Here is a 57,671-nt window from a genome sequence, read left to right on the forward strand (position 1 = left end):
ACTTCTTCTACTGCTGCTAAATCACTATGCACATTTGCGCTGATTAGGCGGCGTACCATGTAGTCATAGAGTGAGTGAAGATTGTCAGCAAGCTCATCATCCTCATGCCCAACTAGCCCTTGTTTCAAACCGTTTTCGATAATATTGATGGCTTTTGACAGGGACATGCCGCGGCCTTCGACATTTCCTTCCTGCATAAATAAACGCGCGCGGATTAAGGCGCTTAACGCGCCATCAAATAGCATCACTACCAGTTGGTTCTGGCTGGCGCTCATTACCGCACTCTCAACGCCAAGACGCGCGTAAGCAGTGGCACCTGACTGGTTGTACATAATGTAACTCCTTAACTGCTGCTACTACTGCTGCTTGATGAGCTGAACTGTTGTGTCAGGTAAGACGAGGTCGCGTTCAGCGATGACATCAGCGTATCCAGCTGTGTGAACTGTGTCTTATAGCGTGCCATGGTGGCATCAATCTGTTCCTGCATTTTGTCGTAGCGATCGCTCAGCTCCGAGATTTGCGTATTAAAACCATCAGTAGCGGTTTTAATGATGCCTTCTTTGCCCGTAGTGGTGCTCAGCATGGTACTGAGGGTGCTGCTCATCTGAGTAGCAAGGCCAGTTTTTTCACCGTCGCCGATAAAAAATTGCGTGACCGCTGCTGAATTATTGGTTAATGCCGCCGTCAGTTTGGTGTCATCCACTACCAGGCTACCTGTGACACCGGAGCTGGAGACGGAAGGGTCAATGGTAATACCCATTTGTGCCAGAATCGCGATACTACCGTCGCTTTGCGCCGAGGTGAGCAGGCTGCTGAGACGGTTTGAAACCGTGCGCACGGTGTTATCACCCAGCAGCGCACCGTTCGATGTAGACTGGTCTGCACCGGCATCGACGGCAGTATATTTCGTGACGCTGGCGACAACCGAACGCACTTTGTTATAGGCCGTCACGAAACTGTTGATGGCGGTCTTAACAGAATCAACGGATTTATCCACCACCAGATTTTCAGCGCTGGATGAAGTCGATTTCAGCGTGAGGGTGACGCCACCAAGTGCGTCATCAATGGTATTGCTGCTGCTTTCAACGTCAATGCCATTGATTGATAGTTTGGCATTCGCCGAAGCCGTCTGGACGGATAATGCGCCAGTACCCGTACTGCTATCGTAACCAATGGCACTTTGCAGCGTGTCATCACCATCCACGCTGAGAGTAATGTCATTATCCGTGCCAGTCTCTTTCGAGCTGAGCAGCAAACGATAGCTGCCATCACTGCCTTTAATCGTGGTAGCAGAAACGTTCGCACCACTGTTATTGATGGCCTTAACGACGTTAGTCAGCGAAGTCTCACTGTCGGACAGCGTAATTTTAACCGGATCGCCACTGCCTTGAGAGATGGTAATGGTACGTGTTGAGCCGGTGGTGCTGCCTAGTTTCGTGGCATCGGTAATCGCCCCAGAAATCAGAGTTTGCGCTGCCGCAACCTGATCAACTTTTACGCTATAGGTTCCCGCCACAGCGCCGCTTGCCGTGGTGGCACTGAAAGCGGTGTTAGTACTGGATACCGCTGTAGCATTTAACGTATCGGTTTTCTTTAACGCATCCGTAGCCGTTTGCAGTGCCGCCAAAGCGCTCTGTAATTGACCAATCGCCGTGATCTTGCTCTGCACAGTGGTTTGCTGTGTAGTGATGGTGGTGAGTTTTGAGTTCTCAGCCGTTTCTAAATTGTCATATAAGGTACTAAGGTCCAGTCCCGAACCCACACCCAGATTACTGATCGATGCCATGACACGTTCCTCGAACGATTAAATGTTCTGGTTTTATCGGCAAGATGGAGCAGAAGTTTACGCCTGTTTTTTTCGCTTAATTGGTCGAGTTGCCCCTATAACTCTTCTTGTTTCTATCGATTGAAAAAAAAGATGCCTGCAGAAAAAATCTCTATATATAAGGAAGAACATGAAGGATGCCAGCGCGGTTGCTGAATAAGGGTTATAGGTGACTAAAAGGAGTAAACTTCGGGTATGCAGGAATAACAGTCAGCTCAATGTTTTTTCATCTTATTGTTTTGTAAGGTTTATATATTATTTATTCTTTTTTTCTAAAGCCTTTGAAAACCCTGCCGATACCCTTTTTGACTGCGAGATACGCCTCAGCGTGTTTCAAGAAACCCAAACTTGATTAAGGACTGTTATCATGGCCGTTATTAATACTAACATCTCTTCACTGATTACCCAGAACAACCTGAACAAATCTCAGTCCCAGCTGAGCACCGCTATCGAGCGCCTGTCTTCAGGTCTGCGTATCAACAGCGCGAAAGACGACGCTGCTGGCCAGGCAATTGCAAACCGTATGACCGCACAGGTTAAAGGTCTGACTCAGGCTTCACGTAACGCCAACGACGGTATCTCACTGGCGCAGACCACTGAAGGCGCACTGAACGAGATAAACACCAACTTGCAGCGTATTCGTGAGCTGACTGTTCAGGCTAACAACGGCACCAACTCCGGTGATGACCTGGTATCAATCAACAACGAAATCGTTGACCGCGTTAAAGAAATCAACCGCGTATCTGCACAGACCAGCTTCAACGGCATCAAAGTACTGACTTCTGGCCAGACTCTGAACATCCAGGTTGGCGCGAAAGACAACGAAACTATCGGCATTTCACTGAAGAAAATTGATTCTACTACTCTGTTCTCTGGCGTTTCTGGACTGTCTGGTATCACTGAAGGTTCTACTGGTGCAGCAACTGGCGGTATCTTGGCTTCTTATACCGCTGCGACCGGTACTACAGCTGCTACCGCTACTGTCACCACTAAACTGTTATCTTCAATCGACAAAGCCATCTCTGATGTTGACTCACTGCGCTCTTCACTGGGTGCGAGCCAGAACCGCTTCGAATCAACGGTTAACAACCTGAACAGCACTGTCACTAACATCACTGCTGCTAAGAGCCGTATCGAAGATGCTGATTACGCGACCGAAGTTTCTAACATGAGCCGCGCGCAGATTCTCCAGCAGGCGGGTACTTCAGTACTGTCAAAATCTAACCAGACTCCACAGAACGTACTGTCTCTGCTTCAGTAAATCTAAACTTTCAATCCGCTTAAATAGCGCTAAAAATAACGGGTATTACACCCGTTATTTTTTTTTGTGTTTTTTAAACTGTTAATAAGTGATGGTAGGTTGGAGAAGCGTCTCTAACTTGCTACGGAACTCATCAACGTTTAAGTGCGCATATGAAAAAGACCTTTTCCAGTCAAGCTGTTCCGACCAAAACAACGACTACTGAAGCGAAGATTAAAATTCATCGCGCGGTGGATTTGCTTTCTGAGAAACCTGCAGAAGCGCTCATTTTAGCTAAGGAATTATTATGTCATGATAAGAATAATCCTCTGCTGTGGGTAATATCAGCGCGCGCTCAGGAGAGAATCGGAGATTTTTTCCAGGCGGAAGAAAGTCTTAACAAAGCGTTGCATTTTATGCCTGATTATGATGAGGCGCTATATGCTAAAGCGAACCTTCTTTATCGACGTGAACGCTTTGCAGAAGCAGAATTGTTTCTTCAGGGTGCCATTGTTAAATTAAATAAAGAAGCATCACGCCCATTACGTTCATTGCTAGCGACTGTTTTGCAAAAATTAAAAAAATATGAGCCGGCGATCATCGCTTTCCAGACATTGGCAGAAGAGGATCCAGATAACTGGCTCTACTGGAATAACTTGGGGATGATTTACCAGGATCTTGCAGATTTCGACAAGATGGACTTGGCCTATCAGCGTAGTTGTGAATTAACTAAAACCAACGCGATCACTTTTTTTAATCATATTGTGGGTTCACACTATAATCCTCAGAAAACTGCAGAGGAAATACTGGAGCTTTGCCAAAATTGGCAGCGATATTTTTCACCACCAGTAAATCATCGACGTCGTCAGGCTAAAAATAAGTCACAGAATAAGACATTACGTATCGGTATGATTTCCGACGGTTTTCGTTCTCATCCAGTAGGGAACATGATTACAATTGGTTTATCCCATCTGCCTGAGGCACATATTGATATCTATGCTTACAGCACTAATTTTAACGAAGATCATGTCACAAATAGTATTCAACGTATTTGTAAGAAATGGCAAGTTATCGATGGTTTAACTGATGCTACAGTAGAGAAAATTATCGAAGAAGATGAAATCGATATTTTATTTGATCTTTGTGGTTACAACGCTAACAGCCGCATGCAGTTGTTTCAAAAAGGTGTAGCACCAATTCAGATTAAATGGGTTGGTGGATTAATAAGCAGTACTGGCATCGAAAATATGGATTATTTGCTCAGTGATCATGTTGAAACGCCTGAAGGCTCGGATGGTCTTTATACGGAAAAACTGATTCGATTGCCGGGTGACTATATTTGTTATGATCCCCCTTATTACTTGCCTGCATTGAGTGAGCCTCCTGTCATCAAAAACGGATTCATTACATTTGGTTGCTTTAATAATGCGTCAAAAATCAATGAGCCTCTACTCGAATTATGGGCGAATTTATTAAATCAAGTACCCAATTCTCGTTTGTTTTTGAAAAGCTTCAACTTTAAAAATGTCACACTCCGAGAGCGCACATTTTCAATATTAGAATCGTATGGTGTTGAGCGTGAACGCGTTATTTTGGAAGGTTCTTCTCCCCATCGCGAACTGCTGAGCAGCTATAACGATGTGGATATTGCGCTGGACCCATGGCCTTACTCGGGTGGCTTGACTACATGTGAAGCGATGGCGATGGGGGTACCGGTAGTGACATTACCTGGCCCTACCTTTGCTGGTCGTCATTCAGCCTCGCACTTGGTTCACGCCGGTATGGCTGAACTCGTAGCAGATAGCGCACAACAATATGTTAATATCGCTGTGGGGCTCACTCAGGACATTAACAGTCTCAGTGTTATTCGTCAGCACTTACGCGATATTTTGCTAGTTTCGCCAGTATGTGATGGTAAGCGCTTTGCCCAGGGATTCTCAGATGCCATGCGCGCTGTCTGGCAACATTACTGTGATGGTTGCACACCAGCAGCATTGTCGCTATTTGAAGGGACGTTGCCGCAGTTTGCTGGCAGCAGTCAACCTATTTATCTGACACACCCAGAGGTCAATACTAATCCTGTAGTTTCAGTTCAAAGCGGAGAATTTGAGTTCCAGCTTGACGGCAAAGTTATGCTAATGGATTACGGCGCAGTTATGACTCGGAGTGAGAAATTTCTCAAACTTACTGCAACGGAAGCACTGCACTGCGTAATAATGGATGCGATTGGCGAAGTGAAGGAAAACCATTTGCCACTTAATCGCAAATCATTACAGCATATCAAAACGCACTTACTGGGGGATGGTGAAGAAACGCCAGTGTACATATGTCTGAATGAGCGCTATAGCAGCGATCTGAAAACTCTCGCATACGATAATGACAGCAGCGAATGGGTGCCTCAAAAAGTTATCGCTGAACTGAAAATGCCATCATCAAAACTCGACAACATCCATGGGCTCAATCGTCTTGAATGGTTTATTGCCGATAGCCGCTTCAATCTGCGCAGTGTGTTCAATAATGGGCAGAAGATTCTGCAAAGCACACTTTTGCTTGCTGTGCGCTTTAGTTTTGAATCTTCGCACCAAGGACAGATTGGATTTAATGAATTGTTGTCAACTCTGGCAGAGCAAGGTTTTACCTTCCACAGTCTTCACAACATTGAGTATGGTGAGCCAGCAGTGGTTGAGGGAATTCAGGCCCTTGCGTCATCACGGATGTTAGCTGCACAGCTTCTGTTCATGCCTAATGATGCGCGACTAACCGCCATCACTAATGCACAAAGGGAAAAGTTAGCTTTTATTCTTCATGCGGGGTATGAGTTGCGCGATGAGGCTAGTCGTGTGTTGACTATGACTTCAACAGAACGCGCGCGTGCTTATCTTAGCAATCACCATGATGCGGCCAGCGTGCAGGATGTCGAGTCTCCGAATAAGCAACCGGTTAGCATTATCCCGGAGATGCCTCGGATGTCTGTTGCGGAAACGGAACTCTTTGAGCGGTACGTAAAGCAGTCCAGGCGTTACTTTGAATTTGGTAGTGGCGGGTCCACCAAGCTGGCGACGCGACAGGGTGTTCAGGTATATGGCGTCGAAAGTGATAAGTTTTGGGTAGAAACTTTGCATAAAGAAGCCGGTTCGTTATGTCGAGTGGACTATGTGGATATTGGCCCGACCAAAGAGTGGGGTTATCCAGTTAATGATTCTCATCAGGATAAATTCCCTCTTTACAGTGAAGCAATTCATCAGCATGTCGAGGCTTTCGATTTCATTCTTGTTGATGGGCGTTTTCGTGTCGCTTGTACGTTAAATGCTATTAAACATGCACTAGATAGCCAGGAAGATGAATCAGCGACGCTGATATTCATTCATGATTTTTGGAGCCGCCGCGATTACCATTCTGTGCTTGAATTCCTGGATACCGTTGAGAAAGCAGAAGATGCGGGTGTGTTTAGGATCAAATCTGGTATAGATCGTGTTTATATGGATCTTATGCTTGAGCGCTTCAAACTTATCCCATCGTAATTGTTAGTCTCAAAGACTCCTCTCCATTAGGTGAGGAGTCGCGTTATTAACCAGATCTCCTGTTGTTATAAGGCAAATTAAACTCTACTGATTTGATTAATTTCCCCCATCCCCCTATAACCCCAAAAAAGTAACCACCCTGTTACAGTCCCGCACAGAATTGCCGATAACTTCCCCAGAATCATTCCAATTTTTTCGCACGACTTTTTTCTGTTTCTGGGGTGTCTATGCGCTTCAATTATGACTTGTTACCGGGTGAGCTACTGACCTTCGAAGAGATCGCGTTGCGCTATGCGCAGCAGCATCCTGATGAGAAAGAACTCACCGCACGCGGGTTGCTGAGCCCGTCGACCAGCTTTCGCAATTTGGTGATCCGTGCAGTGTTCGCGCAGGAGGAGATCAACAGTCCCTTGGAGGATCTGCTGTTCGTCTCTGACGATAACGAGCGCAAAAACTATCTGCGTCGTTTTGAGCACTATCTCAAAAGCCAACAAGCTTTCCTTTATTTCCGCCGTAACGATGAAATAAAAAAGGAAGGGCGCTGGAAGGTGGTGGGTGAAACCCAGGTGTACGCCATGCTGGATCCGAATTCGGCAGAAGCGCAGAACCTGCTCACCAGTCGGGGCTTCAAGCTGGTGTTGATGCGACAGACGGAAGAGGAGGAGTACTGGCAGCTGTTCGATCCCCATGCGCACCCTTGCTTCCCACTGTCGCGCAAAATTCAGTTTCTGGTGGTGCTGAGTACGCCGCAGCATAAAGTGCCGACAGCAGTGATGCCAGGCACAGAAGTCGGGCGGCGCGTAAAGGCGAAAGTGTTCCAGCGAGCCAGCCAGGCAGAGTTTAATTCAGCCGTTAAAGCGCGCTATGGCGCCTGTATTATTACCGGCACGCAGCTCACGGAACGTCACAGCTGGCCGTGGGTGGAGGCCTGCTATATCGATACCCAGGAAAATGAAGAAGGTTTTCTTGCCGATAACAGCGTCGATAACGGATTGTTCCTGCGCAGTGACTTACAGCGTCTGTTTATCAACAAAATGATAAGCATTAACGCCGAAACCGGGCAGGTGATGTTTAATCCGGCACTGGAAACAGAAGCGCCGATTAGCGATTTTTATCAGATACTTGATGGCAAAACCTGTGCTCTGTGGGACGCGGTGCCGCCTGGCACGCGGCTACGGCTAAAAAACCTGCGCTAAAGAAACCCTGAATGGCGGTGTATTCCACCGCCATCCATAACAAATTTGAAATAACCTCGCTTTTGCCCGCCTATTCTGCCAATCGAAACCCCTACAGAATTGGATAATCATGCCGATAACTTTATTAACGCAGGGTAGTCATCGTGAACGATCTCTATACGCCCGAAGGCGTGATGGATAAACATTCGCTCTGGCAGCGCTACGTTCCTCTGGTGCGACACGAAGCGTTGCGCTTGCAGGTACGTTTGCCAGCCAGCGTTGAGCTTGACGATCTGCTGCAGGCCGGTGGCATTGGTTTATTGAATGCCGTGGAGCGCTACGACGCGCTGCAAGGCACCGCCTTTACCACCTATGCCGTGCAGCGAATCCGAGGGGCGATGCTGGATGAACTGCGCAGCCGCGACTGGGCACCTCGTAGCGTGCGTCGTAATGCGCGCGAGGTGGCCGGTGCTATGCATCAGGTAGAACAAGCGTTGGGGCGCTCGGCTACTGAGCAGGAAGTGGCTGAACAGTTGAATGTTTCGCTGGAAGAGTATCGGCAGATTCTGCTCGATACCAATAACAGCCAACTCTTCTCCTACGACGAGTATCGGGAAGAACACGGTGACAGTGCGGAGCTGGTGACGGAGGGGCATGAAGAAGCCAACCCGCTTCATCAGTTAATGGAAGGAAACCTGCGTGATCGCGTGATTGAAGCCATCGAGGCATTGCCCGATCGTGAAAAATTAGTGCTCACACTGTACTACCAGGAAGAACTGAACCTGAAAGAGATTGGCGCAGTGCTGGAAGTGGGGGAATCCCGCGTCAGTCAACTGCACAGTCAGGCGATTAAACGCCTGCGTGCCCGGTTAGCGGGGGCGCGCTGACAGACTCAGTACCTGGCATCGAAAAAATAAAAATACCGGGGACTCAGCAATGGGAGCCAAAGCCAAAGCCAGACCTTTAAGTCGTTATCTTAAAGACTATAAACACAGCCAAAGCAACTGTTCACATTGTGGCAAAGTTTTAGATCGTATGGCGTTAGTGTTTCGTGGACAGATCATCAATAAAGAGGCCATCGCGCGGATGGACCAGATGATTGATGACCAGGTATGGATGAAACTCCAGCCGGAACTGACCGCGTTATGTCGTTTCTGCAGCGATATTTTTTGTAATACCCATCCTAATTACTTCGACATTATGGCGTTCAAACAGTATCTGTTTGAGCAGACCGAGATGAGTCACAGCACCATTCGCGAGTATGTGGTGCGGCTGCGTCGTCTTGATGACATGCTGAAAGCGAAAAATTTCCCGGCCGACAGATTACGGGGCAACAGCTGGCATGAATGCCTGGAAAACGATTTGCCGGATGCGGGTAACAACAATTACCGCATCGCACTGCGTAAATATGACCAGTTTTTAGGCTGGCAGCAGGGCTGATTGTGATCCTGCCCTTGTTGTTGCTGAGCATAGCAGCAACAGGGGACGCACTCGCAGAATTCCGGGTGCGACTTTTCTCATCTTCTGCAACACTGTATGGATAATTGCACATTGCCCGAATGGAGGCTGCATTGTCTTTACATCTCTTGCACCAGTTCCCACGTCTTGAATTACTCGGTGCACCTACGCCGCTTGAGCATCTGCCACGGCTTTCTGATTATCTCGGTCGCGATATCTTTATTAAGCGTGATGACTTCACGCCTGTGGCCATGGGCGGCAACAAACTGCGCAAACTTGAATTCCTCGCGGCCGATGCGCTGCGCGAGGGCGCGGATGTCCTGCTGACGGCGGGCGCGATTCAATCCAACCATGTGCGCCAGACGGCGGCGGTGGCGGCGCGCCTTGGCCTCAAGTGTGTGGCGCTGCTGGAAAATCCAATTGGCACGACCTCAGAAAACTACCTCACCAACGGTAATCGCCTGATGCTCGACCTGATGGATGTCGAGGTGGTGATGGTCGATGCGTTGCACAACCCCACTGAACAGCTGGCCGAACAGGCTGAACGTCTCGAAGCCCAGGGTTTCCGTCCTTATATTGTGCCGGTTGGCGGTTCCAACGCACTGGGCGCGCTCGGTTACGTGGAGTGTGCGCAGGAGATCGCGCACCAAAGCGAAGGCGTGGTGGATTTCGCCGCTGTGGTGGTTGCATCGGGCAGCGCCGGCACCCATGCAGGTTTAGCGGTAGGTCTTGAGCAGTTGCTGCCTGATACCGAGCTGGTCGGTGTGACGGTTTCACGCAAAGTCGACGCGCAGTTGCCGGTGGTAGAGCGCATCCGCAGCGCGCTGGCTGAACAGTTGGAAGTGCAGACGCACGCGCCGATCACGCTTTGGGATGACTATTTCGCGCCGCGTTACGGTGAACCTAATGATGAAGGCATGGAAGCGGTGAAACTGCTGGCGCGTCTTGAAGGCATCATGCTGGACCCGGTCTACACCGGTAAAGCGATGGCCGGATTGATAGATGGCATTGCGCAGAATCGTTTCCGTCGTGAAGGGCCGCTGCTGTTTATTCATACTGGCGGCGCGCCTGCGTTATTTGCTTATCATCCTTCGGTCTAAGGCTAAGATAAAAAAGGTTTATAATCCGGCAGCTGTTGTTCTGGCCTGAAATGGGCCTGAATGCAGCGCCAATAACGAAAAGGCGGCAAATCCCGGTTTCGCCGCCTCATAGCACACAACACATCACAATAATGGGGTAAACATGGCTTTCTCTCCAATTCGTCGCCAACTGGTGATGGGCATGATGGCGGTCGCGCTGGTCGCGGGCGTTAACGTTAAAACGTTCGCCGCAGAAGATCTGCTGGCACAGGTGAAGAGCAAAGGTGAGCTGCGCGTGGGTCTGGAAGGCACCTATCCGCCGTTCAGTTTCCAGGATGAGAGCGGCAAGCTGACTGGTTTCGAAGTGGAGTTTGCGCAAGAGCTGGCGCAACACCTTGGCGTCAAAGCGGATCTGAAACCGACCAAGTGGGATGGCATGCTGGCGGCATTGGATTCTAAACGTATCGACGTGGTGATCAATCAGGTAACGATTTCACCCGAGCGTAAGAAGAAGTATGACTTCTCCACGCCATACACCATCTCTGGCGTTCAGGCGCTGACGATGAAGAAAAATGCTGGCAGCATCACCAAGCCAGAGGATCTCTCTGGTAAGAAAGTCGGTGTCGGCCTGGGGTCTAACTACGAACAGTGGCTGCGTGACAACGTCAAAGGCGTCGATATCCGTACCTATGATGATGACCCAACCAAATACCAGGATCTGCGTTCAGGTCGTGTTGATGCCATTCTGGTGGACCGTTTAGCGGCGCTGGATCTGGTGAAGAAAACCGGCGACACCATGGCGGTAGCGGGCCCGGCCTTCTCTCGACTCGAATCCGGCGTGGCGCTGCGTAAAGGCAATGACGACCTGCTGAAAGCCATTGATGCAGCGATTGCAGACATGCAGAAAGATGGCTCGCTGAGCAAACTCTCTGAGAAATGGTTCGGCGCGGACGTCACTAAATAATGCAGGAAAGCTTACAACTGGTGCTGGATTCAGCACCATTCTTACTCAAAGGCGCGCTGTTCACGCTGCAGCTGAGTATCGGCGGGATGTTCTTCGGTCTGGTACTTGGCTTTGTGCTGGCGCTGATGCGCCTGTCACATTTCTGGCCAGTAAACTGGCTGGCGCGTATCTATGTGTCGATTTTTCGTGGCACGCCGCTGATCGCCCAGCTGTTTATGATCTACTACGGCCTGCCGCAGTTCGGTATTGAGCTGGATCCTATCCCATCAGCGATGATCGGTTTGTCACTCAATACTGCCGCTTACGCCTCTGAATCCCTGCGTGGCGCGATTGCGGCGATTGAACGTGGGCAGTGGGAAGCGGCGGCGAGTATTGGCATGACGCCATGGCAAACCTTGCGTCGTGTCATCCTGCCGCAAGCGGCACGTACCGCCTTGCCACCGCTTGGTAATAGCTTTATCAGCCTGGTGAAAGACACCTCGCTGGCGGCCACCATTCAGGTGCCGGAGCTGTTCCGTCAGGCGCAATTGATCACCTCACGTACGCTGGAAGTGTTCACCATGTATCTGGCTGCCTCGCTGATTTACTGGGTGATGGCGACGGTGCTGTCGGCGTTGCAAAACCGCCTGGAAGCGCATGTGAATCGACAGGATCGGGAGGCGAAATGAGTGCGATTGAAGTACGTCAGCTGGTCAAGCAGTTTCACGGCCAGACCGTGTTGCACGGCATCGATCTGGATGTGGCACCGGGTGAAGTGGTGGCGATTATCGGGCCAAGCGGTTCGGGGAAAACCACCTTGCTGCGCAGTATCAATCTGCTGGAAGTGCCCGATAGCGGCCGCGTCACGGTGGGTAATATCACCATTGATGCCAGTATCGGGCTCAACAAGCAGAAAGAGCAGGTTCGCCGTTTGCGTCAGCAGGTGGGTTTCGTGTTCCAGAACTTCAATCTGTTCCCGCATCGTTCAGTGCTGGAGAACATCATTGAAGGGCCGGTGATCGTGAAGGGTGAACCGAAAGCAGAAGCCGTGGCGCGAGCCCGCAGCTTGCTGGAGAAGGTCGGTCTGCACGGCAAAGAGGAGAGCTTCCCGCGTCGCCTTTCTGGCGGGCAGCAGCAGCGTGTCGCCATTGCGCGTGCGCTGGCGATGCGACCGGAAGTGATTCTGTTCGATGAGCCGACTTCGGCGCTGGATCCTGAGCTGGTGGGTGAAGTGCTGAATACCATCCGCGCGCTGGCGCAGGAGAAACGCACCATGGTGATCGTTACGCATGAGATGAGTTTTGCGCGTGACGTGGCCGATCGGGCGATCTTTATGGATCAGGGCCGTATCGTGGAGCAGGGCGCAGCGAAAGAGCTGTTCAGCCATCCGCAGCAGGCACGCACCCGCCAATTTCTTGACAAGTTTCTTAACCAATAGTCTCAAGCGTCGTCTGGTTCTGACGGCGCTTTCTCTTTTCTCATCTGAATCCCTTCTCTCAGTTTCCTCTGAAAATTGTCAAAGAACTTTCAATTAACCATCTGAAAAATAATGTTTTATTGCCTATTAAATTTTGCTGGCAAGGAGCAGAAGGATTTTTAAGACGCCCCCGATTGAGACATCTTAGTAAATATAAATAATTCTTTACAAATTCATGGCGCAATCAGGATCATAAAATGACACATGCCAGAAATGAAGTCCTCTGGATCAACACGTTAAAAGGTGCCTGCATCTTGCTGGTGGTGTTGCACCACTCGATTATCACCACTTTCGCTCCCTCACTGCATCACCTCACGGCCGGCATGGTCCCCGCGCACTGGTGGGTGACCTTCAATACCTATCTTTCACCGCTGCGTATGCCCGCTTTTTTCTTTGTCTCAGGCCTGCTGGCGGCCAGTTCGATCGTCAAAAAGAGCTGGAAAGAGGTGTTCACCAAGAAGTTCAGCAATATCGTGTATCTCTATTTGCTGTGGGGGGTGATTCAGTGGCTGAGCATTCACTATATCTCCACGCACCTCGGTGAGCGGCTGTCCAGCACTAAAAACGCTGCCTATGCCGACACGCCGTTTGAGTTCCTTAAACTGCTGCTGACTTCCATGACCAGCCTCTGGTATCTGTACGCGCTGGCGGGCTTCTTCCTGTTCACCAAGCTGTTCCACCGCCAGAAAATGGCGCTGATGGCACTGGCGATTGTCGCGACCTACGCTGCGCAGTTTAGCCTGATCCCTGGTTGGGGGCCGGCCAGCGTGGCGCAAAACTATCTCTACTTCCTGCTCGGCGTATTCTTCAGCCAGTCTTTGATTGAGATGAGCCAGCTTAAGCGCCAACACTGGCTACTGCTGGCAGGCATCGCGGTGATTGGCGTGGTACATCATGTGGGGGGCATCTATAAAAACCCGTTCTACAGCCTGCTGACCATCGTGTTTGGTATCGTCGTGTGCCGTTTCCTCAATGAGCGCCTGAACATGGCGTGGCTGAACTGGATTGGCCGTAACACGCTGCAGATTTACGTACTGCACCGCATCTTCATAGAGTTGCTGGGACTGAGCGCGATTGCCCTGGCGCTGCATTACGGCTGGTTTGGTCATGCGGCCTTCAGTTGGGCATGGGCGCTGCTGATGCCGATGACGGGCGTGGCGCTCTGCGTGACGATCTCACTGGCGGTGTGGTCACTGCTGAATCGCGGTCCAGGCAGAATGTTATTCATCTATCCGCGACTGTTGAGAAAACCCGTGCCAGAGACAAAAGCGGCACCGCTGCAATAATCAAAAAGGGCCAGTTCGCTGGCCCTAATTATTTTCTCATAGCACAATATTAATATCCGCGTTTATCCATCTGCCACATATCATAATTGTCCGAATAAAATTTGATTTTAATTTGGTTTGTTTGTGATGGATTGTTCTTAATTTCCCTGTATTAATTGCTAACCTTATTGCCCTCGTCATACCCTTAGTGACTCTAATTTGGGAAGATATTGTTAGCCTGCTTAGCATTTGATTAGTGTCTGGAACTGTAAAGTATTGTTATATCAGGACCAGTAAAAAACTTTTAGGACTTTCGCTAGAGTCATCCCCCGCCAGCTTGTTTAATAATCGTTGAATAACCAGAAATGCATCATTGTTTATTTCCTCATACTTCTCCTTAAAGACCTACACAGCAGCGGGAGTTAATCATATGAATAACGCCAGGAAAGAAGATATTGCATGGGTCAATACCCTAAAAGGGGCCTGCATATTGCTGGTGGTGTTGTACCACACCGTATTACCCGGATTTGAAGGAACGGTGAAATTATTGACGGCGGGTTGGATACCGGCAGAAATATGGGTGCAGTTTAATACTGTTTTATCTCCGCTGCGTATGCCAGCCTTTTTCTTTGTTTCGGGCTTGCTGGCAACCAACGGGATTCTTAATCGTCCGTGGAAGCAGGTATTTACCAGTCGTATTACCAACCTGTTCTATCTCTATATTTTGTGGGGCTTTATTCAGTGGTGGTCGATTGTGGGTATCTCGACAGAGATTACCGGCCAGCGTATCTCACACAATCTGAATGCCGCCTATGCGGGTTCACTGTTTGAGTTCCTGAAACTGACGTTTATGGCGATGAGCACCTCGTGGTATCTGTACGGACTGGCACTGTATTTCCTGTGTGCGAAGATCTTCCACAAACAGAAAGTGGCGTTGCTGGTGGTCGCGGTTGCGCTTAACTATCTGGCGGTGGAGAAGATCATTCCATACTGGGGACCGCAAAGCGTGGCGCAGTACTTCCTGTTCTTCCTGCTGGGCGCGTTCTGGAGCCCGCTGATGCTGCGTATGAGCGAATGGCGTCGTGAAAATCTCGTGCCATGGGCGCTGCTGGCGACGGTATCAGGGATTCACATTATCTTCGGTCTGGATAAGAGCCTGTTCCTGTGCATCATCGCGGTGCTGGCGAGCGTGGCGGCCTGCCGCTGGCTTAACGCGCACTTTAAGATGACGTACTTTAACTGGATTGGCCGTAACACCCTGCAAATCTACGTGATCCATCGTATTTTCATTGAGTATTTTGGCATGTCAGCGATTCTGTTCGCTCAGCGCCATCATCTGTTTGACTATGCCTGGTTCTCCGTGTTGTGGGCATGTTTCTATCCGGTGGCGATTGTGGGGATTTGCTCGCTGCTGTCGGTGGCGGTGTGGTCTGTCACCAATCGCGGGTTGGGGCAGTCGCTGTTTGTCTTCCCGACCTTGATTGGCCTGAAGCGCAACAAGTCTGTGGCTTAAGCTCAAAGTACAAAACAGTAGCGCCGCAACAAGTGGATATACTCGTCGCGGCGCGCCATGAAAAAGGGCCCTTGCGGGCCCTTATCTTTTTAACCAATGGTCATCAGACTGGCGTTACCACCCGCTGCGGCGGTATTCACGCTCAGTGAGCGCTCTATCAACAGACGTTCCAGCAGCAGATTGGTTTCGCCACGCGCGAAGCCCTGTACCGAAACAATCGCGCCGTCACGCGCAGCAACCTGCTCGCACAGCACACGTAACTGATCGGCGTCACCGTGATAGATCACCGCATCAAACCCGGCGGCCAGCAAATCTTTCACCAACACCACGTGTTTTTGCACGGCGGCAGGTAGTGATTTGCGCAGTGCGCGATGCAACTCATCATCCTGCCAGATTGCCTGACTGCCCACGCTGGTCACTGCTGCCAGTTGCGTCAGTGCGTCCTGCTCGTTATCCGCAATACAGAGGACATGATCGCGCGGCAGAAGCGTGAAGGTGTTACGTTCACCGGTTGGGCCAGGCAGCAGTCGCACCGTACCCGCCTGCGCCAGCTCGTCATAACGCTGACAGAGTGCCAGCAGTTCAGGTTTATCCTGCGCCCAGCTCTGCAATGCCTGGTGCGCGCTCATCAGCTCAGCACGTACGGAACTGTCGACTGGACGCTCGGCATCCTGACGATCAAAGGTCTTACGCAGTGCACTGTCTGGGCGGTTTGCCAGCAGGCGATAGAGATACAAAGGACCTCCGGCTTTTGGACCGGTGCCGGATAAACCTTCTCCACCAAAGGGCTGCACGCCGACGACCGCGCCGACCATATTGCGGTTCACATACAGGTTACCGACCTTCGCGCCTGCCGTGACTTGCGCGATGGTTTCATCAATACGCGTATGCACACCCAGTGTCAGACCGTAACCAGAGGCGTTAATCTGATCGATCAGCTGTGGCAGGCTGTTACGCGCATAACGCACCACGTGCAGCACTGGGCCAAACACTTCTTTATCCAGATCGCTTACCTGACCCAGCTCGATCAGGGTTGGCTTGATAAAGGTGCCGCTGGTCCACTCTTTGCTGTCTTGCGGATTGTCCTGCGCCGCCTGATACACGGTGAAACCCTTATTGCGCATCGCCTGAATGTGGCGCTCGATGTTACCTTTGGCTTCGGCGTCGATTACCGGGCCGATATCCGTAGAGAGACGTTCCGGATTGCCCATGCGGCATTCGGCCATCGCGCCACGCAGCATTTTCAGGGTGTGATCGGCGACATCATCTTGTACGCACAGCAGACGCAGCGCCGAGCAACGCTGTCCGGCGCTGTCAAAGGCGGAGGCAACGATATCGACCACCACCTGCTCAGTCAGCGCCGAAGAATCCACGATCATGGCGTTCATGCCGCCGGTTTCAGCAATCAGCGGCGTTGGGCGGCCTTGCGGATCGAGACGACCCGCCAGATTGCGTTGCAGCAGCGTCGCGACAGCGGTGGATCCGGTGAACATCACACCGCGTACTCGCTCGTCACCCGTTAACTGTGCACCGACAGTCTCGCCCTGGCCCGGCAGCAGTTGCAGCACACCTGATGGCACGCCCGCATCCAGCATGATTTGTACCGCCTGCGCGGCTATCAGCGGCGTCTGCTCAGCGGGTTTCGCCAGCACGCTGTTACCGGCTGCCAGTGCTGCAGCAATCTGACCGGTGAAGATCGCCAGCGGGAAGTTCCACGGGCTGATGCACACCACTGGGCCGAGCGGACGATGGGTTTCGTTATCGAAATCATCACGCACCATACCGGCGTAGTAATAGAGGAAATCAACCGCTTCACGCACCTCGGCAATGGCGTTGTTGTAGGTCTTACCTGCTTCACGCACCAGCAGGCCAATCAGCTGCTGCATCTGGCCTTCCATCGCTTCGGCGGCGCGCTCCAAAATGGCTGCACGTTCTTGTGGCGGGGTGGCAAACCAGATTGGACCGGCATTTACTGCGGCATCCAGCGCTTCCGAGACTTCTGCTTCGCTGGCATCGCGCACGCTGCCCACCACATCGGCTGGCGCAGAAGGGTTGAGTACCGGACGGCTCACGCCGTCACCCAGCTCACCTTCGACCAACGGCTGGGCAATCCATGGCTGGCTGGCGCTATTGAGCAGGGCGCTGGAGAGTGATGCCAGACGATGTTCGTTAGCCAAATCCAGACCGGCTGAGTTGGCGCGCTTATCACCATACAGATCGCGCGGCAGCGGGATTTTCGGATGCGGTAAACCGACTGCGCCTTCGGTCAGCGCCATCTTCTCCACCGCAGAAACCGGATCGGCAACCAGCTCATCCAGCGGCAGGGTGTTATCTGCGATGCGGTTAACAAACGAGGTGTTGGCCCCGTTTTCCAGTAAGCGACGTACCAGATAGGCGAGCAGGGTTTCATGGGTGCCGACCGGTGCGTAGATACGGCACGGACGGTTCAGTTTGCCGTCTGCCACTTTGCCGACCACCTGCTCATACAGCGGTTCGCCCATGCCGTGCAGGCACTGGAACTCGTACTGACCCGGATAGTAGTTATTGCCTGCCAGCTGATAGATCGCTGCCAGCGTGTGAGCGTTATGAGTAGCAAATTGCGGATAGATCAGATTCGGTACCGCCAACAGTTTGCGGGCGCAAGCCAGGTAAGAGATGTCGGTGTACACCTTGCGGGTATAAACCGGATAACCTTCCAGCCCATCAATCTGCGCACGTTTGATTTCGCTATCCCAATACGCGCCTTTCACCAGACGGATCATCAGGCGACGGCGGCTGCGTTGGGCGAGATCGATCAGGGAGTCGATCACAAACGGGCAGCGCTTCTGGTATGCCTGAATCACAAAGCCAATCCCGTTCCAGCCGTCCAGTTCCGGCTCGAAGCACAGTTTTTCCAGCAGATCGAGCGACAGTTCCAGACGGTCTGCTTCTTCCGCATCGATATTGATACCAATGTCGTAAGAGCGCGCCAGTAAGGTCAGTGATTTAAGGATCGGATATAGCTCTTCCATCACGCGTTCATACTGCGCGCGGCTATAGCGAGGATGCAGGGCCGACAGTTTGATCGAGATGCCTGGACCTTCATAGATGCCACGGCCATTGGAAGCTTTACCAATGGCATGGATCGCCTGCTGATAGGACACCAGATAAGCTTTGGCATCACTGGCGGTCAGCGCTGCTTCACCCAGCATATCGTAGGAGTAGCGGAAGCCTTTCTCTTCCAGTTTGCGCGCATTGGCCAGTGCTTCCGCAATGGTTTCGCCGGTGACGAACTGCTCGCCCATCAGGCGCATCGCCATATCCACGCCTTTGCGGATCAGCGGTTCTCCACTCTTACCAATAATGCGATTAAGTGAACGCGACAAGTTGGCTTCATTGTGAGTCGATACCAGACGTCCGGTAAACAGCAGACCCCAGGTTGCGGCGTTAACGAACATCGACGGGCTGCGGCCCAGATGCGACTGCCAGTTGCCATTGCTGATTTTGTCGCGAATCAGCGCGTCACGAGTTGGTTTGTCGGGAATACGCAGCAGCGCTTCCGCCAGACACATCAGCGCCACGCCTTCCTGCGAAGAGAGGGAGAACTCTTGTAACAGACTTTGCACCATTCCGGCGCGTCCGGTTGCACCTTTTTGGTGACGCAACTTATCCGCCAGGCTATAAGCCAGCTGATGGGTTTTCTCGGCCAGCGGGGCAGGGAGACGCGCCTGCTCCAGCAGCATCGGTACCGCATCCGTTTCCGGACGACGCCACGCAGCGGTGATGGCAGAGCGCGTGACCGACTGCGGCAAAATATGTTCAGCGAAGTCGAGGAAGGGCTGGAATGACTCGTCTGCCGTGCCTTCTTCACTGGCGGCGTCGGCGAGCTGTAGGGGAATTTCCGGCAAAGATTCACCGGCTTCCAGCTGCGAAAGGTAGTTAAAAATCGCCTGTTTGATCAGCCAGTGTGGGGTGCGGTCAATTTTGCCTGCCGCCAATTTAATGCGATCGCGGGTGGCTTCATCCAACTTCACCCCCATGGTGGTCGTTCCCATGATTTCCTCGTCCTCAAAATATGATTCAACATCAGCGTGGGCTGCACTATCACTCATGTTGCAACTTTGTGCAACCATGTTAAATGTGACCTGAGTTGCACGTTTATCAACACTTAAAATCGGTCATGTGAAGAAACGGCACAAAACTTGCTGCAAGAAGCTCGCCAAAGTTGCAACTCCCGTCAACGAGAGCACTCTCATGTTGAACAAGGTGCAACTCAAAGTGTGAGCGTGTGCAACCTATTGGCATTAAATCAGCGAAGTCAGGTGAAACCATTGTGACAGCTGTGTTAAATGCATTGTGCGCGCCGCCCCTTTGCGGCAGGATACCGCGCCTTAAGAGAAATCGCTTTCTCTGGATGCGGTAAAGCCCTGATGCCGTCCCGTTCCGATGGCTCAGGAAAAAAGATTTCTCTTAACGGATTAAATAATAAGTGGAGAGAGTATGAGTATGAGTACACCGATGTTGGTGACCTTTGTAATTTATATCCTGGGAATGGTGCTGATTGGCTTTATTGCCTACCGTTCGACCAAAAACTTTGACGACTACATACTGGGCGGACGCAGTTTAGGCAGTGTGGTCACCGCACTGTCAGCGGGTGCATCAGATATGAGCGGTTGGTTGCTGATGGGTTTACCCGGCGCCATCTTCCTTTCCGGCATTTCAGAAAGCTGGATCGCCATTGGCCTGACCATCGGTGCCTGGCTTAACTGGAAAATTGTGGCAGGTCGCCTGCGCGTGCAGACCGAACATCACGATAATGCCTTAACGCTGCCGGACTTCTTCTCCAGCCGTTTCGAAGACAAAAGCAAGTTGCTGCGTGTTATCTCCGCTGTAGTTATTCTCATCTTCTTCACCATTTATTGCGCATCAGGCGTGGTTGCGGGTGCACGTCTCTTTGAAAGCACCTTCGGTATGGATTACCAAACTGCGCTGTGGGCCGGTGCTGCTGCCACCATTCTTTATACGCTGGTGGGCGGATTCCTGGCGGTGAGCTGGACCGATACCGTGCAGGCCAGCCTGATGATCTTCGCGCTGATCCTCACTCCGGTGTTTGTGATTATCGCGGTAGGTGGCCTGGATGATTCACTGGCGGTGATCGAAGCAAAAAGTCTTGAAAACCTCGACATGCTGAAAGGGCTCAACTTTGTTGCCGTTATCTCCTTACTCGGATGGGGCCTGGGTTACTTTGGACAACCGCATATCCTGGCGCGCTTTATGGCGGCGGATTCACATCACTCGATTCGCACTGCACGTCGCATTGGCATGACCTGGATGATCCTGTGCCTGGCCGGTGCCGTGGCGGTGGGCTTCTTCGGTATCGCCTACTTCCAGAACCACCCTGAGCAAGCGGCAGGCGTAAGCCAGAACGGCGAACGCGTGTTCATTGAACTGGCGCGTATCCTGTTTAACCCGTGGATTGCTGGCATCCTGCTGTCTGCGATTCTGGCAGCGGTGATGTCCACCCTAAGCTGCCAGCTGCTGGTGTGCTCAAGCGCCCTGACAGAAGATCTCTACAAAGGCTTCCTGCGTAAAAATGCCAGTCAGAAAGAGCTGGTGTGGGTAGGGCGTTTAATGGTGCTGCTGATTGCGTTGATCGCCATCGCGCTGGCGGCCAATCCGGAAAACCGTGTGCTCGGCTTAGTCAGCTATGCATGGGCGGGCTTTGGTGCTGCCTTCGGTCCGGTTGTTCTGTTCGGCGTATGCTGGAAACGTATGACCCGCAATGGCGCGCTGGCCGGGATGGTGATTGGTGCACTGACGGTGCTGCTGTGGAAACAGTATGGTTACACCGAACTGTATGAAATCATTCCTGGCTTCATCTTCGCCAGCATCGCGATTGTGGTGTTCAGCCTGATCGGCAAAGGCCCATCAAAAGAAGCACAAGCGCGCTTCGCCGCCGCTGAAGCTGAATACAACACCAAGTAATTCTGTCTCTGACACACTAAGCCCGCCCGTATACGGCGGGCTTTTTTTATGGAATCGACCAGGCTTCAGCATTCCCTTCAAAGCAATGACATAGTTAGTCGTCCGATAAAGGCCATTCCGGGGAGCGAAGCGTCCGCGCCATGGACGGCGCGGCCGATCTGCAGGGATGCGTGGTTTCTTCGCGATCGGGATGGCCTTTAGTGGACAATGCGCTGAACTCAAAGCGACACCTCTACACTGAACCTGAAGCGATAACTCTGCACCGAACGTGCAGCGAAAACCCGGCACTGAACCTGCAGCGATATCCCGGCACTGAGCTTGCAGCCACACCCCAGCACTGAATATTTATCTGAACGCTGAAATCCCCATCACCCATTTTCAGTGAATCCGTATTACAGCCCGCAAATGAGAAATAATTTCATTCAGTGACTTGTAATTTTACCCGCGATAATGATAATCGATATCGTTTGCACTTTACGTATTTTTACCTAAGGTTTACCCTCCTTAACAATCAAGAGGTTGGTGATGTTCGTACCGTTTCTCATTATGCTGCGTGAAGGTCTTGAAGCAGCTCTCATCGTCAGCCTGATTGCCAGCTACCTGAAACGCACCCAGCGCACTCAGTGGTTCCCCGCGATGTGGGCGGGTGTCTTCATTGCCGCGGCACTCTGCTTAGGCCTTGGCATCTTCATCAATGAAACCACTGGCGAATTCCCGCAAAAACAGCAAGAACTGTTTGAAGGCATCGTCGCGGTCGTCGCGGTGGTCATCCTCACGTCCATGGTGTTCTGGATGCGCAAAGTCTCACGTAACATCAAAGCCACACTGGAACGATCGGTCGATCAGGCATTGCAAAAGCAGGGCGGCGGTGGCTTCCCGCTGGTCCTCATGGTCTTTCTGGCCGTGGCGCGTGAAGGTCTTGAATCCGTCTTCTTCCTGCTGGCGGCTTTCACCCAGGATGTTGGCTACGCGCCGCCGATTGGCGCGGTGCTGGGCTTATTAACGGCGATTGTTTTGGGCATGCTGCTCTACTACGGCGGCATCCGCCTCAACCTGGCGAGCTTCTTCTGCTGGACCAGCTTATTCATTCTCTTTGTTGCCGCAGGTCTCGCGGCAGGTGCGATCCGTGCTTTCCACGAAGCGGGGCTCTGGAACCACTTCCAGGACATTGCTTTCGACCTCAGCAACACGCTCTCCACCCACTCGGTGGTCGGTACGCTGCTGGAAGGCATTCTCGGCTATCAGGAAACGCCAAGCGTCAGTGAAGTGGCGGCCTGGCTTATCTACCTGATTCCGGCGCTGCTGCTGTTCTTCTTCCCGGCGCGCCCAACGGCCAGTGCTGCGCGCACCACACGCTGAAATTAAATCAGGCGCGATTGCGCGTCTGTTCTTCCATGTAACAGGGATATCACTATGACGATTCGCTTCCGCCGTAAGGCGCTGTTGGTTTCAATGCTGGCTCTCTCAGGCGCCGCATCTGCTGCATCCATCCCGCAAGTCACGGTTACCGTCACTGACAAACAGTGTGAGCCGATGTCACTCAATGTGCAGGCGGGTAAAACCCAGTTCATCATTAAAAACAACAGCCAGAAAGCGCTGGAGTGGGAAATCCTGAAAGGGGTGATGGTGGTAGAAGAGCGTGAAAACATCGCGCCGGGTTTTAGCCAGAAACTGACTGCGAACCTCGAAGCGGGCGAATATGACATGACCTGTGGCTTGCTGACCAACCCGAAAGGCAAATTGGTGGTATCGGGTGAGTCGAAAACCGCTGCCAAAGGTAAAACCGACATCATGCAGCTGGCTGGCCCAATCACAGACTACAAAACCTACGTGATGAGCGAAGTCAAAGAGTTGGTGGCGGGCACTCAGGCCTTCACCGATGCGGTTAAAGCGGGCGACCTGGAAAAAGCCAAAGCGCTGTACGCACCAACCCGTGCGCACTACGAACGTATCGAACCGATTGCAGAACTGTTCTCCGATCTGGACAGCAGCATCGATGCCCGTGAAGATGACTTCGAGAAAAAAGCGGATGATCCGAAATTCACCGGTTTCCACCGCATCGAAAAAATCCTCTGGGCCGACAAAACCACCAAAGGTGCAGAAGAGTTTGCGACTAAGCTGAATCAGGACGTGCTGGATCTGCAGACCCGCATCAGTGAACTGGCCTTCCCTCCGGCGAAAGTGGTCGGTGGCGCAGCTGGCCTGATCGAAGAAGTGGCGGCCAGCAAAATCTCGGGTGAAGAAGATCGTTACAGCCGTACCGACCTGTCCGACTTCCAGGCTAATATCGACGGCGCACAGAAAATCGTTGATCTGCTGCGTCCACAGTTGCAAAAAGCTAACCCGCAGCTGCTGGCGAAAGTCGATGCTAACTTTAAGAAAGTCGACAGCATCCTCAGCAAATACCGCACCAAAGACGGTTTCGAATCTTACGAGAAACTGACTACCGCTGACCGCAATGCGCTGAAAGGGCCGATCACCACTCTGGCGGAAGATCTCTCCCTGCTGCGCGGAACTTTAGGTCTCGACTAATCATGAGCCATAAAAATGACGCGGCAGAGCCGTCGCGTCGTCGTTTATTGCAGGGGTTAGGTATGTTGGGCGGCGCGGCCGCCCTGAGTGGCGGTTGTCCATTCCATACGGCAGCCGCGGCTGACAGCTTCTCTCCTGGCACGGTTGCACCCGATGCGCGCCAGCAAGCGCAACCTTTCTACGGCCCGCATCAGGCTGGCATTATCACCCCGCAGCAAGCTTCGATGATGCTGGTGGCCTTTGACGTCTTAGCCAGTGATAAAAGTGACCTCGAGCGTCTGTTCCGTCTGCTAACAGCGCGCTTCGCTTTCCTGACAAAAGGAGGCGCCGCGCCAGTTGTCACCAACCCGCAGCTGCCGCCAATGGATTCCGGCATTCTTGGCGCCGATATCGCACCCGATAATCTCACCATGACGCTGTCCGTGGGCACCTCGTTGTTTGATGAGCGCTTTGGTTTGAGTGCACACAAACCGACGCAACTGCAAAGCATGACGCGCTTCCCCAACGATTCGCTGGATGCCGATCAGTGTCACGGCGATCTTCTGCTGCAAATCTGCGCCAATACGCAAGATACGGTGATACACGCACTGCGCGACATCATTAAGTACACGCCCGATCTGCTGGCCGTGCGCTGGCGGCGCGACGGCTTTATCGCCGACCACGCCGCACGCAGTCACGGTAAAGAAACGCCGATCAATCTGCTGGGCTTTAAAGATGGCACCGCTAACCCTGACACGCATAATCCTGCGTTGATGGATCAGTTGCTGTGGGTCACTGCAAATCAACAAGAACCCGCATGGACGCAGGGAGGCAGTTATCAGGCGGTGCGTATCATTCGTTTCCACGTTGAAATGTGGGATCGCACTCCACTGGGTGAACAGCAAACGATATTCGGTCGTGAGAAACTTTCCGGTGCGCCGCTGGGCATGAAAGAGGAACATGACGTGCCGGATTACAGCAAAGACCCGGATGGCGATGTCATCGCGCTGGATGCGCATATCCGTCTCGCTAACCCACGCACGCCGGAAACCGACAGCAGTTTAATGCTGCGCCGGGGTTACAGTTACTCCTCAGGGATTACCGGTTCGGGGCAGCTAGATATGGGACTCTTGTTCGTTTGCTATCAGCATGATTTAGCCAAAGGCTTTATCACCGTGCAAAAACGTCTCAATGGCGAAGCGCTGGAAGAATATATTCGTCCGATTGGCGGCGGATACTTTTTCGTTTTGCCCGGCGTCCCTGACGAAAAACATTACCTTGGCCAGCCTTTACTGCAGGCCTGATTAATAAACGCACCGTGCCAGCACAGCGATAAGGTTGCGCTGGCGCTTTTTTCACCGACCGTAAACTTTCCCCTGGTCGCTTCCTGTTCCGAATGTTCCGAAAAAGTTCGTCGCACGTCAAATAATCCATCTAACTGAAAATGCGAGATAATTTAATTTAAGACGAAAATTCTCGTGCTTCGCTTATCTGTTTTTCTTTGTCGTGACGTAAAAATACTGTTGCAAAGCAAGGTTAATATGATGCACTTTACTCATAAGCGTTGTCAGTTGTGTGGCTAAGTCCACTGGAGTTCGCGCATGACCCGGTCCTTCTATGGACAGTTAAATACACTTCAGCTAGCGCAGTACACTGCGGGGGATTTCTTCCCTCCAAAGTATCCTCTTCACTTTTCAATTATCGTTTCCGAACTAACGCCAATTCTCTACCGGTGCGCTTCAGCGCTTCGTCGTTGTTGCACACTATTTTCAATGGCCAGACCCGGCTTACAAGGAAGCCAAACAAACCTCTAAAGCGTTCAAGTCATCGCCGCGGGTGATCCGCCGCGATAAATGAAACCAACTGTAAGGTGCCACTATGGGAAGACAGAAAGCAGTGATCAAAGCGCGTCGTGAAGCAAGAAGAGTCGTTCGTAGTGATTCTCGCAGTCACCGTCAGCGCGAAGAAGAATCGGTCACTTCGCTGGTGCAGATGGGTGGGTTGGACTCAATTGGTATGGCGCGTGATTCACGCGATCGTGGCCCGATTGAAGCCAGAAATGAAGCTCAGGCGCACTATCTTAATGCCATAGAAACGAAACAGCTGATATTCGCCACCGGTGAAGCCGGTTGCGGTAAAACCTGGATTAGCGCAGCCAAAGCGGCTGAGGCCCTGATCAATAAGGATATCGAAAGGATTATTGTGACGCGCCCGGTTCTGCAGGCGGATGAAGACCTCGGTTTCCTTCCTGGGGATATTTCCGAGAAGTTCGCCCCGTATTTCCGACCGGTATACGACGTTCTGGTTAAACGTCTCGGCGCTTCTTTTATGCAGTACTGCCTGCGGCCTGAAATTGCCAAGGTAGAGATTGCGCCCTTCGCATATATGCGCGGACGTACGTTTGAAAATGCGGTAGTGATCCTTGATGAGGCACAAAACGTCACTGCGGCACAGATGAAGATGTTCCTGACACGCTTAGGCGAGAACGTGACGGTTATCGTCAACGGAGATATCACCCAGTGTGACTTGCCGTCCCATGTCAAATCCGGTCTTGCTGATGCGCTGGCGCGTTTCGAAGAAGACGAGATGATTGGTGTGGTGCGTTTCGACAAAAACGACTGCGTCCGTTCGGCACTTTGCCAGCGCACGCTGCTGGCTTACGGTTAACCATTGAGTCGTAGTTGATTGAGAGTGTAGCGAAGCAAAACCCGGTGCAAGCCGGGTTTTTTTATTGCTACTTAGCCTGGTTCAATGAATAACTGCTGGTTAGGAAAATCGATCAGAACACGATGGTGCTGTAAGAAATCGGTGCCTAATAAACCCTCCGCTGCCATTCGCGAGTCAACATCATCTAATAGCACGACATCGATATCTATTTCCCCGGATGTCGCGTTTTTGATATTTATTTGAGTCGCCCGGCAGCCTTCATAATCCAATTCGTCGATGACTTCTTTGCAGGGATAAACGTTCTCTGTTCTATTTAAACGTTTACTCCACAGCATTGAGTGTGATGCACCGGTATCCAGCAGCATATTAAAGGTTTCATTATTCTTCATTGCCTCAATGATAATACCCTCATGGGTTAAGGTTAACGGCAGCGCTAACCATTGCTGACGATCGATATTGAAATCGTCCAGCCGATCAGCAACGGAAAAAAGGCGATGCTGATAATCGATGAGCAGGGCTTTCTGCCGGAATAGCCCCAATCCGATAACCATACTTTCCGGACGTTTGCCGTCAGGCTGCAGCGTCAGCCCCCATGGAACCAGGGAAATCCCTTCAACATTCTCAAAGTTCATACCATTGACGTAAACATGGTGGAACATGAATTTATCATGCAGGAACACTTCGCCGGTCAGATCGGTGGTGCGCACTTTCTCCTTTAGGGGTTTTAACCAGGGCACCTGTCGTATAAATGACTGATCAAAATGGAAAGCAAATGCGGAGCCGGTATCAAGCATGAACTCGCCATCCTGACCATTAATATTCAGTGTTGCAATCGGTACTGCACTCTCATCGAATTTAAACTGAATTTCTATTACCGCTTCAGCTAACGAGGTGAATGTCATGGCGCAGATAAAAATGCCATGATGCATAAATCCCTTCATTTATTGTTTTTCCCTATATTAGTATTAACTTCCCCAGGCGTCTTCAGTGTCGATATTCATAAAAAGCGAAAGGTTTACTCCTCATGCTGCGTTATTTTTTATCCAAAAATGTTTTACGCGCCATTTTGTGATCGAACACAGGAACATCTTCGGAGAACCGTGCAGTACGTGCATCACGCTCATAGCCCTGAGGTTCACACAGGAGTTGATAAAGCTCCGGGCGACGACCGTGGATCCAGCGGCGTCCGGTAGACATCGCCAGTAACGAGAGATCCAGGTCGGCACTCACCAGCGTATCCCTGAAGGAAGTGGTTTCGTTAACGATGCGGCCATAGGGATCAATCACCATCGCATTGCCGGTACGGATCTCGCCGTTATCCAGTCCGACGCCATTACTGAACAGGACGAAAAGACCGTTATCGTGCGCACGCGAAGGCAGCCAGCGCATCAACCAGCCTCGACCGCTGTCGCTAGCCAGAGCGATTTCCAGTGCGCTGGGAGCGCTTTCTCGGTTTTCCCACAGACTCACCGGAAAGGGTTTCATACCAAAGGGACTGCGTGAATGGGTGCCACCTGTTTGATGCGGGGCAATCAGAATATCGGCTCCCATGAGCGCGGTGATGCGGACGTTATCGGTTAAATTATTGTCCCAGCAAATCAGAATCCCGACTTTCACCCCCCATGGCGTGTCAAACACGGTGAATTCATTTCCCTGGGCGATGCCCGCATGTTCGAAAGCATGGATCTTACGATGTACATGGCGTTGGCCATCCGGCATGCAGACCGCATAGGCATTGTAGAGCAGTCCATTATCATGCTTTTCGATGTAGCCGGCGCCGATCGCCATCTGATGCTTTTCCGCCAGGCTCGCGATACGCGCCAGTGACGGGCTGTTTTCCGTGCGCTCGGCCAGGGCTTCGACCTCTGTAATGGGCAGATCCGGCACATGCCAGTAACCCGTGATGCACATTTCAGGAAAGGCTAATATTTTGACTTCTTCTTGTGCGGCCTGCGCGATAAAGCGCTCCATCACGGAAAGATTGTAAGCTTTGTCGCTGGCGCGATGGCAAAACTGCACGGTGGCAACGCGAAGTGAATGTTCCATGGTGATTCTCCAAAAGGAACCAGGTCGCTATTTCACCAGAGGGAAAACCACCGTGTATAATCACAACTTCTCCCACTTTGATAACCGATTGGAATGGATATTAAACTGTTACGCGCCTTTGTGACGCTGGCGCAAGAAGGCACCTACCACTCGGCGGCCAATAAGCTCTGCATCACCCAGCCCGCACTCTCGAAACAGATCCAGACACTGGAGCACCTTTCTGGTGTGACGTTATTTCATCGCGGACGGCATGGTGCGCGGTTAACGGTGGCGGGAGATCAATTGTTAGCGGCTGCCAGCGAGGCAGTGGAGCGCTATGCGGATTTTTTCGCTGACGTGACGGCGATCCAAAGAGGGGATTCAGGAAAACTCACTCTGGGTTTTGGCATCTCTTCTTATCTTTTTGCTGCCAAACGTGTCGCTGCCTTTCGCGTTCGTTATCCCGGCGCACAGGTCTCGCTCAACGATATGCCTTCGGCGGTTCAGACCCAATGGCTTGCTGAAGGACGACTGCAGGTGGGATTTGTGCGCTTACCCGTGCCTGAACCACTGCAAAGTCACAGTCTGGATACGGAACAATTAGTGCTGGCGGTAGCCGCTGATCAATTATCGAGTCACTTAGAAACAACACAGGTTATTGAAAATCGTCAACTCTTACAGTTGGCACCTCAGCGGGGCGAAGGGCTCACTACGCAGGCCGATCAATTCCTGACCGCAAGAAACCTCACGCCGCGCACGGTGTCGGCTGCTGATGATATTCAGACGTTACTGGCGCTGGTGGCCGCTGGTGATGGTGTGGCGTTACTGCCGGCGAGTGTGAAACACATCCTGCCTGTAGGCGTCACACTATTGCTTCTGGAAGGCGAGCATACCCAATGGCACACCGGTTTGGCGTGGAATGGTCATATTAAGGACCCGCTAAGAGACAAGTTTTTAGCGATGGTAATGGAAGATGGCCAGATAAATTAACGATGTGGCTGAATTGAAGACAAAAAAAAGCCTGAACTTTCGTTCAGGCTCTTCTTCAAAATGATGGCGGTGAGAGGGGGATTCGAACCCCCGATACGTTGCCGTATACACACTTTCCAGGCGTGCTCCTTCAGCCACTCGGACATCTCACCACATTTTTTCTGCCAACCGCACTGGGTCAACGGGGCGCTACTATAGGGAGTTACCTGAATACGGTCAAGCCCTATTTTCTCCTTTTGTTCTATCCGCTTAAGCTCTGTGCAGCTTGCTGCATCTCTCGCCGAACTGCGTGTTCTGTCATCAAATTATTCCTTCTCTGCCACAAAAGTGTCACCAGACTGTCGCAGACTTGTCTGCGGAAACATTTGGTTATATTTACTGATAAGGATGCTTATAAATGAAACACATACCTCTTTTCACGGTTTCTCTGCTGGCTTCACTCATCGCGACGTCAGCAGTGGCAGACACAACAACGTATAGCCGCGCCGCCACCGGTGATATCACCGAACACGGTGGCGCGCGCCGCCTCAGCAGCGACCAGACGGAAGCGCTGAAAGCCTCACTCGTTAATACCACGGCCAAAAACGTCATCTTATTGATCGGCGATGGCATGGGTGACTCGGAAATCACCGCCGCACGAAATCAGGCGATGGGCGCGGGTGGTTTCTTCCCAGGCATTGATGCGCTGCCGTTAACCGGTCAGTACACCCACTACTCGTTAGACAAGAAAACTCACAAACCGAATTACGTGACCGATTCGGCTGCCTCCGCGACCGCCTGGGCGACGGGCACCAAATCTTATAACGGCGCCATCGGCGTAGACGTTAATGGCAAGGATCAGGTCACCATTCTGGAGTTGGCGAAAGCCGCTGGGAAAGCCACCGGTAACGTCTCGACTGCAGAATTGCAGGATGCCACGCCCGCCGCTTTAATGGCGCATGTCACGTCGCGTAAATGTTATGGCCCGGAGAAAACCAGCGAGCTGTGTCCCACCAATGCGCTGGAGCAGGGCGGTAAAGGGTCTATTAGCGAGCAGATGCTGAAGACCCGTCCAGATGTCACCCTCGGCGGCGGGGCGAAATCGTTCTCTGAAAGCGCCAAAGCGGGTGAGTACCAGGGCAAAACCCTGCGCGAGCAGGCTCAGGCACTGGGCTTCCAGCTGGTCGATAACCTGGATGGCATGAATGCCATCCAACAGGCCGACCAAACTAAACCGGTGCTCGGGCTGTTCTCCGACGGCAATATGCCGGTTCGCTGGCAGGGACCGAAAGCCAGCTATCACGGCAATATCGATAAACCGGTGGTGACCTGTGAAGTCAATAAAGATCGCCCGGCATCAACACCAACATTGGCGCAGATGACCAAAAAGGCGATTGATCTGCTGAGCACCAATGAGAATGGCTTCTTCCTGCAGGTGGAAGGGGCTTCAATAGATAAACAGGATCACGCGGCGAACCCGTGCGGCCAGATTGGCGAAACGGTGGATCTGGATGAGGCCGTGCAGCAGGCGCTGGCTTTTGCACGTGAACACGGTGACACGCTGGTGGTAGTGACGGCAGACCATGCGCATAGCAGCCAGATTATTGAAAATGGCAGCAAAGCCCCAGGCCTGACGCAGGCGGTGAACACCAAAGATGGTGCGGTCATGACCATCAGCTACGGTAACTCTGAAGAGGATTCTCAGGGACATACCGGCACACAGTTGCGCATCGCGGCCTATGGTCCTTATGCGGCTAACGTGGTGGGCCTGACCGATCAGACGGACTTGTTCTTTACGCTGAAGGATGCAATGGGCATTAAGTAACCACGCCCGGCAGCAACGAGAATCCCCGCAACAGCGGGGATTCTCTGGCTGCAGATTGGTGCGAATCACAATCCGCGCTGCGCCATTAAGCGCGCTAAATCCACCAGACGATTTGAGAATCCCCACTCGTTATCGTACCAGGCGAGGATTTTCACCAGGTTGCCGCCAATCACCAGGGTAGAGAGCCCATCAATGATCGATGAACGTGGATCGCCCTGATAATCGCTGGAGACCAGTGGCTCATCGCTGTATCCCAGAATGCCTTTTAATGGACCTTCAGCGGCGGCGGCCTTAAATGCATTGTTCACTTCTTCTGCCGTCACATCACGCTTCAGCCTCACGGTGAGATCCACAATCGACACCACTGGCACCGGCACGCGCAGTGAATACCCCGTCAGACGGCCATCCAGTTCCGGGATGACGCGACCTAGCGCTTTCGCCGCACCGCTGGAGTAAGGCACGATTGACAGCGCCGCCGCGCGCGCGCCGCGCAGATCTTTCTCCGGCTGATCGTGCAGCACCTGGCTATTGGTGTAAGCATGGGTGGTGTTCATCAAGCCATGTTCAATGCCGAATGCCTGATGTAATACCTGCGCGGCGGGTGCCAGACCGTTGGTGGTGCAACTGCCGTTACTCACCACGAAATGCTGCTGGGGATCGTAGCGCTGATCGTTCACGCCCAGCACAATCGTCAAATCATCGTTTTTACCAGGAGCGGAGATAATCACTCTTTTTGCGCCGCCGTGCGTGATATGCACTGCCGCTTTCTCGCGCTCGGTGAAGAAGCCGGTGGCTTCAATCACAATATCAACACCCACGTCACGCCAGCGGATATTGGCCGGGTCGCGTTCGCTGAACACCCGCACCGGCTTACCATCGATGCGCAGCTCACCTTCACCGGCCTCAACTTCTGCAGGAAGTCTGCCTAACAATGAGTCGTGTTTAAGCAGATGCGCCAGCGTTTTGCTGTCGGTGAGATCGTTAATCGCCACAATCTCAATATCGTTGCTGCCGAGTGCGGCGCGGAACACGTTACGTCCGATACGGCCAAAGCCGTTAATGCCAATCTTAATCATCATTGACTCCCTATCCGAAGTGGTTGCAGTCAATGTAGGACGATGTGTGATTGGCGTAAACGACAAAAAAGGATCACTTTACGCCATTTTGCGGCAGTGAAAGCGTTGGCGATATTCACCCGGAGTGAGATGCAGCTGGCGCTCAAAACTGCGGCGCAAATTGATGCTGCTGCCAAATCCGGTGTCAAGGGCGATGCGTTCCAGCGTCGCGCGGCTCTGTTCCAACAGTTCTCGTGCGGCGGCCAATCGCGCTTCTGCGACATAGCGCGCCGGTGACGCACCGGTTTCACGGGTGAATACGCGGGTGAAATTGCGTGGACTCATGGCGACACGTTCGGCCAATTTCTCAACCGACAGATCTTTCGCCAGGTTGGCGCGTATCCAGCTTTGCAGATCGTGGATCGGGCCGGTGCTGGTTTGTTGTAGCTGGTAGCGGCTGAACTGCATCTGTCCGCCGGGGCGACGCAAATACATCACCATATCCTGAGCGATATCGCGTGCCACGCTGAAACCAAAATCCTCTTCAACCAGCGCCAGCGTGAGATCAAAGCCGGAACTCACGCCGCCGGACGTCCAGATAGGACCATCCTGAATATACAGCGGACCCCCTTCCACCTGAACACGGGGGAAGCGGGTTTGCAGGGTTTCCAGCAGGCGCCAGTGTGACGTGGCGCGGCGTCCATCCAGCAAACCGGCTTCAGCGAGCAGCATCGCGCCACCACAAATTGACACCACACGCCGAGCCTGCGGAGCCGCCAGCCTGATGAAATCCACCACCATATTGCCCTCTTCAACGCTGTCACCGCGTCCGGTAATCATGATGGTGTCCCAGGCGGCGCGGGGATCTAATTCGGCCAGCTTCAGGTCAGCCAGCAGGTTGAGGCCCGACTGACCATGGATCACCTGATGCGGCTGCGTGGTGGCGATACTGACGCGATAACGTGGCTGATCAACGCCAACGGGCAGGTGCAGGTTGGCGTGCATCAGGATGTCGGCAATACCGGCGGCTTCAAATAACATGCCGCCATCGGGGACGATAACGAGAAAGTGCTTCATGGCGTAAAATGCTCATCGTGGCAAAATAAGCCAGATTATCGCACGGCGCCGTTATTTTTGCTGGTAATACGGTCCCTGGGTGATCGAATTACGCAGCACCAGTCGGCCCGGCATCAGTGGCTGCGCCGTCACGCTTTCGCCATCCAGCATTTTAGACAGTTGCGTTAATGCGCTCGACACCATCTCAGCAACCGGAACATGCACCGTGGTTAACGCCGGCAGGAGATAGGGCGCAACCGGGATATCATCAAAGCCCAGCAAGGAGACGTCATGCGGGATGCGCAAACCCGCGTTGTGCAAGGCGCAGGCGGCGCCAATCGCCATATCATCATTGCTGGCGACAATCGCGGAAAATCTGACTTTACGACGTAACAGTGCTTCAACCGCCAGTTGCCCACTGGCGCTGGTCCAGCAGCCGTCCAGCATCAGGTTTTCGTCGTATTCAATGCCATTGTCCATCAACGATGAAATATAGCCTTTCAGACGACTTAATCCGGTGTGAGAGCTACCCATCCCTTTGATGAAAGCGATCTCGCGGTGGCCCTGAGCAATTAAATGATTCACCGCGTTGAGGGTGTCATTTTCGTGGTCAGCACACACCGAATATTGCGGATGCTGCTTCAAACGGCGGTTTAACACGATTAACGGCTTACTCATTCCAGGAATAAGTGCATCAATATCTTCCACGCTTAAATAGCGCGGATAGATGATCACGGCATCGCAATAGCTATCGATTAAAAAGTTTATGGCCTCGCGCTCTTGCTGCGCATTGTGTTTACCATCGCCCAGCACCAGTTGTGAACCGAGTTTTTCCGTCATGGTCGCGGCCTGGAATAACAGCTCGGTAAAAAAGGGACCATTGTAAAGCGTGTTGGGCACCATCAGACCAATACTGTGCGAACGGTTGGTCGCAAGACTTCGTGCCAGCAGATTAGGACGGTAATCCATCTCATCTATGGCCAGCATCACCCGATCCCGCACCGTTTTAGACACATAAGCATGGCCAGCCAGCACCCGTGACACCGTGGCTTTTGACACACCTGCGCGTTTTGCGACATCAAGCATTGTCGTCATTTATCTTCCTTCTCAGCGTTCTCGCGCATTGTAGCGCAAAAGCTCAATCTGAAAACCGCAGAGTGAGGCTCTTCTAACCGATAACGTTTTTTCTCATTATCATCCGATTTCATCACATATTTAAAAGGCTAACATAAAAATAATATGAAACCGGTCTCAGATTAATCATATTTTCACTCTTTAAATAAGGTTTAACGGTTTGAGTTATGGATCACAAAAAGAACAAATTGAATCTGTAACCGGTTGCAGAAACGATTCTCGGCGCGTAATTATTTAAAAAAACGGAGGGTGTCATGGTGAAAATTCTATTGTGTTGTTCCGCAGGTATGTCAACCAGCATGGTCGTACAAAGAATGCAGAAAGCCGCTACGCAGCTGGGTTTAGAAGCCAAAATTGATGCCGTTGGCATGGAAGAGTTCAGTGAAAAAATCGCCGAGTATGACTGTTGTCTGCTAGGCCCACAGATCAAATATAAGCTGGCAGATTTCGAACGTCAGGCGCAGGAGTATCACAAACCGGTCACCGTCATTAATACCATGGATTACGGCATGTTAAATGGCGAAAAGATCCTGAAGTCGGCGCTCGCCCTGATTGATGCTAATAAGGGGGCATGATGAGTACACTGGCTGACTCCTTATTTGGTGTGATTGAAAACCGCATCAGTCCGATTGCTGCGCGACTCTCATCGCAACGGCATGTGGTGGCGATCAAGGACGGATTTATTGCCTCAATGCCGTTCCTGATTGTCGGCTCATTCATGCTGCTGTTCTCACATCCTCCTTTCAGTCAGGACAGCCAATGGGGCTTCGCCCAGTGGTGGCTGGGCATGGTGAAGCAGTACAACGACCAGCTGATGATGCCCTACAACATGACGATGGGCATCATGGCGGTGTTCATCACCGGCGCGATTGCCTATAACCTGGCGCAAAGCTACAAACTGAATGGCCTGATGGCGGCGCTGCTGTCGCTGATGACTTTTTTGGTGGTGGCTGCACCGGAAAAGAACGGCGCATTGTCCGTCGCTTCGCTGGGTGGGGAAGGAATATTCACCGCCATCCTGATCAGCCTGTACTGCACGGAAGTGATGCACTGGCTGGTGAAGTACAACATTGGTTTCAAACTGCCGGAACAGGTGCCGCCGAAAATTCGTCAGTCCTTTGACCTGCTGATCCCCATCATGGTGATTTTCCTGACGCTCTACCCGCTGAACCTGTTTATGGAGAGCCACTTTGGTCTGTTGATTCCTCAGGCCATCATGTCAGTGTTTGCGCCAATTATCTCAGCAGCCGATTCACTGCCTGCGGTGCTCATCGCCGTCTTGCTATGTCATTTGCTGTGGTTTGCCGGCATTCACGGTGCGGCGATTGTCGGCGGCATCCTGCAGGCATTCTGGCTGAGTAATCTGGGGCTGAACCAGGAAGCGTTAAATGCCGGGCAAGAGATCCCTAAAATCTTTATCGAGCCATTCTGGCAGTTCTTCATCACCGTAGGCGGATCGGGTGCCACCATGGGCCTGGTGATTCTCTATCTGCGCAGCCGCTCCGCGCATCTGCGCGCCATCGGCCGCCTCGGCTTTGTACCCGGTATGTTTAACATCAATGAGCCGATTATTTTCGGTTCACCGGTGGTGATGAATCCGCTGCTGTTTATTCCCTTTATCACCACGCCGTTGATCAACGCGGTTATCGCCTGGACCGCCACCCGCACCAACCTGATCAACCACGTCATTTCGCTGGCACCCTGGACCACGCCGGGACCGATTGGTGCCGCCTGGTCAACCGGCTGGGACTGGCGCGCAGTGGTGTTAGTCGCGTTCCTGATTTGTTTATCCACGCTGATTTATTACCCGTTCTTCAAAATGTATGAACGCCAACTGCTTGCGCAGGAAGGAGAGATGGCGCAGGAACAACTGGCTGAGGAGATGAAGTAATGCAAGAGATGCAGGAAATGGAAAGCACGGTGATGGAGCTGATCATTCATGCCGGGGAGGCCCGTTCATCATCGATGCAGGCACTGCAAGCGGCCCGAAAACACAACTGGCAGGAAGCCGATGTGCTGCTGGCGAATGCACGAGATGCCGCGCGCGAAGCCCACAAAATTCAAACCGCGTTAATTGGTGCGGATGAAGGCTGCGGCAAAATTCCGGTCAACCTGATTATGGTGCATGCGCAGGATCATCTGATGAACGCCATGTTGTGCCGCGATTTAGTTGAAGAGCTGATCTATCTGCATCGTCAGGTGCAGGAGTTATCGAAAACCCACTTGCAGTAAGACGCAGTTAATCACATGAAAGGATGGATTATGTCTCAGTTACCGGCTGATTTTTTATGGGGCGGCGCCGTTGCCGCGCATCAGGTTGAAGGTGGATGGAACGAAGGCGGTAAAGGGCCGAGCATCGTCGATGTGTTGACGGGCGGAGCGCATGGCGTTGAACGTGAAATTACCGATGGCATTGTCGAGGGGAAACACTACCCCAATCATCAGGCCACCGATTTTTATCATCACTACAAAGATGATATCGCGTTGTTTGCCGAGATGGGTTTTAAGTGTTTTCGTACCTCGATTGCCTGGACACGCATCTTCCCGAAAGGCGATGAGCAACAACCTAACGAAGCGGGCCTGCAGTTCTACGACGACATGTTTGATGAGCTGCTCAAATATGGCATCGAACCGGTGATTACGCTGTCGCACTTCGAGATGCCATTGCATCTGGTGCAGCAATATGGCGGCTGGCTGAATCGTGAATTGATCGATCTCTTTGTGCGCTATAGCGAAGTGGTGATGAAGCGCTACAAAGGCAAAGTGAAATACTGGATGACCTTTAACGAGATCAACAACCAGCGTAACTGGCGCCGACCGCTGTTCGGCTACAGCAACTCAGGCGTGATTTTCACCGATCATGAAAATCCGGAAGAGGTGATGTATCAGGTACTGCATCATCAGTTTGTGGCCAGTGCCAAAGTGGTGAAGCTGGGGCATCAAATCAATCCTGAATTCAAGATCGGTTGCATGCTGGCGATGGTGCCGCTGTATCCGTGGTCATGCCATCCTGATGACGTAATGTATGCGCAAAAGTCAATGCAGGAACGTTATCTGTTTGGCGATGTGCACATGCGTGGTGCCTATCCTTCCTACATTTTGAAAGAGTGGGAACTGCGCGGATTCCACATTGAGATGGCGCCGGAAGATGCACAAACGCTGCGAGAAGGCTGCACCGACTATCTCGGCTTTAGCTATTACATGAGTAACGCCGTGGAGTATGCCAGCGCGACCCGCATGGACAGCGCACTCGAAGCATTCCCCGGCAGCCGAAAAAATCCGCATGTGCAGGCGTCAGATTGGGGATGGCAGATTGATCCCGTTGGCCTGCGCTACACACTAAATGCGCTGTATGAGCGTTATCAGAAGCCGCTGTTTATTGTGGAAAATGGGTTTGGCGCCGTCGATCAACGTGAGGCCAACGGCGAGGTCAATGATGACTATCGTATTGCCTACCTGCGTGAACACATCGAGCAAATGAAAAAAGCCGTACTGGAAGATGGCGTGGATTTAATGGGCTTCACGCCCTGGGGCTGTCTCGACTGTGTCTCTTTTGGCACCGGCCAATACAGCAAACGCTACGGCTTTATCTACGTAAACCGTAATGACGATCAAACCGGCGATTTTTCGCGTTCGAAGAAAAAGAGTTTTGCCTGGTATAAAAAGGTCATCGCCTCACAAGGTGAAGCGCTTTAATTCGGATTGCCCGGGCAGGAAGCCCGGGTAAATCAGAGTTGTCATCTCTTCGGCAGTGAATATCCTTTCCAGCCTGCGCAGGCAGGCTGAATAAATAACATAAACCTGAGCCAGGAAAAATATCATCCATGCGGTGAGGCGCAATGCTGCCTGCAACGGCGCTTTTTACTCACCTGATTGCAACCAAACGGAGTTATATCCTATGCCAAATAAGATCAAAATTGTCACTATCGGTGGGGGTTCCAGCTATACGCCAGAGTTGATTGAAGGGCTTATCCTGCGTCAGGAGCAGTTGCCGATTGCCGAGTTGTGGCTGGTCGATATTGAGGACGGCGCAGAGAAGATGGAAATCGTCGGCAGTATGGCAAAGCGCATGATCGCGGCTGCCAAACTCGACTGGCAGGTGCATCTTTCTCTCGATCGCAAGGAAGCGTTAAAGGATGCGAATTACGTGACCACCCAGTTCCGCGTGGGGTTGCTGGATGCACGCTTAAAAGACGAAGTGATTCCATTAGCCAATGGTTTACTGGGCCAGGAAACTAACGGCCCGGGCGGGATATTTAAAGCGTTTCGCACGGTGCCGGTGATTCTCGATATTATCGAGGATATGCGTCAATTGTGCCCAAACGCCTGGCTGGTGGATTTCACTAATCCGGCAGGTATGGTGACAGAAGCGGCGATTAAATATGGCAAGTGGGAAAAAACCGTTGGCCTGTGCAATGTGCCGTTCGGCCATATCACTCAGGCATGCAGCGTGCTCGGTGCGGAAGAGAACGATCTCTATTTCAAATTTGCCGGGCTTAACCATTTCCACTGGCATCGCGTCTGGGATCAGCAGGGCAATGAACGCACCGCAGAACTGATTGATAAAATCTATTCCCCAGACCAGCAGGAAACAAGCGATGAAGGACTGAAAAATATTCATCAGATTCCGTTTAACTACGATCAGGTAAAACATCTCGGCCTGCTGCCCTGTGGTTATCACCGCTATTACTATTTGCAGGAACCGATGCTCGCTCATGCCATCGAAGAGTTCGAACAGTATGAAACCCGCGCTGAAGTGGTGAAGAAAACCGAAGCGCGGCTGTTCGAGTTATATAAAGACGTCAATCTTAACTACAAGCCTGAAGAGTTAAGTCAGCGGGGCGGGGCGCATTACAGCGATGCGGCTTGCGATCTCATTGCATCAATTCAAAATAACAGTGGAAAATTAATGGTGGTCTCAACGCGCAATAATGGCGCGATTGCCGATTTACCGTTTGATTGCGTGGTGGAGGTCACTGCCGCCATCACTTCTCATGGCGCAGAACCGCTGCGTTGGGGAGCGTTACCGCCTGCGGCGCGCGGCATGATTCAGTTAATGAAAGCCATGGAGGAAACAGTGATTGAAGCCGCCGTTACTGGAGATTACGGTGCGGCATTACACGCTTTCACCATTAATCCGCTGATTCCGGCGGGCGACACGGCGATCAAAGTGCTGGATCAATTGTTGTATGCCCATAAAGGCTATTTGCCGAAGTTTGCCAGCAAAATTGCGGAGATTGAGCAGACCAAACCGGAGATCGTTACCTTCGTCGATCAGTTACTGGCCGACAGGCAAGCGCACGCGCATAGGGCGTGATGAGGTTTTATCAGGATCGAATGAGGCAGGAAGGAGACTGTAGACGGTGCCCGTTTGAACATCGCTGGGCACCGAGAAAAGCACTCACCGTCTTGTTGGGCGGTGAGTGGATCAGCATTACGCGGTGAGTTCGTTACGTACGATAGCAGCACCTGCGCTCAAGGCTTCCAGCTTACCTCTGGCAACACGGCGCGACAGTGGCGTCATACCGCAGTTAGTAGAAGGATAAAGCTTATCGGCGTCGACAAACTGCAGTGCTTTACGCAAGGTATCAGCCACTTCTTCCGCAGTTTCAATAGTGTTGGTCGCCACATCAATGGCACCGACCATCACTTTTTTGCCACGGATCAGCTCAATCAGATCCATTGGCACGCGCGAATTCTGCGCTTCCAGTGAAATGATATCGATAGAAGACTTTTGCAGTTTAGGGAACACTTCTTCGTACTGACGCCACTCAGTGCCGAGGGTCTTTTTCCAGTCGGTGTTCGCTTTAATGCCGTAGCCATAGCAAATGTGCACGGCGGTTTCGCACTTCAGACCTTCAACGGCTCTTTCCAGTGCGGCAATGCCCCAGTCATTCACTTCATCGAAGAACACATTAAATGCGGGTTCATCAAACTGAATAATATCAACACCGGCTGCTTCTAACTCTTTGGCTTCCTGGTTAAGAATTTTGGCAAATTCCCAGGCGAGTTTTTCACGGCTTTTGTAGTGACCATCATAAAGCGTATCGATCATGGTCATTGGGCCTGGCAGAGCCCACTTGATCTGTTGTTTGGTTTGCTGGCGCAGGAATTTAGCATCTTCAACAAACACCGGCTTTTTACGTACGACTTCACCGATCACGCTCGGCACGCTGGCGTCATAGCGATTGCGAATTTTCACAATCTCACGCTTTTCAAAATCAACGCCGCTGAGATGCTCAATAAAGGTGGTGACGAAATGCTGGCGCGTTTGCTCGCCATCACTGACGATATCAATACCCGCCAATTGCTGATCCTGCAGGGATAACAGCAGGGCATCTCTTTTGCCCTCGGCTAATTCATCACCCTGCAATTTCCATGGCGACCACAGCGTTTCAGGTTGAGCAAGCCAGGCCGGTTTCGGTAAGCTTCCTGCCGTTGAAGTAGGTAATAACAATTTCATAATCAATAACCTTTTATTTTGGCTTAATCAAAGAACGTAATGTGCAGACCACTGCTCAAGAATGTCTTGATAGGGTTTGATGAAGTGCTCTTCCGTATACTTCCCCTGCTCAATTGCCAACCGGCTGCGTTCTTCTCGATCGTAAACAATGCGCGTTAATGAATGGTCGCCATGTGTCAGGCTTGGCTGATAGCACTGGCCTGCGGCAGAGTTGGCATTGTAAATTTCCGGGCGGTAAATCTTCTGGAACGTCTCCATAGTGCTGATGGTGCCGATCAGTTCCAGATCCGTGTAATCATTCAGCAAGTCACCGGTGAAATAGAAAGCTAATGGCGCGACGCTGTTTTCAGGCATGAAGTAGCGCGCCTGCAATCCCATTTTGCCGAAGTAATGGTCGGTGAGAGACAGCTCATCTTGCTGATATTCAAAGCCCAATACCGGATGCTGATAGTCAGTGCGGTGATAGGTGTTCTTGCTGGATACGCTCAGGCAGATCACTGGCTTTTTATTAAAGCGTTCCTGATAAGCCGCCGAGTTGACGAAGCTTTTAAAGATATTGCCGTGCAGATCACCGAAACCTTCCGGCAGGCTGAAACCAGAGTTATTGTTATTGGCCGCCAGCAGACGCACGCTAAAATCGTAATCACGCACGTAAGACGAGAAGTTATTGCCTACGATGCCATCGGTACGCTGCTGAGTTTTGCGATCAACAATATTGGTTTTCAGGATTTCGATCACCGGGAAGGTTTTGCCATTGCCTTCAATATCAATTTCCGCAGAAATGATTTCCAGCTCAACGGCATAACGATCGCCTTTTGGGTTGTCCGCGTGCGCCAGAGAGTTGAAACGGTTGTTCATCATCATTAAGGCATTGCGCAAATTCTGCTGGCGATGGGTTCCACGTGCCAGGTTAGCAAAGTTCGTGGTGATGCGCGTATTTTCAGATGGATTGTAGTTCTCATCGAAAACGCTGCTCTTAATTGAAAATGCAAAATCGTTGCTCATGATGCTCGGGTATCCTGATTTCAGCTGCAAAACCTTTCCGGCTTTAGGCGGGTAGACCTGATACTTCGGCCTATCACCTGCGGTAGATTTCACATTGTCTTAAGTCAATAACAATGCGAATTTTATGCCAGAGTCACTCAGTGATTGAAAGTGATTAAACTTCAAACCTGCATGAGCCAATTTCATGATCGGGTTCACACTCTGAAGCAGGGTGGTCAGAAGGGGGATTTTTTGCGGAAAAGCGAGCGGTGAAGATGGGCCAGACCAGCGACAAAAGTGAAGTGATGGTCAACACGCCCGGAGGCGACGCGGAAGAATTTACCTAATGGGAAATAAAAAATCCACGCCAGGCGTGGATTTTTTTGGCTGAATTTAATTCAACAGGGTCAAATCATCGACTTGAAGATTAGACGTTGAACAGGAAGTTCATCACGTCGCCATCTTTCACGATATACTCTTTACCTTCTGAGCGCATCTTGCCGGCTTCTTTCGCGCCTTGCTCACCTTTGTAGGTGACAAAGTCATCAAACGCGATGGTCTGCGCACGGATAAAGCCTTTCTCGAAGTCGGTATGAATTTTACCGGCAGCCTGTGGCGCGGTCGCGCCCACTGGGATGGTCCATGCACGTACTTCTTTCACGCCAGCGGTGAAGTAAGTTTGCAGGTTGAGCAGGGCATAACCTGCACGGATCACGCGGTTCAGACCCGGCTCTTCCAGACCCAATTCCGCCATGAACTCGTCACGCTCTTCGTCATCCAGCTCAGCGATGTCGGATTCAACGGCTGCGCATACTGGCACCACCACTGAACCTTCGGCTTCTGCAATCGCACGCACCTGATCAAGATACGGGTTGTTTTCAAAACCGTCTTCGTTGACGTTGGCGATGTACATGGTGGGCTTCAGGGTCAGGAAGCTCAGGTAGCGAATGGCCGCTTTCTCGTCTGCATCCAGGTTCAGCGCGCGTAACATGCCCGCTTCGGACAGGTGCGGCAGGCACTTCTCTAATGCAGCCAGCTCAGCTTTAGCATCTTTGTCGCCGCCTTTGGCTTTCTTCTGGCAACGCTGAATAGCACGTTCACAAGTGTCGAGATCGGACAGCGCCAGCTCGGTGTTGATGACGTCAATATCTTCCGCCGGATTCACTTTGCCGGAAACGTGAATAATATTGTCGTTCTCGAAGCAGCGCACCACGTGACCGATAGCTTCGGTTTCACGAATGTTGGTCAGGAACTGGTTACCGAGGCCTTCACCTTTGGATGCGCCTTTTACCAGACCGGCGATATCGACGAATTCCATGGTGGTCGGCACAACACGCTGTGGCTTAACGATTTCGCTCAGCTGATCGAGGCGCAGATCGGGCATTGGCACCACACCGGTGTTAGGCTCGATGGTGCAGAACGGAAAGTTGGCTGCTTCGATACCCGCTTTAGTCAGCGCGTTGAACAGGGTGGATTTACCGACGTTCGGCAGGCCCACAATACCGCATTTAAATCCCATGGTCTGATTACCTTTCTCACTGAGTGTACGGCACTGGCTGGCAGCGCCGACAGATTCAAAAAATTTCGCGCATTATACACAGAATTGCCTTCTGCAGCGCGGGAATTGGGCTTAGCCAGCCTTGAACGCATGCAGGCGGTTCATCGCCTTGATTTTGTCTTCTTTCAGCCACAGTTCGGTGCAGCGCACCGCTTCATCCACGGCATCGTCAATCAGTTTTTGCTCGCTGGCAGGCGGTTTGCCTAACACGAAGCCGGTAACCTTATTGCGATCGCCGGGATGACCGATGCCAACCCGCAGGCGATGGAAATTATTGTTATTGCCAAGCTTGCTGATGATGTCTTTGAGACCGTTATGCCCGCCATGACCACCGCCCTGTTTGAATTTGGCGATGCCAGGAGGCAGATCCAGTTCATCGTGTGCCACTAAAATCTCTTCCGGTGCGATGCGATAAAATGTCGCCATTGCCGCAACCGCTTTGCCACTCAGGTTCATAAAAGTAGTGGGCACCAGCAAACGGACATCTTCACCCGCCAGTGACAGGCGTGCAGTGTAGCCGTAGAATTTCGGCTCCTCTTTCAATGACTGATTGTTCCGGTCGGCCAGCAAATCCACATACCAGGCACCTGCGTTATGGCGCGTTGCGGCGTATTCAGCGCCGGGATTGGCCAGCCCCACAATCAGTTTAATGCTGCTCACGATGTTTATCCTGTCTTGCTGCGGAAAGGGCGATAGTTTACTGCCTGCAAGCGGCGATGACAAAGGGTGCTGAGTACAGATGATACCTCTGCGTGACTTATCAATTTCTATCGAAATCAAGCCTCTGGCCGTAAAGAAATGTCAGAGATTGTGAAGGATGTGTGATCCTGTACGCAACTTAACCGGCAGTCATTGCCTAAACTTATGACAAGTTAACCATACGTGCTGTTTTGCTTTTTCATAAGGATGGAGGTGAATCATGAAACGTCAACAATGCCGCTATTTAGGTAATGGCCTGATGTGTTTAGGTTTACTGACGATGGTATTAGGCGTCGGCTATTCCATTATTAATCAGCTGCCTGCGTTAAACCTGCCGCAATTCCTCGCGCATGGTGCCATGTTCAGCATCTTTGTCGGAGCACTGTTGTGGCTGGTAGGGGCGCGCGTCAGCGGACGTGAGCGTGTCGAAGACCGCTACTTCTGGTTACGCCATTACGGTGACAAACGCTGCCGCCGCAATCATTCTTCACATTAAGAGAGCAGCTTCCTGCACCGGCTGTAACTGCACGAAATAACGTTCGACGCGGTTACGGCCACTGGCTTTTGCACGGTATAACGCTTCGTCCGCCAGGCCGAGTAAAATCGGGAAGGTGTGATCGCGATGGTTAGCGGTAGCATAGCCAATACTCACGGTATAGCAGACGTCGTTGGGCTGCGACAGCTGTGTCGCCAGACGGATACGCTCACACACCCGTTCTGCATCCTCGCTATTGCCCGGCAGAATCGCCGCAAACTCTTCACCGCCCAGACGGGCAAAATGACCTTCTGCGGGCAGCAACGCCTGCACCACCTGACAAAAATCGATTAATACGCGGTCACCTTGCAGATGGCCGTAACGATCGTTAATGCCTTTGAAATGGTCAAGATCAAACAGCACGGCCGAGTAAACCAATGGCTGCGGATTGCGCGTATTGCGTAACACTAATCTATCGGCTTGCTCGAACAGGGCGCGACGATTCCAGACGCTGGTCAGGGGATCGTGAAGCGAGGCCCGTTTGTGAGCTATCTGCGTGCGCTCATTGACCATCGCCAGAATGGTAAATGTCAGGCCAATCACAAACAGAATGGATTCAAGAATCACGTACACCGAAAAGCTGGAACCGGCTATCGCGCCGCGCACCGGGGTGGCGATGGCATCATCCAGGAATATACGCGCCACGTGAAACAGCAGATGGATCCACAGCAACATCTGCGCCGGCCAAAAGGTCACCTGCAGTGCATCGCGCGATTGCCATAACAGGCGAATCAGGGCACCGGTGTAAATAATGCAAAGCAGACATATGACTAAAACGCGTTTAGGTTGGCTGGCGTAAAACTGCGGGAACGCGCAGAGAATGGCCCATAACAATGCAGCCGCTAACCAGCTGAATCCGAGAGGTTTATTGCAGAATGCTCGAAAAGCGTTCAGCAGATTACCATAGGCCAGCATCATCACCACGTTGCCGACAGCGATGGGAAGAAAAACAAATCCAGCACTGCGCAGACTGCTGAGAAACACCGCTGTCAGGGTCAATGTGAGCGCCAGCGTAGTGAACCCCAGCACGCGATCGTACTGCGCACCCACCCAGGCGAACACCAAAATAATGCTCAAAAAACCCAGCACATAGAGCTCGCAAACAAATAGTGTGTAAATGTCGAGAGTCATAGTGGTCGGAGTTCTCAGAAAAAAGTGTGGAGAAAAATACCACTAATCAATGGCCCGCTAAAGTGCAGCATCGCGAGTCGAATGAAAAGAGTGTAAGGCAGGGAGAATAGCGAGTTTTAACGAAATTTATCGCGAAAATATCTGTAGCGAGAGCGGCTTAATCGGTAAATGAAGCGGATTGTTGGGAATAAAAAACCGGGCGCGGGGCCCGGTTTCATGCAATGTATTAATGTTCGAACATTGCGGAGATGGACTCTTCGTTACTGATACGGCGAATCGCTTCGGCCAGCATGCCAGAGAGCGTTAAGGTACGCACGATTGGCAGGGCTTTCATCTCGTCTGACAGCGGAATGGTGTCGCATACGATAACCTGATCGATCACTGACTTACGCAGGTTTTCGACCGCGTTGCCAGAGAAGATGGGGTGAGTCGCATAAGCGAAGACACGTTTCGCGCCGCGCTCTTTCAACGCTTCAGCTGCTTTGCACAGCGTACCGCCGGTGTCGATCATATCGTCGACCAGTACACAGTCACGACCTGCCACGTCACCGATGATGTGCATCACCTGAGAAACGTTCGCACGCGGGCGACGTTTATCGATGATAGCCATATCAGTGTCATTGAGCAGCTTAGCAATAGCACGCGCACGCACGACGCCGCCGATGTCCGGAGAAACCACAATCGGGTTTTCCAGGCCAATCTGCAGCATATCTTCCAGCAGGATTGGGCTACCGAACACGTTATCAACCGGGACATCGAAGAAGCCCTGAATCTGTTCGGCGTGCAGATCAACCGTCAGAACACGGTCAACACCCACGCTGGAGAGGAAATCGGCAACCACTTTGGCGGTGATAGGCACACGAGCAGAACGCACGCGGCGGTCCTGACGGGCATAACCAAAGTAAGGGATAACAGCAGTAATACGACCAGCAGAAGCCCGACGCAACGCGTCGACCATCACAACCAGCTCCATCAGATTATCATTGGTGGGGGCACAGGTGGACTGGATGATGAAAATATCACCACCGCGTACATTTTCGTTGATCTGTACACTTACTTCACCATCACTGAAACGGCCGACAGCGGCGTCTCCGAGGCTAGTGTAAAGGCGGTTGGCAATACGTTGTGCTAGTTCCGGGGTGGCGTTACCAGCAAATAGCTTCATATCAGGCACGAGAAGAACCTCAGGCTTGGCGTCCAGAGAATGAACGTTTCAAAAGTAACCGGCGAATACTTTTGAAGTCGTTCATACGGGTGTGTTAATGCGTCACGTGCAGTGCCTGGAACAGGATGGCGCTGTCACGCAAACGCTTAGAGCCCGGAAAGGGTGCGTTGCAACGGCGAGATATTAAGCCCGCGCGCCACAAATCCGCAAATCCATTTCGGGGCAAGCTCCAGCACCTGACGAGCAGCGGATTCGGTGCTAAATTCAGCAAATACACAAGATCCGGTCCCGGTCAGGCGCGACGGCGCGTATTCTAGCAGCCAGGAAAGCAGCGCATCAACCTCGCGAAAACGTTTTCTTGCCACAGCTTCACAATCATTGTGAAAAGGACGCTGTAACAGTTCATCTAATGTGCGTATCGGTGAATTGCGCGTCAAGTCAGGATCGCGAAAGATATCCGGCGTGCCGATGCTAATACCAGGATGTGCCACCAGATACCATTTTTCTTCCGGTTCAGCAGGCTGAATCTGCTCGCCAACCCCTTCGGCAAAGGCGGCGTGCCCACGCACGAACACCGGAACATCAGCACCAAGCTGCACGCCAAGGGTGGCTAACTCATCCACGCTAAGCCCGGTTTGCCATAAATGGTTCAGCGCCACCAGCACGGTCGCGGCATCCGATGAACCGCCGCCCAGTCCGCCGCCCATCGGAAGACGTTTTTCCAGGGCTATCTCCGCACCCGCGTTTTCGGGCAGCGTACCGCGAACGACCGCGGCTTGCTGTAACATCCGCGCCGCCCGCACGATCAGGTTATCGTCATCGGCGACGCCCGCTAACGGCGTCAGCAGCGTAATCTTCCCACTGCGGTCAGGCGTGATCTCAAGCCTGTCGCCGTGATCAAGAAACTGAAACAGCGTTTGCAGATTGTGGTAGCCGTCAGCGCGACGGCCCGTAATGTAGAGAAACAGATTCAGTTTTGCCGGAGCAGGCCAGGTGGTGATCATTGCGTGGTCCAGCTATCCATGCGCAGTTTGATTCGCTGACCACCTTCAGTCAGTTCCAGGTTGGCCGGCAGCGGTGGATTGACCTTGCTGTCGTAATCAGAGATGTTCACTTTCCACTGCTGACCATTTCGGCTGTAGTTAACACTCTGCAACTGATAGCTGCTGTTGAGCTGATAATCCGTGGCATCACCCGGCAGACCCATCATCCACTGACGCAGGTTCGCCAGCGGGATATCCATGCCGGTCAACTGTGAAATCATCTTCTCAGCATCGTTACTCACGTAGCGCTTGCCTTTGTTATCGACGATTTGCACCACCGAACCTTGCGCATCCAGCTGCAGCTCGGTGCTGCCAAGCGGGTTGGTTAACAACAGACGATAGCGATCGGCGGCGGTTTGCTGCCAGTTGAAGCGCGCATAGACTTTTTGCTTATCAGAGAGATAGGCAAAAGCGCCACGCGTTTGATATTGGGTGATTTTCTCAACGGCTTGTTGATGCTGCTGCCATTGCGGTGAGGTGGTGCTGGGGCCAGGACCTTGTGGTTTGTTGATGCTACAAGCAGCCAGCAATACGCTGGCAAGGGGCAAAAGGCGCAACAGCTTGCGCGGGGGCAAATGCATCACGTGGTCGTCTCCTCAGACACGTTTTTACTTCGTAACCGATAACGCTAACCATCCAATACTACGCCGTCAATGCCGATGTAAGGATAATTGCGCACGATCAGTTTAATCTTATTACAGTCATAGCCTTTGTATGGCTTTTCTTGATCTGTGGCATCTTGTAGAATGCGCTTCACAAAGCCCTGACAAATATTGGGACATCCCAACCCGAATCACCATGACGCTGCTTGCTCTCGGAATCAACCACAAAACCGCACCTGTTGCGCTGCGCGAACGCGTTGCGTTTCTGCCAGACACGCTGGATCAGGCTCTGAATAGCCTGTTGTCCCAGCCGATGGTTCAGAGTGGTGTGGTGCTCTCAACCTGTAATCGTACTGAACTCTATCTCAGCGTAGAGCAGCAGACAGATTTGCAGGAGAGGTTGGTGCGCTGGTTGTGCGAGTATCACGATCTGCGTGAAGAGGATGTCCGTGCCAGCCTTTACTGGCATCATGACAACGCCGCCGTCAGCCATCTGATGCGCGTTGCCAGCGGTCTGGATTCGCTGGTATTGGGCGAACCGCAAATTCTCGGCCAGGTTAAAAAGGCCCATGCTGATTCTTCGCGTGACCATGCGCTAAGCAGCGAGCTGGAGCGCATGTTCCAGAAGACCTTCTCCGTCGCTAAACGCGTGCGCACCGAAACTGAAATCGGTGCCAGCGCGGTCTCTGTTGCCTTCGCCGCCTGTTCTCTGGCGCGTCAAATCTTCGAATCACTCAGCACGGTCAACGTGTTGCTGGTGGGCGCCGGGGAAACCATCGAGTTAGTGGCGCGTCATCTGCGTGAACACAAAGTGCAGAAGTTGATGATTGCCAACCGCACCCGCGAGCGTGCGCAGCTGCTGGCCGATGAAGTGGGCGCAGAAGTGATTGGGTTGGGTGATATTGAAACCCGTCTGGCCGATGCGGATATCATTATTTCTTCTACTGCCAGCCCGCTGCCGATCATTGGCAAAGGCATGGTGGAGCGCGCCTTGAAAGCACGTCGCAACCAGCCGATGCTGCTGGTGGATATCGCCGTACCGCGTGATGTCGAACCTGAAGTGGGTAAGCTGGCGAACGCCTATTTGTACAGCGTCGATGATCTGCAAGCGATCATCGAGCAGAATATGGCACAACGCAAAGCCGCTGCAGTCCAGGCCGAAAGCATAGTTGTGCAGGAAAGTGGCGAATTTATGGCATGGCTGCGTGCGCAAAGCGCGGGCGACACCATTCGCGAATATCGTTCACAGGCTGACGACGTGCGTGCCGAGTTGCAGGAGCGTGCGATTGCCGCGCTGCGTCAGGGCGCGGATGCCGAGAAAGTCTTGCAAGAGTTAGCGCACAAGCTGACTAACCGTCTGATTCATGCACCAACCAAATCACTGCAGCAGGCCGCGCGCGATGGCGACAGCGAACGCCTGCAGATCTTACGTGACAGCCTCGGTTTAGAGTAATCTGGTCTGTCACGACCTATCACTGGGATACCCTCTATTACATGAAGAGCTCTATTGTTGCCAAGCTGGAAGCCCTCCAGGAACGCCACGAAGAAGTTGAAGCGTTGCTGGGCGATGCCGGCGTCATTGGCGATCAGGAACGTTTTCGCGCCTTATCACGCGAATATGCACAGTTGACCGATGTGACCCGTTGCTTCCGCGACTGGCAGCAGGTGCAGGAAGATATCGAAACAGCTGAAATGATGCTCGACGATCCTGAAATGCGTGAAATGGCTAACGAAGAGTTAAAAATTTCGCGTGAGAAACGTGAAGTGCTGGAACAACAGCTTCAGGTGCTGCTGCTGCCAAAAGATCCCGATGATGAACGTTCGTGCTTTGTGGAAGTGCGCGCCGGAACCGGCGGAGATGAAGCGGCAATTTTCGCAGGCGATCTGTTCCGTATGTACAGCCGTTATGCCGAAGCACGCCGCTGGCAGGTCGAGATCATTAGCGCCAACGAAGGCGAGCACGGCGGCTACAAAGAAGTTATCGCCCGAATTAATGGTGAAGGCGCTTACGGTCGTTTGAAATTCGAATCCGGCGGTCATCGCGTTCAGCGCGTCCCGGAAACCGAATCTCAGGGCCGTATTCATACCTCTGCCTGCACCGTGGCGGTGATGCCAGAATTGCCGGAAGCGGAAATGCCGGAAATCAACGCGGGCGATCTGAAGATCGATACCTTCCGCTCCTCAGGTGCCGGTGGTCAGCACGTTAACACCACCGACTCAGCGATTCGTATTACCCACCTGCCCACCGGTATTGTGGTGGAGTGTCAGGACGAACGTTCCCAGCACAAAAACAAAGCCAAAGCGTTGGCGGTATTGGGTGCGCGTATTCATGCCGCCGAAACCGCCAAGCGTAATGCGGCAGAAGCCTCAACCCGTCGCAACCTGTTGGGCAGCGGCGACCGTTCGGACCGTAACCGCACTTACAACTTCCCGCAGGGTCGTGTTACCGATCATCGTATCAACCTGACGCTGTACCGCCTGGATGAAACCATGGAAGGGAAGCTGGATACGTTGATCGAGCCGATTGTGCAGGAGTATCAGGCCGATCAGCTGGCCGCGCTGGCTGGACAAGACTGATGATGATTCGCCACTGGCTCAAGCACGCAGTGGTCGCACTCTGTGGCGGAGACAGCCCGAAACGGGATGCGGAGATTTTGCTGGGGTTCGTAACGGGAAAATCACGCAGCTGGCTGGTGGCGTTTGACGATCATGAACTCGACGCTACTCAGCTTGCCGAACTTAATGCGCTGCTGGCGCGTCGGGTGAAAGGCGAACCGATTGCGCATCTGGTGGGCGAGCGTGAGTTTTGGTCGCTGCCGTTGCGCGTCAATGATGCCACATTAATTCCGCGTCCGGATACCGAAGTGCTGGTGGAACAGGCGCTCTTACGTATTCCCGCAACACCGTCCTCCTTGCTCGATCTTGGCACCGGCACCGGTGCTATCGCATTAGCGCTGGCGAGTGAACGTCCTGACTGCCAGGTGTTGGGCTGCGACCGTATCCCAGCAGCCGTGGCGCTGGCGGAAGAGAATGCTCAGCGGTTGCACATCAGCAATGCGCGTTTCCAGCTCAGCCACTGGTTCGATGACATTCCCGCCCAGCGTTTCGATCTCATCGTCAGCAATCCTCCTTATATCGACGCCGCCGATGAGCATCTTCAGCAGGGCGATGTACGCTTTGAACCGCTTAGCGCACTGGTGGCCGACGAGGCGGGGCTGGCTGATTTGCGTTTGATTATTCACCGTGCCCCACATTGGTTGCAGTCTGGCGGCTGGCTGTTACTGGAGCACGGCTGGCAACAAGATGAAGCTGTGCGCGAGATCATGACGCAGCACGGCTATCAGCAGGTCAGCAGCATTAACGATTATGGCGGCAATCCGCGCGTCACACTTGGGCAATTTTTTTGATTTAAGGAAGCACCATGGCAAGCTGGTATCCGCTGATTAAACATTTTCACCTGCTGACGGTTGCCCTGACTATCAGTCTGTTTTTACTGCGCTTTTACTGGCTAACCACCGGTTCGGCAATGCTGCAGCGCCGCTGGGTTCGCATTGCGCCGCATATTAATGACACCTTTTTATTGCTCAGTGGCGTATTGCTGGTGGTGATTACGCACTTTTATCCGTTCTCACCGCAAGGAAGCTGGCTGACGGAGAAGCTGTTAGGGGTTATTATCTACATCGCCTTAGGTTCCGTGGCATTGAGCCGTCGCCCACGCAAGATGGGGACACGTTGGATCGCTTGTCTGATTGCAATCGTAGCACTGCTGTTTGTGATTAAGCTGGCGATGACCAAAATGCCGTTATTGGGGATAGTATGACCTCGCCAGAGCTAGTTGATTACAGTGAAACACCGTTGAGTGAAGCGGTGATTGGCGCAACCTGCGCCATACGCAATGATTTTTCTGCGCCATCCGTTCAGCAACAGCTGGCGGCATTAGTTGAAGAAGCACGGGAATACGTCAGCAGCGAACAGGATGCCGACTTGCAACTGGGCAAGCTGCTTGAATTGTTTTATCGCCAGTGGGGCTTTGGTGGCGCCAGCGGCGTCTACAATTTGTCCGATGCGCTGTGGATCGATAAAGTGCTGAAGAGCCGACAGGGCACCGCCGTATCGCTGGGGGTGATTCTGTTACACATTGCCGACGAGCTGGAGCTGCCGCTGATCCCGGTGATTTTCCCCACCCAGTTGATTCTGCGTGCTGACTGGCTGGACGGTGAAATGTGGTTGATCAATCCTTTCAACGGCGAAACGCTGGATACACATACGCTGGAAGTGTGGCTGAAGGGCAATATCAGCCCGACCGCGAAGCTCTACAATGATGATCTGGATGAAGCCAAAACCATCAACGTGATGCGTAAAATGCTGGATACGTTGAAAGCGGCACTGATGGAAGAGAAGCAGATGGAACTGGCGTTAAACGTCAGCCAGGTACTGCTGCAGATTGATCCCGATGACCCGTATGAAATCCGCGATCGGGGGTTAATCTACGCTCAGCTTGAGTGTGAACATATCGCGCTGACCGATTTGACCTACTTCGTTGAACAGTGTCCAGAAGATCCGGTCAGCGAAATGATTAAAGTGCAGATTCACGCAATTGAACAGAAACAGGTGACGCTGCACTAAGCGTCATCTCGACAATAAGGAAAGGGCATGACTCAGAAAGTAGTAAATATCGGCGATATCAAGGTCGCAAACGATCTGCCATTTGTTCTCTTTGGCGGCATGAACGTGCTGGAATCGCGCGACCTCGCCATGCGTATTTGCGAACACTATGTAAAAGTGACCGACAAACTCGGTATCCCTTACGTGTTCAAAGCCTCTTTTGACAAAGCTAACCGCTCTTCCATCAAATCCTACCGTGGTCCAGGTCTGGAAGAGGGCATGAAGATTTTCCAGGAGCTGAAACAGGCGTTCGGCGTGAAAATCATCACTGATGTGCATGAAGCTTCACAGGCGCAGCCGGTGGCGGATGTCGTTGATGTGATTCAGCTGCCTGCATTCCTGGCGCGTCAGACCGATCTGGTGGAAGCGATGGCGAAAACCGGTGCAGTCATCAACGTTAAGAAACCGCAGTTCGTTAGCCCAGGCCAGATGGGTAACATTGTCGATAAATTCGCGGAAGGCGGTAACGACAAAGTAATCCTGTGCGACCGTGGCAGCAATTTCGGTTACGACAACCTGGTTGTCGATATGCTGGGCTTCAACGTGATGAAGAAGGTCACCAACAACAGCCCGGTGATCTTCGACGTGACCCACGCACTGCAGACGCGCGATCCGTTCGGCGCGGCTTCAGGTGGACGTCGCGCGCAGGTAGCTGAACTGGCTCGTGCGGGTATGGCGGTGGGTATCGCCGGTCTGTTTATTGAAGCGCACCCTGAGCCGAACAGCGCGAAATGCGACGGTCCATCCGCGCTGCCGCTGGATAAGCTGGAGCCATTCCTGGTGCAGATAAAAGCGATTGATGATCTGGTCAAGAGTTTCCCGGAACTGGATACCAGCAACTAATTGCGTTATCCAGGTGTAAGAAAGGCGCCGATGGGCGCCTTTTTTTGCTTTGAATCTGAGCGTCAGACGCTACAGCATAATTGTCAGTAAATAGCCGGCAAACAGTGCCAGATGCGCGGCGCCGTTCAGCACATTGGTACGCCCGGTTGAGAACGAAATATGGCACAGAATCAGCGCGGCACTCATGATCACCATATGTGGTGGCTCAAGACCAAATATCAGCTGCTGACCGGTCAGGGTGGCGATAATGCTCACCGCTGGTACCGTCAGGGAGATGGTGGCTAATACCGAACCAAAGAACAGGTTCATCGCACGCTGTACCTGGTTCATTAACACCGCTTTGATGGCCCCTAACCCTTCCGGCGACAGAATCAGCAACGCCACCAGGAAACCGGTGAACTGCTCAGGTGCATTCAGTTCCGTCAGCAGATGCTCCAGCGTGTTGGCGTTCATCTTGGTCACGCTGATCACCGCGATCAGATGAATGATCAACCATACCGTGTGCCACAGTGAGCTATGCGCAGAAGGCTTACCATGATGCGGATCGCCATCGTCACCGTCATCCTCATGCTCATAAACAAACAGGCTCTGGTGCGTTTTGGTCTGAATCAGCAGGAACACGCCGTACATGGCAGCGGAGATTGCGGCAATGATCAACGCCTGAGCCGTGGTGAAGTTACCGCCTGGCAGCGCATTCGGGAACACCAGCACCAGAATCGCCAGCGGGAAGATGGCAATCATGTACTGCTTAACGCCCGCCAGATTGACATATTGGGTGGCGAATTTGCGTCCGCCGAGCAGCAGCGCAAAGCCCACCAGACCGCCGGTCACAATCATGATGATGGAGTAGAGCGTGTCACGCATTAGCGCAGGTGCCGCATCGCCGGTGGCCATCAAGGCGGAGATCAAACTGACCTCCAGAATAACCACAGACAGGCTCAAAATCAGCGAGCCATAGGGTTCACCCAGGCGGTGTGCCAGCACGTCAGCATGACGCACCACGCTGAAAGCACTACAAAGGATGGCGACCAGCGCCAGCAGGTTGATGCCGATAATCGGCAATAATGCCGTCTGACCGCCAAAGAAGCTCAGCACCGTCAGCGCGACAATCGGGAAAATCAGTGAGTACTCGGTATGTCGGGTTTTCTCATGTGTAGCCATTCACCATCCTCTCCGGCAAAAAGAACAAAACAGGCGATCAGTGCCTGATAAATATAATGACTTTTCTGACGCAGCGCAGTGTAACTTTTCAACAGTTGTGTTTCAGGCTTTTTACGCGACTTTACTTAGTCAGGTTTTTTATTCTAATCCATCAAAAGAAGTAATTATCTACTAATAAAATAGACTATTCATCTTGTTATGAATCGATAAAAGTAATTTTTAGATAAAATAATACCTGTTTTAATCTTATTTCAATGTGGTTTATCGGAGTTTTATGGATTTAAAAAACCTTGTGTAACTAAAGTATATGTTTGCCATTTCATTGCTTTCTTCGTCATCACTCTGTTCAAGTTATCTGCCAGGCAGCCGATGCTATTTACAAAGAATTTCCCCTTTGTGATCGGGGTCAATCTTGAAACTTTTGTTAAATATGCATTAATGTCTTCTCTTAAGTCGACGCAACGCGTGTTGCCTGTAAGACATCATCTTTGAGGAGCCGAACCGACAGGATGTCAGCGCAGTAGAGGAGGTCGCATTGTTAACCCGGGAATTTCTGTTAAAAGCGGATTGTAAAACATCATTTGGCGATATCGACGAAGCGCTGCTGTGGAGCTGTGAAAAGCGTGCCGCGTCACTCGCTGCCACACTGGCTTGTCGCCCTGACCAAAGCCCGGTGTGGATTTTTGGCTATGGCTCCCTGATGTGGAACCCGGTTTTTGAGGCGGAAGAAGTGGCTTCCGGACGACTCGAAGGCTGGCATCGTGCTTTCTGTCTGCGTCTGACCGCTGGCAGAGGAACGGTATCGACGCCCGGTCGTATGCTGGCGCTAAAAGAAGGCGGTGCAACCAGCGGTCTGGCTTTCCGTTTACCCGAAGCGCGGTTGCATGACGAGCTGGAGCTGCTGTGGAAGCGCGAGATGATCACCGGCTGTTATCTGCCAACCTGGTGCGAACTGGAACTGGAAGATGCTCGCAAAGTGACGGCGTTGGTATTCATCATGGATCCGCGTCACCCGCTGTATGAAGCAGACTCCTGTCGCAGCACCATCGCACCGTTGATTGCCCAGGCCAGCGGACCATTGGGCACCAATGCTCAGTATCTCTACTCCCTCGAACAGGAGTTGGGTAAACGCGGCATGCAGGAAGATGCGTTGACGCGTCTGGCCGCTGAAGTGAGGGCGCTGCAGCAGTCTGCAGCGCGTTAACTATTGTTTAACCGGATTAATCAGCCAGGTTCCGGGTTTGTCAATGGTCAGTGATTGGCTCATTACCTGGCTGCCATTTTGCACTTCAATTCGATAACTCCCCGCCGCCAGATTGAGTGAAGCAAAGCCGCTGCTGGTGGGTTTCACGTCATTCGCTTCGCCGTTAAGCAGCACTTTCTCTCCCTCCTGCAAGCGCAGATAGACGGTTGCCATACCTGGCGCGCTGGCTGCTGCGCTCTGACTCGCTACCGGCGCTGACGCAGAAGGTGTCGCGGCGATCGAAGCGGTTTCAATGTGGCGATTCGTTTTCCACACCACCACCACCACGGCCAGAATGGCAATGGCAGCGGCGGCGACCAGACCAGGCGAAAGGCGACGCACGTTGCGTGGCGTGACAGGTTCAATCGCCGCCGCTGCATGATTCACCGCCATTACCTGTGGTTCAGGCACCGGAGCGGCGACGGGTTCAGGCGCTGGAGCTGGAGCTTCAACCGCCACCGGGAAGGTGGTGACCAGTGCTTCAACATCGCTCACCGGCAAATCAATCAGGCTGGCAAACGCATCAATGCTTTGTGGGCGATCGCCGGGTTTCATTGCCAGCGCACAGTCGATGGCATGCAGTAGCGGCAGGGAATAGCCTGCTGGCTTGCGTTCAACCAGTGGCTGATAGTTATCCTCGATGCAGCGCACCACGCTAACCGGAGGCGCATGGCCGGTAATCAGATTGTGCAGCACCGCGCCAAGCGCATAGATATCGGTCCACGGACCTTGCTCAACTTCACCCTCTTCGCTGTATTGCTCAATCGGGGCAAAGCCAGGCTTCAGCATGATCTCGGTTTCATCGGAGAGATTGCCGATCTCCTTCCGCGCTGAGCCAAAATCGAGTAACACCGGCAGCTGATTTTCCTGGATTTGG

General features: G+C 52.4%; 49 protein-coding genes and 1 tRNA gene (2 of these 50 only partly in view). 31 read left to right on the forward strand and 19 right to left on the reverse strand.

Going from position 1 to position 57,671, the window contains the following annotated elements; all coding sequences use genetic code 11:
* Together fliS and fliD are read right to left on the reverse strand one after the other, a co-directional pair.
* Positions 1–332: the 5' portion of a flagellar export chaperone FliS gene (gene fliS, locus CRO33_RS02095; RefSeq protein ID WP_097116803.1), read on the reverse strand. Its footprint begins 58 nt before the window's first position; 332 of the gene's 390 nt are visible here — the first part of the coding sequence; the start codon lies at positions 330–332; its stop codon lies beyond the left edge, outside the window.
* 11 nt (positions 333–343) lie between these two features.
* Positions 344–1,786, reverse strand: coding sequence for a flagellar filament capping protein FliD (gene fliD / locus CRO33_RS02100; RefSeq protein WP_097116804.1), 1,443 nt, complete (start codon positions 1,784–1,786; stop codon positions 344–346).
* 406 nt (positions 1,787–2,192) lie between these two features.
* Here fliD and CRO33_RS02105 point away from each other — a divergent pair, with 406 nt between their 5' ends.
* The 11 genes from CRO33_RS02105 to CRO33_RS02155 all read left to right on the forward strand — a co-directional run bounded on the left by CRO33_RS02105 (position 2,193) and on the right by CRO33_RS02155 (position 15,496).
* Positions 2,193–3,086, forward strand: coding sequence for a flagellin N-terminal helical domain-containing protein (locus CRO33_RS02105; RefSeq protein ID WP_097116805.1), 894 nt, complete (start codon positions 2,193–2,195; stop codon positions 3,084–3,086).
* A gap of 152 nt (positions 3,087–3,238) precedes the next feature.
* Positions 3,239–6,586 carry an O-linked N-acetylglucosamine transferase, SPINDLY family protein gene (locus tag CRO33_RS02110; RefSeq protein ID WP_097116806.1) on the forward strand — a complete coding sequence of 1,116 codons (3,348 nt, stop codon included), beginning with the start codon at positions 3,239–3,241 and terminating at the stop codon, positions 6,584–6,586.
* Between the two features lie 227 nt (positions 6,587–6,813).
* Positions 6,814–7,782, forward strand: a complete 969-nt coding sequence (locus CRO33_RS02115) for an HNH endonuclease signature motif containing protein (protein WP_097116807.1) — start codon at positions 6,814–6,816, stop codon at positions 7,780–7,782.
* A 143-nt stretch (positions 7,783–7,925) separates the two neighbouring features.
* On the forward strand, positions 7,926–8,648 hold the full coding sequence (locus tag CRO33_RS02120) for an RNA polymerase sigma factor FliA (RefSeq protein ID WP_038646384.1): 723 nt from the start codon (positions 7,926–7,928) through the stop codon (positions 8,646–8,648).
* A gap of 49 nt (positions 8,649–8,697) precedes the next feature.
* On the forward strand, positions 8,698–9,201 hold the full coding sequence (gene fliZ / locus CRO33_RS02125) for a flagella biosynthesis regulatory protein FliZ (RefSeq protein ID WP_034824353.1): 504 nt from the start codon (positions 8,698–8,700) through the stop codon (positions 9,199–9,201).
* Between the two features lie 131 nt (positions 9,202–9,332).
* Complete coding sequence (locus CRO33_RS02130; protein WP_097117246.1) at positions 9,333–10,319, forward strand: D-cysteine desulfhydrase; 987 nt, start codon at positions 9,333–9,335, stop codon at positions 10,317–10,319.
* A 142-nt stretch (positions 10,320–10,461) separates the two neighbouring features.
* Positions 10,462–11,262, forward strand: coding sequence for a cystine ABC transporter substrate-binding protein (gene tcyJ / locus CRO33_RS02135; RefSeq protein WP_034824352.1), 801 nt, complete (start codon positions 10,462–10,464; stop codon positions 11,260–11,262).
* Positions 11,262–11,930 (forward strand): cystine ABC transporter permease, encoded by a 669-nt coding sequence (tcyL, locus tag CRO33_RS02140; protein WP_045815117.1) that lies wholly within the window; start codon positions 11,262–11,264, stop codon positions 11,928–11,930. The genes tcyJ and tcyL overlap by 1 nt, the downstream gene beginning before the upstream one ends.
* Positions 11,927–12,679, forward strand: coding sequence for an L-cystine ABC transporter ATP-binding protein TcyN (gene tcyN, locus CRO33_RS02145; protein ID WP_034824347.1), 753 nt, complete (start codon positions 11,927–11,929; stop codon positions 12,677–12,679). The genes tcyL and tcyN overlap by 4 nt, the downstream gene beginning before the upstream one ends.
* A 236-nt stretch (positions 12,680–12,915) precedes the next feature.
* Complete coding sequence (locus CRO33_RS02150; RefSeq protein ID WP_097116808.1) at positions 12,916–14,004, forward strand: acyltransferase family protein; 1,089 nt, start codon at positions 12,916–12,918, stop codon at positions 14,002–14,004.
* Positions 14,005–14,413: 409 nt separating this feature from the next.
* The gene (locus CRO33_RS02155) at positions 14,414–15,496 is read left to right on the forward strand and encodes an acyltransferase family protein (protein ID WP_097116809.1); all 1,083 of its coding nucleotides are present in this window, start codon (positions 14,414–14,416) and stop codon (positions 15,494–15,496) included.
* An 89-nt stretch (positions 15,497–15,585) separates the two neighbouring features.
* Here the strand turns inward: CRO33_RS02155 and putA are convergent, their stop codons facing one another.
* A complete protein-coding gene (gene putA / locus CRO33_RS02160; protein WP_097116810.1) occupies positions 15,586–19,530 on the reverse strand; it encodes a trifunctional transcriptional regulator/proline dehydrogenase/L-glutamate gamma-semialdehyde dehydrogenase in 3,945 nt (1,314 codons plus the stop codon).
* Positions 19,531–19,975: 445 nt separating this feature from the next.
* Between putA and putP the strand changes: the two genes are divergently transcribed.
* From putP to phoH, 5 genes are all read left to right on the forward strand, one after another.
* Positions 19,976–21,460 carry a sodium/proline symporter PutP gene (putP, locus tag CRO33_RS02165; RefSeq protein WP_097116811.1) on the forward strand — a complete coding sequence of 495 codons (1,485 nt, stop codon included), beginning with the start codon at positions 19,976–19,978 and terminating at the stop codon, positions 21,458–21,460.
* 525 nt (positions 21,461–21,985) lie between these two features.
* On the forward strand, positions 21,986–22,819 hold the full coding sequence (gene efeU / locus CRO33_RS02170; RefSeq protein WP_097116812.1) for an iron uptake transporter permease EfeU: 834 nt from the start codon (positions 21,986–21,988) through the stop codon (positions 22,817–22,819).
* Positions 22,820–22,873: 54 nt separating this feature from the next.
* Entirely contained in the window at positions 22,874–23,992 is a 1,119-nt protein-coding gene (gene efeO / locus CRO33_RS02175; protein ID WP_097116813.1) for an iron uptake system protein EfeO, read from the forward strand.
* 2 nt (positions 23,993–23,994) lie between these two features.
* Entirely contained in the window at positions 23,995–25,275 is a 1,281-nt protein-coding gene (gene efeB / locus CRO33_RS02180) for an iron uptake transporter deferrochelatase/peroxidase subunit (protein ID WP_097116814.1), read from the forward strand.
* Between the two features lie 574 nt (positions 25,276–25,849).
* On the forward strand, positions 25,850–26,638 hold the full coding sequence (gene phoH, locus CRO33_RS02185) for a phosphate starvation-inducible protein PhoH (protein WP_034824330.1): 789 nt from the start codon (positions 25,850–25,852) through the stop codon (positions 26,636–26,638).
* Positions 26,639–26,709: 71 nt separating this feature from the next.
* Here the strand turns inward: phoH and CRO33_RS02190 are convergent, their stop codons facing one another.
* A complete protein-coding gene (locus CRO33_RS02190) occupies positions 26,710–27,579 on the reverse strand; it encodes a hypothetical protein (protein WP_141398993.1) in 870 nt (289 codons plus the stop codon).
* A 91-nt stretch (positions 27,580–27,670) separates the two neighbouring features.
* Positions 27,671–28,684, reverse strand: coding sequence for a nitrilase family protein (locus tag CRO33_RS02195; RefSeq protein WP_097116816.1), 1,014 nt, complete (start codon positions 28,682–28,684; stop codon positions 27,671–27,673).
* A gap of 93 nt (positions 28,685–28,777) precedes the next feature.
* On the opposite strand from CRO33_RS02195, the gene CRO33_RS02200 reads away from it, so the two are divergent.
* Positions 28,778–29,653 (forward strand): LysR family transcriptional regulator, encoded by an 876-nt coding sequence (locus CRO33_RS02200; protein ID WP_097116817.1) that lies wholly within the window; start codon positions 28,778–28,780, stop codon positions 29,651–29,653.
* 64 nt (positions 29,654–29,717) lie between these two features.
* On the opposite strand, the gene CRO33_RS02205 is transcribed toward CRO33_RS02200, so the two are convergent.
* Positions 29,718–29,805 (reverse strand) — tRNA-Ser (locus CRO33_RS02205).
* A 245-nt stretch (positions 29,806–30,050) separates the two neighbouring features.
* Here CRO33_RS02205 and phoA point away from each other — a divergent pair.
* The gene (gene phoA, locus CRO33_RS02210; RefSeq protein WP_097116818.1) at positions 30,051–31,457 is read left to right on the forward strand and encodes an alkaline phosphatase; all 1,407 of its coding nucleotides are present in this window, start codon (positions 30,051–30,053) and stop codon (positions 31,455–31,457) included.
* Positions 31,458–31,522: 65 nt separating this feature from the next.
* On the opposite strand, the gene gap is transcribed toward phoA, so the two are convergent.
* The 3 genes from gap to CRO33_RS02225 form a co-directional block, all read right to left on the reverse strand.
* Positions 31,523–32,533 (reverse strand): type I glyceraldehyde-3-phosphate dehydrogenase, encoded by a 1,011-nt coding sequence (gene gap, locus CRO33_RS02215; RefSeq protein ID WP_097116819.1) that lies wholly within the window; start codon positions 32,531–32,533, stop codon positions 31,523–31,525.
* A gap of 78 nt (positions 32,534–32,611) precedes the next feature.
* Positions 32,612–33,589 (reverse strand): GlxA family transcriptional regulator, encoded by a 978-nt coding sequence (locus CRO33_RS02220; RefSeq protein WP_097116820.1) that lies wholly within the window; start codon positions 33,587–33,589, stop codon positions 32,612–32,614.
* 51 nt (positions 33,590–33,640) lie between these two features.
* On the reverse strand, positions 33,641–34,663 hold the full coding sequence (locus tag CRO33_RS02225) for a LacI family DNA-binding transcriptional regulator (RefSeq protein ID WP_097116821.1): 1,023 nt from the start codon (positions 34,661–34,663) through the stop codon (positions 33,641–33,643).
* 293 nt (positions 34,664–34,956) lie between these two features.
* Here CRO33_RS02225 and CRO33_RS02230 point away from each other — a divergent pair, with 293 nt between their 5' ends.
* The 5 genes from CRO33_RS02230 to CRO33_RS02250 all read left to right on the forward strand — a co-directional run bounded on the left by CRO33_RS02230 (position 34,957) and on the right by CRO33_RS02250 (position 40,019).
* Positions 34,957–35,277 (forward strand): PTS sugar transporter subunit IIB, encoded by a 321-nt coding sequence (locus tag CRO33_RS02230; RefSeq protein ID WP_034824314.1) that lies wholly within the window; start codon positions 34,957–34,959, stop codon positions 35,275–35,277.
* Positions 35,277–36,593, forward strand: a complete 1,317-nt coding sequence (locus tag CRO33_RS02235) for a PTS sugar transporter subunit IIC (protein WP_097116822.1) — start codon at positions 35,277–35,279, stop codon at positions 36,591–36,593. The genes CRO33_RS02230 and CRO33_RS02235 overlap by 1 nt, the downstream gene beginning before the upstream one ends.
* A gap of 8 nt (positions 36,594–36,601) precedes the next feature.
* Complete coding sequence (locus tag CRO33_RS02240) at positions 36,602–36,934, forward strand: PTS lactose/cellobiose transporter subunit IIA (RefSeq protein ID WP_097117248.1); 333 nt, start codon at positions 36,602–36,604, stop codon at positions 36,932–36,934.
* A gap of 30 nt (positions 36,935–36,964) precedes the next feature.
* On the forward strand, positions 36,965–38,398 hold the full coding sequence (locus CRO33_RS02245; protein ID WP_097116823.1) for a 6-phospho-beta-glucosidase: 1,434 nt from the start codon (positions 36,965–36,967) through the stop codon (positions 38,396–38,398).
* 202 nt (positions 38,399–38,600) lie between these two features.
* Positions 38,601–40,019 carry a 6-phospho-beta-glucosidase gene (locus tag CRO33_RS02250; RefSeq protein WP_097116824.1) on the forward strand — a complete coding sequence of 473 codons (1,419 nt, stop codon included), beginning with the start codon at positions 38,601–38,603 and terminating at the stop codon, positions 40,017–40,019.
* Positions 40,020–40,136: 117 nt separating this feature from the next.
* Here the strand turns inward: CRO33_RS02250 and CRO33_RS02255 are convergent, their stop codons facing one another.
* From CRO33_RS02255 to pth, 4 genes are all read right to left on the reverse strand, one after another.
* Positions 40,137–41,165: a methionine synthase gene (locus CRO33_RS02255; RefSeq protein ID WP_097116825.1), complete on the reverse strand. Its 1,029-nt coding sequence runs from the start codon at positions 41,163–41,165 to the stop codon at positions 40,137–40,139.
* Between the two features lie 27 nt (positions 41,166–41,192).
* Positions 41,193–42,170: a DUF1852 domain-containing protein gene (locus tag CRO33_RS02260; protein ID WP_058960220.1), complete on the reverse strand. Its 978-nt coding sequence runs from the start codon at positions 42,168–42,170 to the stop codon at positions 41,193–41,195.
* A 406-nt stretch (positions 42,171–42,576) separates the two neighbouring features.
* On the reverse strand, positions 42,577–43,668 hold the full coding sequence (ychF, locus tag CRO33_RS02265) for a redox-regulated ATPase YchF (RefSeq protein WP_097116826.1): 1,092 nt from the start codon (positions 43,666–43,668) through the stop codon (positions 42,577–42,579).
* A 111-nt stretch (positions 43,669–43,779) separates the two neighbouring features.
* Positions 43,780–44,367, reverse strand: coding sequence for an aminoacyl-tRNA hydrolase (gene pth / locus CRO33_RS02270; protein ID WP_034824288.1), 588 nt, complete (start codon positions 44,365–44,367; stop codon positions 43,780–43,782).
* A 259-nt stretch (positions 44,368–44,626) separates the two neighbouring features.
* Between pth and ychH the strand changes: the two genes are divergently transcribed.
* The gene (gene ychH, locus CRO33_RS02275) at positions 44,627–44,902 is read left to right on the forward strand and encodes a stress-induced protein YchH (RefSeq protein WP_034824286.1); all 276 of its coding nucleotides are present in this window, start codon (positions 44,627–44,629) and stop codon (positions 44,900–44,902) included.
* Here the strand turns inward: ychH and CRO33_RS02280 are convergent.
* The 4 genes from CRO33_RS02280 to lolB form a co-directional block, all read right to left on the reverse strand.
* Positions 44,894–46,072 carry a GGDEF domain-containing protein gene (locus CRO33_RS02280; RefSeq protein ID WP_097116827.1) on the reverse strand — a complete coding sequence of 393 codons (1,179 nt, stop codon included), beginning with the start codon at positions 46,070–46,072 and terminating at the stop codon, positions 44,894–44,896. The two genes, ychH and CRO33_RS02280, sit on opposite strands and share 9 nt — an antisense overlap.
* A 226-nt stretch (positions 46,073–46,298) precedes the next feature.
* The gene (gene prs / locus CRO33_RS02285; protein ID WP_034824282.1) at positions 46,299–47,246 is read right to left on the reverse strand and encodes a ribose-phosphate diphosphokinase; all 948 of its coding nucleotides are present in this window, start codon (positions 47,244–47,246) and stop codon (positions 46,299–46,301) included.
* Between the two features lie 137 nt (positions 47,247–47,383).
* On the reverse strand, positions 47,384–48,241 hold the full coding sequence (gene ispE / locus CRO33_RS02290; RefSeq protein WP_097116828.1) for a 4-(cytidine 5'-diphospho)-2-C-methyl-D-erythritol kinase: 858 nt from the start codon (positions 48,239–48,241) through the stop codon (positions 47,384–47,386).
* Entirely contained in the window at positions 48,238–48,861 is a 624-nt protein-coding gene (lolB, locus tag CRO33_RS02295; RefSeq protein WP_034824277.1) for a lipoprotein insertase outer membrane protein LolB, read from the reverse strand. Before lolB ends, ispE begins: the two co-directional genes overlap by 4 nt.
* A gap of 217 nt (positions 48,862–49,078) precedes the next feature.
* Between lolB and hemA the strand changes: the two genes are divergently transcribed.
* From hemA to kdsA, 6 genes are read left to right on the forward strand one after another with little or no spacing between them, the layout of a single operon-like run.
* Entirely contained in the window at positions 49,079–50,335 is a 1,257-nt protein-coding gene (hemA, locus tag CRO33_RS02300) for a glutamyl-tRNA reductase (RefSeq protein WP_097116829.1), read from the forward strand.
* Positions 50,336–50,376: 41 nt separating this feature from the next.
* Positions 50,377–51,459, forward strand: a complete 1,083-nt coding sequence (gene prfA, locus CRO33_RS02305; protein ID WP_034824272.1) for a peptide chain release factor 1 — start codon at positions 50,377–50,379, stop codon at positions 51,457–51,459.
* Positions 51,459–52,289 (forward strand): peptide chain release factor N(5)-glutamine methyltransferase, encoded by an 831-nt coding sequence (prmC, locus tag CRO33_RS02310; protein ID WP_097116830.1) that lies wholly within the window; start codon positions 51,459–51,461, stop codon positions 52,287–52,289. The genes prfA and prmC overlap by 1 nt, the downstream gene beginning before the upstream one ends.
* Before the next feature lie 14 nt (positions 52,290–52,303).
* Positions 52,304–52,702, forward strand: coding sequence for a SirB2 family protein (locus tag CRO33_RS02315; protein WP_097116831.1), 399 nt, complete (start codon positions 52,304–52,306; stop codon positions 52,700–52,702).
* Positions 52,699–53,508, forward strand: a complete 810-nt coding sequence (sirB1, locus tag CRO33_RS02320; RefSeq protein ID WP_034824266.1) for an invasion regulator SirB1 — start codon at positions 52,699–52,701, stop codon at positions 53,506–53,508. The genes CRO33_RS02315 and sirB1 overlap by 4 nt, the downstream gene beginning before the upstream one ends.
* Before the next feature lie 27 nt (positions 53,509–53,535).
* The gene (gene kdsA, locus CRO33_RS02325) at positions 53,536–54,390 is read left to right on the forward strand and encodes a 3-deoxy-8-phosphooctulonate synthase (RefSeq protein ID WP_097116832.1); all 855 of its coding nucleotides are present in this window, start codon (positions 53,536–53,538) and stop codon (positions 54,388–54,390) included.
* A 69-nt stretch (positions 54,391–54,459) separates the two neighbouring features.
* On the opposite strand, the gene chaA is transcribed toward kdsA, so the two are convergent.
* Positions 54,460–55,551 carry a sodium-potassium/proton antiporter ChaA gene (gene chaA / locus CRO33_RS02330; RefSeq protein ID WP_097116833.1) on the reverse strand — a complete coding sequence of 364 codons (1,092 nt, stop codon included), beginning with the start codon at positions 55,549–55,551 and terminating at the stop codon, positions 54,460–54,462.
* Between the two features lie 535 nt (positions 55,552–56,086).
* On the opposite strand from chaA, the gene CRO33_RS02335 reads away from it, so the two are divergent.
* Complete coding sequence (locus tag CRO33_RS02335; RefSeq protein ID WP_176505715.1) at positions 56,087–56,755, forward strand: gamma-glutamylcyclotransferase; 669 nt, start codon at positions 56,087–56,089, stop codon at positions 56,753–56,755.
* Here CRO33_RS02335 and CRO33_RS02340 read toward each other — a convergent pair whose 3' ends face one another.
* A protein-coding gene (locus tag CRO33_RS02340) for a serine/threonine protein kinase (RefSeq protein ID WP_097116835.1) crosses the window boundary here: on the reverse strand, positions 56,756–57,671 show its 3' portion. It continues 506 nt past the right edge of the window; 916 of the gene's 1,422 nt are visible here — the last part of the coding sequence; its start codon lies off the right edge, out of view — the gene reads right to left on this strand; it ends in the stop codon at positions 56,756–56,758.

Source organism: Pantoea sp. GL120224-02, assembly GCF_900215395.1.
GTDB classification, from domain to species: domain Bacteria; phylum Pseudomonadota; class Gammaproteobacteria; order Enterobacterales; family Enterobacteriaceae; genus Pantoea; species Pantoea communis.

Coding starts and splice junctions, on each gene's coding strand:
- lolB (WP_034824277.1), bottom strand. CDS start 48,861: ATGCATTTGCCCCCGCGCAAGCTGTTGCGCCTTTTGCCCCTTGCCAGC.
- putP (WP_097116811.1), top strand. CDS start 19,976: ATGAGTATGAGTACACCGATGTTGGTGACCTTTGTAATTTATATCCTG.
- tcyN (WP_034824347.1), top strand. CDS start 11,927: ATGAGTGCGATTGAAGTACGTCAGCTGGTCAAGCAGTTTCACGGCCAG.
- prfA (WP_034824272.1), top strand. CDS start 50,377: ATGAAGAGCTCTATTGTTGCCAAGCTGGAAGCCCTCCAGGAACGCCAC.
- CRO33_RS02220 (WP_097116820.1), bottom strand. CDS start 33,589: ATGAAGCACTTTCTCGTTATCGTCCCCGATGGCGGCATGTTATTTGAA.
- CRO33_RS02115 (WP_097116807.1), top strand. CDS start 6,814: ATGCGCTTCAATTATGACTTGTTACCGGGTGAGCTACTGACCTTCGAA.
- fliD (WP_097116804.1), bottom strand. CDS start 1,786: ATGGCATCGATCAGTAATCTGGGTGTGGGTTCGGGACTGGACCTTAGT.
- CRO33_RS02225 (WP_097116821.1), bottom strand. CDS start 34,663: ATGACGACAATGCTTGATGTCGCAAAACGCGCAGGTGTGTCAAAAGCC.
- sirB1 (WP_034824266.1), top strand. CDS start 52,699: ATGACCTCGCCAGAGCTAGTTGATTACAGTGAAACACCGTTGAGTGAA.
- CRO33_RS02250 (WP_097116824.1), top strand. CDS start 38,601: ATGCCAAATAAGATCAAAATTGTCACTATCGGTGGGGGTTCCAGCTAT.
- kdsA (WP_097116832.1), top strand. CDS start 53,536: ATGACTCAGAAAGTAGTAAATATCGGCGATATCAAGGTCGCAAACGAT.
- CRO33_RS02195 (WP_097116816.1), bottom strand. CDS start 28,684: ATGGAACATTCACTTCGCGTTGCCACCGTGCAGTTTTGCCATCGCGCC.
- CRO33_RS02155 (WP_097116809.1), top strand. CDS start 14,414: ATGAATAACGCCAGGAAAGAAGATATTGCATGGGTCAATACCCTAAAA.
- chaA (WP_097116833.1), bottom strand. CDS start 55,551: ATGGCTACACATGAGAAAACCCGACATACCGAGTACTCACTGATTTTC.
- gap (WP_097116819.1), bottom strand. CDS start 32,533: ATGATTAAGATTGGCATTAACGGCTTTGGCCGTATCGGACGTAACGTG.
- CRO33_RS02315 (WP_097116831.1), top strand. CDS start 52,304: ATGGCAAGCTGGTATCCGCTGATTAAACATTTTCACCTGCTGACGGTT.
- efeO (WP_097116813.1), top strand. CDS start 22,874: ATGACGATTCGCTTCCGCCGTAAGGCGCTGTTGGTTTCAATGCTGGCT.
- efeB (WP_097116814.1), top strand. CDS start 23,995: ATGAGCCATAAAAATGACGCGGCAGAGCCGTCGCGTCGTCGTTTATTG.
- CRO33_RS02235 (WP_097116822.1), top strand. CDS start 35,277: ATGAGTACACTGGCTGACTCCTTATTTGGTGTGATTGAAAACCGCATC.
- ychH (WP_034824286.1), top strand. CDS start 44,627: ATGAAACGTCAACAATGCCGCTATTTAGGTAATGGCCTGATGTGTTTA.
- CRO33_RS02245 (WP_097116823.1), top strand. CDS start 36,965: ATGTCTCAGTTACCGGCTGATTTTTTATGGGGCGGCGCCGTTGCCGCG.
- CRO33_RS02255 (WP_097116825.1), bottom strand. CDS start 41,165: ATGAAATTGTTATTACCTACTTCAACGGCAGGAAGCTTACCGAAACCG.
- ispE (WP_097116828.1), bottom strand. CDS start 48,241: ATGATCACCACCTGGCCTGCTCCGGCAAAACTGAATCTGTTTCTCTAC.
- efeU (WP_097116812.1), top strand. CDS start 21,986: ATGTTCGTACCGTTTCTCATTATGCTGCGTGAAGGTCTTGAAGCAGCT.
- phoA (WP_097116818.1), top strand. CDS start 30,051: ATGAAACACATACCTCTTTTCACGGTTTCTCTGCTGGCTTCACTCATC.
- tcyL (WP_045815117.1), top strand. CDS start 11,262: ATGCAGGAAAGCTTACAACTGGTGCTGGATTCAGCACCATTCTTACTC.
- ychF (WP_097116826.1), bottom strand. CDS start 43,668: ATGGGATTTAAATGCGGTATTGTGGGCCTGCCGAACGTCGGTAAATCC.
- CRO33_RS02230 (WP_034824314.1), top strand. CDS start 34,957: ATGGTGAAAATTCTATTGTGTTGTTCCGCAGGTATGTCAACCAGCATG.
- CRO33_RS02240 (WP_097117248.1), top strand. CDS start 36,602: ATGCAGGAAATGGAAAGCACGGTGATGGAGCTGATCATTCATGCCGGG.
- CRO33_RS02150 (WP_097116808.1), top strand. CDS start 12,916: ATGACACATGCCAGAAATGAAGTCCTCTGGATCAACACGTTAAAAGGT.
- CRO33_RS02280 (WP_097116827.1), bottom strand. CDS start 46,072: ATGACTCTCGACATTTACACACTATTTGTTTGCGAGCTCTATGTGCTG.
- CRO33_RS02110 (WP_097116806.1), top strand. CDS start 3,239: ATGAAAAAGACCTTTTCCAGTCAAGCTGTTCCGACCAAAACAACGACT.
- CRO33_RS02200 (WP_097116817.1), top strand. CDS start 28,778: ATGGATATTAAACTGTTACGCGCCTTTGTGACGCTGGCGCAAGAAGGC.
- tcyJ (WP_034824352.1), top strand. CDS start 10,462: ATGGCTTTCTCTCCAATTCGTCGCCAACTGGTGATGGGCATGATGGCG.
- CRO33_RS02260 (WP_058960220.1), bottom strand. CDS start 42,170: ATGAGCAACGATTTTGCATTTTCAATTAAGAGCAGCGTTTTCGATGAG.
- putA (WP_097116810.1), bottom strand. CDS start 19,530: ATGGGAACGACCACCATGGGGGTGAAGTTGGATGAAGCCACCCGCGAT.
- fliZ (WP_034824353.1), top strand. CDS start 8,698: ATGGGAGCCAAAGCCAAAGCCAGACCTTTAAGTCGTTATCTTAAAGAC.
- hemA (WP_097116829.1), top strand. CDS start 49,079: ATGACGCTGCTTGCTCTCGGAATCAACCACAAAACCGCACCTGTTGCG.
- phoH (WP_034824330.1), top strand. CDS start 25,850: ATGGGAAGACAGAAAGCAGTGATCAAAGCGCGTCGTGAAGCAAGAAGA.
- CRO33_RS02190 (WP_141398993.1), bottom strand. CDS start 27,579: ATGAAGGGATTTATGCATCATGGCATTTTTATCTGCGCCATGACATTC.
- CRO33_RS02105 (WP_097116805.1), top strand. CDS start 2,193: ATGGCCGTTATTAATACTAACATCTCTTCACTGATTACCCAGAACAAC.
- prmC (WP_097116830.1), top strand. CDS start 51,459: ATGATGATTCGCCACTGGCTCAAGCACGCAGTGGTCGCACTCTGTGGC.